Genomic DNA, 57,671 nt, shown 5'->3' with positions numbered 1-57,671 from the left:
ACAATGCCCTGCCAGTGCTTCATCAATTGAATTATCTACTACTTCATACACCAAATGATGTAACCCTCGAGATCCAACATCACCAATATACATCGATGGACGCATACGTACGTGCTCCATACCTTCGAGTGCCTGAATACTATCGGCGGAGTAATTTTTCTTATTAGCTTCTTCGCTCATAAAATCCCTTAATTAATTATTTTATTTTTTTGACAACAAACAAAGATAAAAAAAGAGTAAAAGGATCAAAGAGTTTTCTCAAGAAGGATTTAACGAGTTATCAACAATTAGTTAAGAATAGTACTAGAAAAATAAAAAACGCTCTTAAAAACGATAAAAATGCCCTTAAAATGAATTTAAGATTTATTTATATTATAGAAAGGAAGATTTCAATTTGCAAGATTTTTAGTTTTTAGTATGTACTATTTTAAGGGTAGCATTTAATTTTATCTTTCAAATTCATTTATGAAACCATCTACTTCGACTCCATCATCTATTTTCATACTTTCTCGCAAGGTAGTTATTATTCCTCGTTTAATTCCTTTTACAAACAACACCTTGCTCCCTTCCTCTTCTTTTATTTCATAATTATAAGTACCACTTCTTAAACCACTATGGATATTTTTTGGTCCCTGGGTGATGACATTATTCTCAACAATCAATTTCCCTGTTGTTTCATTAAAAGTCCACAATACCTCTCCTTTATTATAATCAAGATTTATTCCTTGAAGTCCTCCACTTACATTTTTCAAATTCCAAACACCATTAATAGTCTTTTCTTTTTCCACAGGACCATCATCATCACTATGACAACTTGTTGATATCCCAAATGCAACAATAAGTATTAGAGTTAAAGCTTGTAATTTCATAATTATTATCTTTTTTATTTTCTACACTTATAAGATGTTTTGTTTTTCAATAAGTTGCGTATTACAACTACAAAAAAGGTCCTGTGAAAATACTTTCTCAGGACCTTAAATCTCAATTAACTCAACTTTCAGCTAAAATAAACTGTAATTTTTATCATATAGTAACATCATCATAAGCTTCTTCATGTACATTAGCAATAGCTCTACCACTTGGGTCATTCATATTTTTAAAGGCTTCATCCCATTCTAAAGCAATTTTTGTACTGCATGCTACCGATGGTTCTTGAGGAACACTTAACGCAGCTGTATCACTAGGAAAATGTCCTTCGAAAATAGTTCGATAGTAAAATTCTTCTTTGTTTTGAGGTGTTTGTATTGGGAATCTAAAATGCGCATTCGCCATTTGTTCATCTGTAACTTCTACCTCAACAATTTCTTTTAATGTATCAATCCAGCTATACCCTACTCCATCAGAGAATTGTTCTTTTTGTCTCCAGGCTACACTTTCTGGTAAATAGGATTCAAAAGCTTTACGAATAACCCATTTTTCCATTCTCTCTCCATTGATCATTTTATCTTTTGGGTTAATTCGCATTGCAACATCCATAAACTCTTTGTCTAGAAACGGAACTCGCCCTTCAATTCCCCATGCAGCAAGTGATTTATTTGCTCGTAAACAATCATACATATGTAATTTATTGAGTTTACGCACAGTTTCTTCATGAAATTCTTTTGCATTTGGTGCTTTATGAAAATATAAATACCCTCCAAAAATCTCATCGGCTCCTTCTCCCGACAGCACCATCTTTACTCCCATAGATTTAATAACTCTAGCCATCAGGTACATTGGCGTCGAAGCTCTTATAGTAGTAATATCATAAGTCTCTAAATTATAGATCACATCTTTTATCGCATCGAGACCTTCTCGAATGGTAAATTTTATTTCGTGATGTATGGTTCCTATATGATCAGCTACTTTTTGTGCAGCTTTCAAATCTGGTGAACCTTCTAATCCAACAGAAAACGAGTGTAATTTTGGCCACCATGCATCTTTGGTGTCATCAGATTCTATTCGTTTTTCTGAATATTTTTTTGCTATAGCAGAGGTTACCGAAGAATCTAATCCACCAGACAACAGCACCCCATAAGGAACATCGGACATTAATTGTCTATGAACAGCTGCTTCTAGAGCATCTCTTAGTTCATCAATACTGGTTTGATTTTCCTTCACTGCTTCATAATCAGACCAATCTCTAACATACCACTTCTTTGGCTCTTTTTCTTCGCTTGATAAATAATGTCCAGGAGGAAATAATTCTATTTTGGTACAAACTCCTTCCAGAGCTTTTAACTCAGATGCCACATAGAAAGTACCGTTTTGATCCCACCCCATATAAAGAGGAATAATCCCCATATGATCTCTGGCAATGAGATACGTATTTTTTTCTACATCATATAGTGCAAAAGCAAAAATACCGTTAAGATCATCTAAGAAATCTACACCTTTTTGTTCATATAGTGCTAAAATTATTTCACAATCAGATTCTGTTTGAAAATCATAAGTTCCTTCAAACTGTTTACGAAGCTCTCTATGATTATAAATTTCTCCGTTAGCCGCTAATACCAATTTATTATCCGCACTAAACAATGGTTGTTTACCAGAAACCGGATCTACTATAGCCAATCTTTCATGTGCTAATATTGCATTTTTGCTAGAATATATCCCACTCCAATCTGGGCCTCTATGTCTAATTTTTTTTGACATCTCAAGTAATTGAGGTCGTAACATCTCTGAATCTTGCTTTATATCAAAAGCACAAACAATTCCACACATATTCTTCTTTTTCTATTAATTTGAAAGGTCAAAGGTTGCTTTATAGTTACAAAATTAAAACAATAAACACATTATAACTTACACATTAAAATAAAAAACATGTAAAATCATAATAAAAATAAACTTCTAAAGGGATATATTCTTATCTATACTACCAAATTGTTATCTCAAACATTTAACAGAATTTATAGACTCGATTAACATTTCAATTGTAAGTTCAACGATATCTTTACGTCTGTCATAAAAATTAAAATCAAATTATGAAAAAATCACTCGTATTAGTTATTATTATGTTTTTGGGTACATTATCAAGTGTAAACGCTCAAAAATTTGCAGGACTACAGAAAAGTCCAACCGACATTTCTTATGCCAAGAAAGATAGAAATGCCAAACCAGAGATTAAAGTTGTCTATAGCCGTCCGCAAAAGAAAGGGCGTAAAATATTTGGTAGCTTAGCTGCGTATGACAAAGTATGGAGAACTGGCGCTGATGAAGCTACTGAAATTAGATTTTCTCAGGATGTAAAAATGGGAGATAAAGCTATTAAAACAGGAACATATTCATTATTCACTATCCCGGGAGAAAAAGAATGGACTATTATTATAAATTCTGATCTAGATAGTTGGGGAGCTTACTCTTATGATAAAAGTAAAGATGTTGCTAGAATTAAGGTCCCAGTTGCAAGTGGTGATGAATTAGAAGTGTTCTCTATAGCTTTCAAAAAAGTAGATAAAGGATATCACATGGTAATGGGATGGGATACTACTCGTGTAGAAGTGCCTTTTTATCTATAGCAAACAAAGAATTTAGAATTTAATTCATAAAAAAATAGCTTGAAAATAAATTTTCAAGCTATTTTTTTCCTCAACTTTTGTATTTGTTTTTATCTCGAAAAGAGATAATAAGTTCTTATGTTATCTGTGAATAGCATGACCAGATGCCCCAGGTAACTCTTTTAGAAAATCCATTACAATTCTAAAAGTTAATCTAAATTTTGTGTAAAATAGCCCCATATGTTACGTTTAAAATTAATGTAATTGTTATTCAAATATAATACTGATATAACTCGATGTCAATAAATTTATATATATTTTAGATATAAATCAAGATTTTATCGATAATAAGCACTAAAATCTTAGTTCTCATAAATCCACCCCCTAATGCTTTGTTATTTTATACAAGGATAATGGGGTAATTTCCCTCAATTCCTTAACATAAATTTTTCAAAAGCTTATTCTTTTTCGTTTCATTTAGTTTTCAAAATTGCCCCTCAACAATTTTAAAAAATTCTTATCTATGGATTGCATTACTGCAAGCCGATGGTAATTGTCTTAAAAAGGTTTTTAAAGCCTTTATATCAACAAAAAAAATACCGTAAAATAGCTTCATCATCTTTTGATTTAAAATTGTTATACAAAGATAATGTCTATCCCATTTGACCAATAAAAATTAACTTTGATAAAATGAAATTTTAGACGTAAAACCATCAAAAAACGCTATAATATCAAAAATGGATTTTTGAATGTTAATTTTTGGAGTTTTTTCCTACACAATATAACTGTGTTTTAGGGGTTTTCTCCCCCTTTTTTCCTTTATATCTTTTTAATCAAATTTTCTTAAGACGTACAAAACAACCAAAAAGCACAATTATATTTATATATTATTCTGGAAATACTGTTACTCCTTCCTTATTATAAATACAAATAAGGAAATTATGCTAAATACTTTATAACTTTTTTCTATATTTTTTCCTTCAGTATGAATGTTATACTATGAGAAAATAATGAAGTCTATTGATCAAAATAATTGTAGTGTTTATTCTTATAAAAACTTAAAAACAAATTGATCACTAAAAGTGACCTGAAATTCCTAAGAAACTATTAATTATACTGGGAAGATGAAGTATTTTTGGTTAATCAGAATCAAAAAAACAATTTTTTAAAAAGGAACATTTATTATCAAAAAGATATAGTCTTTTTCTTATATACTATATCATATTTTTCTTACTTATAAAAATTAGTAAGAGATTGTTTCTCAAAACAATCTCTTACTAAGGATCTAATAAATAAAATGGTCGAAGATAATAAACTAGTACATTCATCATAATCATTTATTGATTGCATATTGAGATGCTCCTGGAAGATCTTTTAAAAAATTAATTACTACATTAAAACTTAATCCGAAAATAGAGGTAAAATATTTCATAACTGTCTGGTTTTTAATTACAGTTACAAATTTATCTCATATTTACATTGGTAAGTAAAAAAATCGTTAGCTGGTCTAAAAGAATAATTAAAACGACATTTACATTCGACGAAAGGTAAATTCGCGTTCAAAATCAAAAAGTTTATATAATATTTTATACGATAGTTATCTACGCATAGCATATAGAGATGCCCCTGGTAATTCTTTTATAAAACTGATAAAAGCCCTAAAAGTTAACCCAAATGTAGTGTAAAAATTTTTCATAAGAAACTGATTTTAAATTGTTCACATAAATTTAAACACTACCAAAACAAGTAGTAAAACAAAAATGATAATTTCGATATAAATACTTAAAGAGCTGGGTAAAAAGTATATAAAATATTGAAAAACCATAAACAATGTAGTCTTTTTCCTTCAAAATAAAAAATACAATATGGGGAATTATCCCCAACATTATGGAAAAACCATAACCCATTAATCATTAAATACTTGTATTTTTATTTAAAAAGCCTTAAGAATCAAAGTGATAGAATTTTTTAAGGAATATTTAGGTATTTATGAGTTTGAAGAGAAACTTTCCATTTTGGATTTTTCATAACATAATCCACAATCAGAGGAATCACTTTTTCGCGGACACTCCATTCGGGTTGAAGATACAATACACAATGATCAGAAACCTTGTCTGCTTGCCTTTCTGCAAACTCAAAATCACTTTTATTATAAACAATGCATTTTAACTCATCTGCCTTTTTATAAACTTCCTCTTTAGGAAGTTTTACTTTTTTGGGAGAAAGACAAATCCAGTCCCATTCTCCTGTCAGAGGATATGCCCCAGATGTTTCAATATGAGTTTTAGCTCCTTTGCTTTTAAGTCCTTGAGTTAACATAGTCATATCCCAGGTAAGAGGTTCTCCTCCTGTAACCACAATTACATCGCTATATTGTAGTGCATTTTCTACGATAACATTTGTATCTGTAGGAGGATGTAAATCTGCATTCCAACTTTCTTTTACATCACACCAATGGCACCCAACATCACAACCACCTATCCTAACAAAATATGCTGCCGTTCCTTTGTGATAACCTTCTCCCTGGATAGTATAAAACTCTTCCATCAAAGGAAGCATCTTACCATCATTCACCAATTTCTGTATACTCTTTTGCATAAGGTTGCAAATGTAAATAATATTAAATTACGATTTTAGAATAATTACATCTTAAAAACTCTACTAATCAAATTATAAGATACAAACAAAAATGGCTTAATCTGCTATCTATAGCATTGTACACACCTCTTCTTTATTCAGATTTAACCGCGATACATTCTATTTCGATCTTAGCACCAACAGCCAATCCTTTGGCAGCAAAGGTGGTACGTGCTGGTTTTTGTGGGAAGTAGGTTTTATACACTTCATTAAAAGCAGAAAAATCTTCTATATCAGCTAAAATCACAGTACATTTTACGACATCTTCCATATTCATACCATGATGTTGTAAAACTGCTTTAATATTTTCTAAAGTTTGTTTTGTTTCGGGTTGTATTCCTCCTGACACCAATTTTCTCACACTATGATCCATTCCTACCTGGCCAGACAGAAAAAATAGATTTCCTACCTGTACAGCATCAGAAAAAGGAGCAGCTGATTTTTTAGGCTCGTGCGTTTTATGAAAAACTACCGTATCTACAGACTTTATAGTATTTGTATTACAACTCATTAAAAAAGCGAAGAAACAAATTATTAATGTTATTTTTTTCATGGATCCTAAATAATAAAAAATTAGTATTATGATTTACTTTATATTAAAAGTAACTTATAATTTCTATAGAAAAGTTAAGATTCCTATTTTTATGCAAAATTATATTTAATTATGAGTGATAATCAGGCATTTCTTGAACATATTAACGAAGGCTATAAAACCAAAGGTGATTTCCTAACTATGGGAGCCGCTATGTATAATGGTGAAACAGTAACCGATGCTCATGTAAAAATCCCTTTAAAAACATTAAATCGCCACGGATTAATTGCCGGTGCTACAGGTACAGGTAAAACTAAGACTCTACAAGTACTTGCAGAAAATCTAAGTGAACAAGGAATACCTGTACTGTTAATGGATATAAAAGGAGATCTTAGTGGGATTGCAGCTGCCAGTCCTGGTCATCCCAAAATTGATGAACGTCATGAAAAAATAGGCATCCCATTCGAAGCCAAAGATTTTCCTGTAGAGATTTTATCTCTTTCTGATCAGGATGGTGTTCGGCTAAGAGCTACAGTAAGTGAGTTCGGACCAGTTCTACTATCCAGAATTCTTGATGTTACTACAACTCAAGCAGGAATTATTTCTATCATATTTAAATATTGTGATGATAACAAATTACCATTGTTAGATTTAAAAGATCTAAAAAAAGTCTTACAATATGCTACTCAAGAAGGTAAAAAGGAATTAGAAAAGGATTATGGACGTATTTCTACTGCATCAACGGGATCAATTTTACGTAAAATTGTCGAATTAGAACAACAGGGAGCGGATCTCTTTTTTGGTGAAAAATCTTTTGAAGTTCAGGATTTATGTAGAATTGATGAAAACGGTAGAGGTATTATCAATATTATTAGGTTAACAGATATACAGGATAAGCCAAAGTTGTTTTCTACATTTATGCTTAGTCTTCTTGCAGAAATATATGGTACTTTCCCAGAACAAGGGGACAGCGGGAGACCAGAACTAGTGATCTTTCTTGATGAGGCTCATCTCATTTTTAAAGAAGCTTCTAATGCACTTATGGGCCAGATCGAGAGTATCGTAAAATTAATACGATCCAAAGGTGTTGGTCTTTACTTTGTAACTCAAAACCCAACTGATGTTCCTGATGGAGTTTTAAGTCAATTAGGGCTCAAAGTTCAGCATGCACTTAGAGCATTTACAGCCAAGGATAGAAAAGCAATTAAACTCACTGCAGAGAATTATCCCATTTCAGAATATTATGATACCAAAGAAATACTTACTTCTTTGGGAATTGGGGAAGCTTTGGTATCTGCTCTTGATGAAAAAGGACGTCCTACCCCATTGGCAGCAACTATGCTAAGAGCTCCTATGAGTCGAATGGACATCCTAAGCGATAATGAATTAAAAGCCTTACTTAAAAAATCAAAGCTCATCCCTAAGTATAATGAAGAGATAGATAGGGAAAGTGCTTATGAGCTTTTAAACGAAAAAATTGAGAAAGCAGAAGCAGAAGAAGCTAAAGCAGCCGCCAAAAAGGAAAGAGAAAAACTAAATAGGGGCTCATCTAGTTCTCGATCTAAAAGTAGAAGAGCTAGTGCTACAGAAAAAGCAGTGATAAAAGTACTTACCAGTGCCACTTTTATTCGAGGAGCTTTAGGAGTACTTAATAAGTTATTGAAATAATTTACGTTTATAATTTAACAAATCACTAAATCATCTAGTTATGGCAAAGAGAATGTTAAAAATTCTTCTTATTTCACTATTACTATATAGCTGTCAAAAAGAACAAAAACAAGATCCGTTTGAGATTACCAATAATAGAATAGGGCTATTAACCAACGAAATACAAATCAAAGAATTAGATTCTATCTACGCCAATGATTCTATTGCAAAAAGAACTGCTGGAGATCAATTTCTTAATAATGTAAATGAAATAGAAATTTATGAAAAAGGAGGAACAAAGCTATTAGTTTTAGAAGCTCATAAAGAATCAGATCCGTTGTCTACTATAGAAAATATTCAAATTGTAGATCCAAGATATAAAACTGCTTCGGGCTTATCTTCTGATGGAGTTTTTAAAGATATCAAAGACCATTACAATATCTCAAAAATTAATAACACACTAAGTACAGCAGTAATATTTGTAGATAGTATTCAGGCATATTTTACCATCGATAAAAAAGAATTATCTAAAAAGTTTCAATCTACTACAGATATAGAAATAACAGCTACAGATATACCTGATTCTGCAAAAATTAAACATTTCTGGATAAGCTGGGATACGGCGAATTAAAAAACAAAAAAATGAGTAAAAAATATCAGATCCAAAAATCCCCTTTTATTGTTCCGACTACCGATGGAAAATTAATAGAAGAGCATTTTGGTATGGCAACTGATCAAAATTCTCAAATTAGTATCGCACATATGATTGCGCCACCTTATTGGAGCGAACCTTTTCAAACTCCAGAGTTTGATGAATACACCTATATTATTAGGGGCAAAAAACAGTTTATCATTGATGGAGAAAAAATAATATTAGAATCAGGGCAATCTATTAAAATTGAAAAAAACACAAGAATTCAATATGCTAACCCTTTTGATTCAGCATGTGAGTATCTTTCCATTTGCCTCCCTGCGTTTACTATGGAAGCAGTACATCGTGAAGGTGAATGAAAGAAAAATATAAAAAATACTTGCCTCTTATTATTGGAAAATACATCCAATTTCTTTTCTTTTTTAATTCAAAAAAGGCAATTAACAAAGCCTACACTTTATTCTGCACCCCAAGAAAAGGTAAAATATTACCCGAACAAGAAGGTTTTCTCGAAGAAGCAGAAGATGAAATAATTCTTATTGATACTGTCTATATCCAAACCTATAGATGGTCTAGTATGGGAGAAACTATTTTATTAATTCATGGATGGGAAAGTAATACACATCGATGGAAAGTACTCATACAAAAATTACATAAAAAAGGATTCAATATAATTGCTTTTGATGCACCCGCACATGGTAATTCTACAGGAAAAATATTAAACGTCCCTTTATACACCAAGTGTCTTCAGAAAATCGTTGAGCTCTATCGACCTAATCATATGATTGGGCATTCTGTTGGGGGTATGGCAACAATATTTCATCAATATACCTATCAAAATGAAGAAATAGAAAAACTAATTGTATTAGCTCCTCCTTCAGAGCTTTCCAGGATCATGAAAGGGTATCAGGAGATATTAAAACTATCTCCTAAATTTATGAAGGCATTGAATCATTATTTTAAAGAAAAACATGGTTACTACTTTGATGAATTTTCTATGGCTAATTTCGCTAAAAATTTAGTAGTTAAAGGGCTTTTAATTCATGATAAAAATGATGATATCGCCCCATATAGTGAAGCCGAAGGTATTAGCAAAAATTGGAACAATGCCCAATTTATAACTACAGAAAATTATGGTCACTCTCTATTTTTTGATGAAGTTGACAATATAATTATTGATTTTTTAAAAGCATAAGCCATAAACAAATCCTAATAGAGCTTTTCTTTGAAAAAAAAGCAATTCCCTCATTTAAAAGGGCCATTTACTCATTATTGTTTTCCTAAAACCGGCTTTCAACATAGATTTACGACAAATCTATATCATGAAAAATTTAATTTATATCTTCTTAGTATTCTCTAGTTTATCCGCTTTTGCTCAAATTAAAGGAAACGCAACAATTATTTCTAGGCAAAATATAATAGTTCCCACAGAATTAGCAAATGCTGATATTTATGGAAATCAAATACAACAATTTAGGCAAAAGGATTTAACGCCTAATCCCGTGATAACAATTGATGCTAAAGTATTAAACAATATTGTTGCCGATTCGTATACAGCAATTTTTAATATCGTACAAATTGGAAAAACATCCCAAGAAACTAATACGATAATGAACGAGAGAGTAGAAAAAGTAAAAGACGAATTGCGAACCAAAGGTATTTTAGAGGGAGATCTTATTATAGATGTCATTTCATTTGTTCCTGTATATGAAACTGTAGTAGAAAAAAAATTATTCAGCAAAAAATACAATGAAGTTCCTAAAGGTTTTGAATTACAACAAAACATCCATATAAAATTCACTAATGTAAATCAATTTGAGAAAATACTTTCTACCTGTGCAAATAACGAAATTTATAATCTTGTAAAAGTAGACTATTTTATAAACGATATACAAACTGTATACAAACAACTACGTACAGAGATACTGAAAACTCTTAAAGAAAAACAACAATTCTATACCGATTTGGGTTTTGATTTAACGTCATATCACCCAACAATAGCAGATACTAAATATTGTCATTTTCCAAAAGAATTTTATAAAAGCTACCAAGCTTTTCATAGCACTTCTTTGGACACATTTAATAAGAAGCAAGGGATTGTAGCTGCAAAAAAACAAACCACATATTATTATGATCCTATCTCTTATAAAGGTTATGATATGGTCATAAATAGCTCAATAGTTGAACCTGTTGTGCAAATAGGTATGGAAATAAAACTACAGTATACACCTAAACCAAAGGAGCAAAAACCAATTGAAAAAGAAGTTACAAACCCAAAATATTTCTTAATCTCACCAGATGGGAAGGTTGATATTAAAGAATTAAAATTAAATTAATACCATTTATCATTTTGTTATAACCATTATCTTTGCATACTATTTTTATTGTATGCTTGAAAAAAATTTCACCAGACTTAATAAATATCTAAGCGAAGTGGGCTATTGCTCACGTCGTGAGGCAGATAAATTAATCGACCAGGGTCGTGTAACTATTAATGGTAAAGTCCCAGAAATGGGAACCAAAGTTACTCCCGATGATATTGTTCGGGTAGATGGTGATTTAGTAAATCAAACGAAAGAAAAACACGTCTACCTTGCTTTTAATAAACCTGTTGGTATAGTTTGTACAACAGCAAAAAATGAAAAGGATAATATCATTGACTATATCAATTATCCTAAACGTATTTTTCCTATCGGTCGATTAGATAAACCTAGTGAAGGGCTTATTTTTTTAACTAGTGATGGAGATATCGTCAATAAAATTCTTAGAGCGAGAAATAATCATGAAAAAGAATATGTAGTAACGGTAAATAAATTAATCAATCCATTATTTATAAAACGAATGAGTAATGGAGTTCCGATTCTCGATACTATAACCCGTAAATGTGAAGTAGAACAAATTAGTAAATATGATTTTAGAATCGTGTTGACTCAAGGCCTTAATCGTCAAATTCGAAGAATGTGCGAATACCTGGGATACGAAGTGATGAAGCTTAAACGAATTAGAATCATGAATGTTCCTCTTGATGTTCCTTTAGGAGAATGGAGGTATTTAACAGAAAAAGAATTAGAGATTCTTAATACCGATGTTGGAGATTCGAGTAAAACAGAAGAAGCTTCTGTATTAGAAGATACTCAACCAAAGAAAAGAACTAATAACTCAAGACGGTTTACTTCTAAAAACCACAAAAAAGGAAATTCTAATAAAAGAAGCGCTCAAAGATCTAGAGACAAAAAGAGAAAAGATCGAAGAAACTAGCTTTTTTTCGTTGTTAATTATATCTTAATTTCCTTATTCGCAAGTTTTTTCCTTTTCTAAAATACCTAAATTGTCTTACTAATCAATTCTCGATCCCATGACGCGTATACTGTTTTCTTTATTTTTTTTGGTAAGTATTACAACTTGGAGCCAGTCAGAATATGAGCCTTCAGAAGCACATCCTTTTGGGCAGCCGAATCCTGAAGCACCAAAAGAAATTTTGGATTTTGCACCTCTTATAGGAAAATGTAATTGCATTTCCCAAACCAGAAATCAAGATCGAACCTGGGGAGAGCCAAATAAAATGACCTGGGAATTTAAGTATATTATGAACGGGATGGCTGTTCAGGATCAAACCTTAAAAGCAGATGGTCGACATTCTGGTAGCATAAGACAATTTAATGCCGATAGTAGTCAATGGTATGTGCATTATTATTCATCGGTAAGAGCCACCCCTGTACTGTCTTCCTGGAAAGGAAATAAGAAAGACGGAAAGATCATTTTATATCGTAAACAAAAAGCTCCTAATGGTATGGAAGGTTTTTCTAAGCTTAGTTTTTATGATATTAATGACAAAGGATTTAAATGGCTTGGTGAATGGGTAGATACAAATGAGTCTATTGCTTTTCCGACCTGGAAAATTGAATGTACCAGACAAGAAAACACAGAACAACTCTTTGATGAAGAACTAATAAGAGCCGAGGCAAAAGCATTTTCTGATGCTTATCTAAGACAAGATTATGAAGCTATCGCAAAAATTTACACCGATAATGCAAAAATATTTCCAACCGATGCACCTATCATTAAAGGATATGAAGCTATTAAAAAAAGATGGGAGGGGTCAAATGGTTACACACCTATCGAACATGAAATAACTCCCGAAGAAATTATAATTCTCGGAAATACTGCTCATGATTATGGAACCTATAAAGGAAAAAATAAAAATGATGACGGAACCGAAGTAACCTATCAAGGAAAATATGTCGTTATCTGGAAAAAAGTTAACGATCAATGGAAAATGTATTTGGACATTTGGAATAGAATAAAAAAATAACCCTAATAATTTCATTAGAAAATGAATACCTTATCCCCTTTTCATCTGGCAATTCCTGTCCATGATTTAGCAAATGCCAGAAATTTTTATAAGAATATCCTGGAACTTGAAGAAGGTCGAAGTAGTGATCACTGGGTAGATTTTAATTTTTTTGGTCATCAATTGGTAATTCATTATAAGTCAAAAACAAACATAGAAGACAATCATAATAATTTGGTAGATGGTAAGGATGTTCCTGTTCCTCATTTCGGGATCATTCTAGAATGGAATATATGGCAAGATCTTGCAAAAAAACTATCAGATAAAAATATACAATTTGTTATAGCGCCTTATATCAGGTTTAAGGGAGAAGTTGGAGAACAAGCTACTATGTTCTTTTATGATCCTTGTGGTAATGCATTAGAGTTTAAATCATTTAAAGACACCTCCCAAATTTTTGCAAAATAGGCAACTCTTATCTCTCTATAGTAAGCAGAAAAAGAGCATTTCACAAATAAAATGTAAGTATAATCCTACCTTTCTATTAAGATCAAGGCTTAAATTACGTATTTTAAAGGATTTTTATTATATTAGGGCTATAAGCAAATTTTTTGCTGTTTTTTAACATATTTAACCTAATTATAATTTTGTTTTAAACAATTAATAACCATAATCTCAAAAAGTTTAGTAATGAGAAGAATTATACTTTTTAATATTTTAATGACTTTGATTCTAGTTAGCTGTGGTGTTCCTCAGGCTGATCTTGATAAATTAAAGGAAGAAAATGATAAATTAAAAAAAGAAATCGCAGAATGCCAGTTAACTCCTAGTCAAATACTTGAGCAAGCGCAGGAGTATCATGATGCCTTAGATTATATCAGAAGTAAAGAACGTCTTGAAGTTCTGTTAGATAAATACCCTAACTCTAGCGAAACCAAGAAAGGAAAAAGCTTATTAAAAAAGGTTAAGAAAGAGATTCTTCAAGCTGAAAAAGCACTAAATAAAGATGAGTTAACAGAAAAAAATAACTCTAAAGAGTATCAAAAAGCGATTGCTAAAATGCGGAAGAAGTATGATGCTGTGAATGAGGTGACCTGGTACTCAGATAAATCTTCTATCCAGGTAAATACTAAAAGTTATTTTCAGATTTATATTGGTAAAAAAGATAATCGCAAACCTTGGTTAGGATTTTCTATAAACTATTTTACCAAAAAAGATTGGTTATTTGTTCAAAGAATCGAAATAGATGTAGATGGTAAAATTTATGATGTAGAAGAAGATACACCAGGAGAATTTAATTCGAAAGAAGAATCCGGAGGAAAAAGAGAATGGATTGATCGTGTTGTAAAACAGCTTGAGATGCCTATGATAAAAGCAATTGCTTCAGGAAAAAAAGTTAAAATAACATATTTCGGAAAAGAAGATGTTGACTCAAGGATTGTAAGTAAAGCAGAGAAGAAATCTATGAAAAATGTTTTGGCAGCCTTTGATCTGCTTAGAGAGCTTCATTAAATTATAAAAAAACCTAAAATAAGCGGTTTAAAAAAATAGATTAACAATATGTTCGTTTATTTTTTAAACCGTTTCTTTTATACAAATTAATACTAAAATAGGGTTCGTAATCGAATACTTTGATTTTGTAGATGATATCCTAAAAATTCTCCCTATATTCCGCCACTATGGAATAAAACAGAAAAAGAAGAATGGAATTTATTAAACCCTTGACCTATGGAGTGCCTCTTTTTTTGGTACTAATTTTATTAGAACTCACCTACAGTAAAACCCACAATAACAAAGACTTATACAACTGGAAAGATTTAACTGCCAGCTTAACTATGGGTGTGGGATCTGCAATCATAGGGCCATTGATCAAAACTATTTTTTCTATTGTACTTTTTCATTTTGTATATGAACTTTTTAACCCAGAAATCGATGGGGTGCGAACTAATATTATGGGTTGGAAATCCTTTGGATTTGCATGGTATGTTTGGCTTTTATGTCAGCTTGCAGATGACTATACTTATTATTGGTTTCATAGACAAAATCATATGGTAAGAGTTTTGTGGGCTGCCCACATTGTACACCATTCTTCGGATAATTTTAACCTGGGTACTGCTGTAAGAAATGGGTGGTTTACTCTTCTTTACAAACCATTATTTTATATGTGGTTACCGGCAATAGGTTTCCCCCCCGAGATGGTAATAGTTTGCCTGGGTATTGAAGCTTTATGGCAATTTCAACTTCATTCGGTGTATGTTCCTAAAATGGGATTTGTGGAAAAAATATTCAATACACACACTATGCATCAGGTACATCATGCCAAAAATGTAGAATACATGGATAAAAACCATGGTGGATTTCTCAATATTTTTGATAAGATATTTGGTACCTGGAAAGAACTAGACGAAGACATAGAAATACAATATGGTGTTACACATGCACCAAATTCATATAATCCCTGGGTGATTCTTACTCATGAATATAAGGATATATGGAATGACACCAAAAAATCAAAAAACTGGTATCATAAATTCATGTATATTTTTGGCCCTCCCGGTTGGAGTCATGACGGTAGTACTTTGACCGTAAAACAAATGCAACGAGAACTTAAGCTTAAAAAACAAAAAGCTTAATAAAAATCCTTATTTTTAAGATTCTCAAGAATATTTATCATTATGGACTACCAAGATGTCATAGATCAACAACGTTTGTTTTTTAATACGAATGCGACAAAAGACATCTCTTTTAGAAGTAGAGAACTAAAGAAGCTAAAAAATGTTTTACAAAAAAATGAGAAGCTACTTTATGCGTCTATTTATACAGATTTTAAAAAATCTGAATTTGAAACTTATGTTACCGAGTTATCCATAATCTATCACGAAATTGATCTTGCTTTAGTAAAAATTAAAAAATGGGCCCGAAAAAGAAAAGCTTCTACAGGTTTGGCAAATCTTCCTGGGAGAAGTTACATTATCCCAGAACCTTACGGAAGTATTCTTGTAATTGGAGCATGGAATTATCCCTACCAGTTATCACTTTGTCCTGCGATAGCAGCAATTGCTGCTGGATGTACTGTTATTCTTAAACCAAGTGAGGTACCATCTCATACCTCTAAGGCGATGGCTTCGCTTATCAATCAAAATTTTGATCCTGCTTTTTTTAAAGTTATCGAAGGCGGAGTACAAGAAACATCTGATCTTTTAAAAGTTAAATTCGATAAAATATTTTTTACAGGTAGTGTATCAGTAGGAAAAATAATCTATCAGGCAGCCGCAAAACATCTTACTCCGGTTACCCTGGAATTAGGAGGAAAAAGCCCTGCAATTGTAACTAAAGGTATACATATTAATATGGCAGCCAAAAGATTGGTTTGGGCCAAATTTCTTAATGCCGGGCAAACTTGTATTGCCCCCGATTATGTCTTGGTAGAATCCTCTATATATGATCAATTCTTAGCAGCGATGAAAAATCACATTAATAAAGCTGATTATAAAGTAACTCATCATAATTATACACAGATCATTAATGATAAGAATTTTGATCGACTTAATAGCTTAATAGATCCCGATAAAATATATGTAGGTGGCTTGGGTGATCCAGAAGAGCGAGTAATACCTCCAACAATTCTTAAAGATATTTCTTTTTCTGATAAAGTAATGCAAGAAGAAATCTTTGGTCCTATTTTACCAGTGCTTTCATTTGACTCTATCGATGAGGCTATCACAAAAGTTAAAACACTATCCAAACCTCTTTCTTGCTATGTTTTTACTAAAAACAAAGCTGTAAAAAACAAAATTCTAAACGAAATATCCTTTGGAGGTGGTGCTGTAAATGATGCTGTAATGCATTTTGCAGAACAATCTCTTCCTTTTGGAGGTGTTGGTGACAGTGGTATCGGAAATTATCATGGAAAATATGGATTTGATACCTTTTCTCACTTCAAAGGTATTCTTCAAAAACCATTTTGGATAGAACTTAATTTAAAGTATGCTCCATATAGTACAAAAAAGTTGAAATGGTTAAAAAGAATTATCGGGTAAGTACATCGTAACTAGTTAAAGTTGTTTTCAATAATTTGATAAAAAAGCATTAACATCTATCGTCGGGCTTTGATCGCAAAGACTAGTGGATACAACTTCTCTTTTGTAACAAACATCTTATTTTCATCCTTAATCAAACTGGGAAAAACCTCATAAGGTGATCCATCATATTCATTTAAATATTCTATAGTTAATCCAGCCTCTGTAAGAGATGATACTACTTCTCCTAATCCATGATTCCATCCATACTCCTTACTAATCATATTAGATTCTGGATTAGCATAGGTTCCTTGATATTCTTCATAGATCACATCTTTTTGATGATATCCATATTTCAGTATAGGCTTCTCTTTTAAATAATCAAACATCCATACTATAGGATGAAACTCAACTATATAAAAAACACCACCAGGTTTTAGTCGTTCAGCAATCATCTTGCCCCAGGGTTTTAGATCTGGTAACCATCCGATGACCCCATAACTAGTAAAAACAATATCAAACTTGTCTTTAACATATTCTGAAGTATCTAACACATTACAACATACAAATTTTGCATCCAGATCCAACTCTGCATTTAAACTTTTGGCCAATTCGATTCCTTTTTCGGATAGATCAACACCTGTACATTTTGCTCCTAACCTACTCCAACTTAATGTATCCTGCCCAAAGTGACATTGAAGATGTAATAATGATTTACCAGACACATCTCCAAGCGCTTCTAATTCATATTGTTTCAATGAGGTTTTTCCTTTTTTAAAAGCCTCCATATCATAAAAATCACTTCTGGCATGAATATCAACTTTTTTATTCCAGGTCTGTTTATTGGTTTCAAAATAATCGTGTAGTTCTTTAGGCATTGTAGTAATTAATTTAATCAGGTATTTTTTTTATAAAAATAATAAAGTCAATGCTATTAAAGCACATAATAAAAAACAATAAGGTGTACAAAACAAATACAAAACTGTAACTTTGAAAATCAGTTTTCAATCATATAATTATGAATAATTTCTCTATTACATTTTTTGTTTTTGTTATGTGTATTTCATTTTCAGGAAAATCACAATCTTTCAATACCCCAGAAAGTATAACATTTGATGAAGCTACGGACTCTTATTATGTTTCAAATATTGGTAATGGAGAAATCCTTAAAATAGATAAAACAGGTATAAAAACATCTTTTGTCTCGGGATATACTTCATTTCTTGGTGTAAAACTACATAATGGAGTTATTTATAGTGCAGAAGATAATAAATCTGGAGATGATTTTGTTAGAGGGTTTGACGTATCCACAGGGAAGTTAGTATTTTCATTACGTATTCCAAACACTAAACAACTTAATGATATCGAGTTTGATAATGCCGGAGATTTATACATTTCGGATCGCGAAGGACATACAATTTTCAAAGTATCTATTGACCATAAATCTTATGAAATTCTGAACAATACTATTAATACTCCAAACGGACTTTATTTTGATGCTCAAAAAAATAGATTATTAGTTTGTAATACGATAGATAAAAGTGAAGTGTACGAAATAGATTTAGAAAGCAAAAAGACCACATTAATTGTCAAGACCAATTATCCGCATTTAGATGGAATTACAATGGACAAAAGTGGATTAATTTATCTTACTAGCTGGTCAATTGATTGGAAAAACAGTATCCTTTTAAAATATGACAGTAAAGAATTTACCGAAATTGCAACAAATAGCAATGGGATGGCCGACATAGAATATAATCAAAAAACAAATTCGATAGATGTTGTGCAGTTATATGACAACTCGGTATTACACTTTAATCTTTCGAATAAAAAATAGTATCGTTTATATATAAAATTCTAACTCGATTTTTTATATATAGAATCAGCACACCTTTTATAAATAAGAGGTTTCACACAACTCAAAAGTTGTTTATACTTATAATTTGATTCAAAAAACCTTATTTTTTTCTACTTTTTTTTCTTAGTTGAGGTTTCCCGTAAGAATTCTAAAAAAATCTGTATTAAATTAGTAATAGAGAAAGAAATAGCAAAAAATATACTTCTCATTATACGTCAGTTTACAGATCAATAATTACTTATACTTACTATAACTAACTATGAATGACTTAATTTTAAAAGATATAAATATGAGTTTAAATAGAATAGCTAGAAAAAGTGGTGTAACATTAAACTCACTTAGAGATCTTACCGAAGGAAATGTAAGATCTGGCATAGCAAATAAGCTTGGGGTTACAACTTCTTCATTACAAACATTTGTAGATGGAGGTACAAGTAATGGACTTGCTTCTAAAATAGAAATAACCTCATCGAGCTTACAAGAGCTTAGAAATATGATTGGACAACGAGGTGCAATTGGATTAATCGTTAGATTATTATTAGTTTGAACCTCCTAGCTACCATAATTTATTATAATCGATATTCTTGATAAGAATATCGACAACTCCTATATTGTTTCTCTGTTTCGAGAAAAACACATTCTACAGATACTTAATACTCAAAAGAGCACCAATAAGATCAAAATCACAGACTCAAATCTTTTATATTAATTTGTAATAAAGTCACATAAAAAACGACCTACACTATATGATAAAAGAATTTAAAGAATTTTCGACCGGTGCTGTATTAAAAATTGCCAACGAAGAACTATTACAAACTTATAAGACATCAAAACTTGTAGAATTATATACTTTTATCTGGGTAAGAGATACTGATATTAGTATGGAGATTGATGGAATTTCTACAACAGTCAAAAAAAATAAAATTGTAGTGTTAACTCCAAATCAATATTTTAAGTTTATTGATGGATCAAATGCCTTAGTATATCAGTTTAACAGAGAGTTTTATTGTATCAAAGATCACGATAAAGAAGTAAGCTGTGTGGGAATACTTTTTCATGGCAATACCACCATCTCTATTGTAGAATTAAATACAAAAGAACAAAGTAAATTAGACCAATTGCACAAGGTTTTTTTGGATGAATTAGATACAGTAGATACCATACAAGCAGAAATGTTGCGCATGCTAATGGCCAGATTTATAATAACAACCACTCGCCTTATTAAACAACAAAGCAATTATAACAATCTTGGAGATCAGGTAGATTTGATCAGAAATTTTAATATCCTGGTAGATACTCATTTTAGAAAAGAACATACTGTAGGTTTTTATGCTCAAAAACTATTTAAATCTCCCAAAACCTTGTCAAATAATTTTGCTAAATTTGAAAAAAGTCCGTTACAAATTATTCATGATCGAATAATTTTAGAAGCCAAACGCCTACTTATCTATACAGATAAATCTGCTAAAGAGATTGCATATGAAATTGGTTTTGAAGACGCATCTCATCTTAGCAGAATGTTTAAAAGACATACATCTCTTTCTCCTTCAGAGTTTAAAAAACAATTGAAACCAGAACTCGAAAGGAAATATTGACAAGAATACGGGAAAAAGATATATGTTATATTATTCATATTTGCCCCAACTTTACATTATAAAAAGTAAAATCAATTACCGAGGTATTTTCGGGTAAAGTATATTAGATATGAAAACTTCAATTCGCACCGCTAAAACAGCAATATTTAGCATCTTATTCCTCTCTCTTTCGATAAGTAATGCTCAAATAATTTATGAAGATCAATTAGAGACTGTATACCTAAATAAAAATGCAGAAGAAGTTGTGTATACAAATAGTTTTAGCAGTTTTAATAGTAACCTTATTGCTAAAAATGAAATCAGTTTCAAGAATCAAATTCGAAAAGCTAACCAAAACAATGATCATTTATTGTTTCTTTCAGAGAGAAGCAACCTGCAAATTTTAACAGCAACTTATTTAAAAACCATACGTAGAGGTGCTAACCAAAGTAATGATTCTAAGTCATTTAAAGTCTTTCTTAATAAGAAATTACCAGAGTTAATTCATCAATTCAAAAAAGATAATAATCTAGAAGAATTGTATATTATCTCAAGAAAGAATACTTTTAATGGGAAAATCGACGCTTTACCCGGTGTTTTGTAACGTGTTTACCACACTTGAAAGCTAACAAACAACAACCTAACATGAAAAAGATTCTACCCCTCTTGTTACGAATCATCGTAGCATTGATCTTAATTCAAACACTAAGATTTAAATTTACTGCTCATCCAGACAGTGTGTATATTTTCACAAAAGTTGGATTAGAACCCTATGGGCGAATAGGAACAGGAATAACCGAACTAATTGCCGGGGTCTTATTATTAATACCCAAAACAGCGTGGATTGGCGCAATGTTAACCCTTGGTATTATAGGAGGAGCTATCATGATGCATTTAACCAAGCTAGGCATTGAAATTAACAATGATGGCGGAATTCTCTTCATTACAGCTGTAGTAACTTTTCTATTAAGTGCTGTTATCCTTTGGATGAGAAGAAAAGAAGTCAAGTTTTTTTAACTCTAATATGATTAGATACTAAGTTATAGTATTCAAAAAAAAGTAATCAACACCTCTTTTTAATAGAGGTGTTTTTTTATGCTCGGGAAAAATCGACAAGCCTCAGGGAAAAACTACCATTTCTTTCCCTTCTTCTATGACGCATCTTTGCATTGTTAATTTAAAACAATACAAAAATGACAGTACAACATAAATCAATTTTCAATTTAATTGAAATTTTTAGCCAAGGAAGAAAAAAAATAGCTGCTGCTATTCATCCAAAAACACATTGTGAGCAAAAAGCTATTCATGATTTTTATTGTGATACCAAAAAATCTTTTGCACAAAGATAAGTATCAAAATAGATCGGGAAAATTTGACAAGTAATCGGGAAAAACAACTATTCTATCCCGCCTATTTCAACACGATCTTTGCCTCAATAATTTAAAACAACAGAAACTCAAAAAGGTTTCAATTTTAATAAAATAACTTAAAACAATTATATTATGAGCACATTTAATGTACCAACAAGAGAAGAAGTAAACGCTGGTAATCAAGCAATATTTGACAATCTAAACAAAGCATTAGGATTCGTACCAAATCTATATGCCACCTACGCCCACAGTGATACTGCACTAGAAAATTATTTAAACTTTTCAAATGCAAAAACATCACTCTCTGCCAAAGAAAAAGAAGTAGTGAATTTAGCCGTAAGCCAGGTAAATGACTGTATTTATTGTTTATCTGCCCATACAGCTATAGGAAAAATGAATGGATTTACCGATGAGCAAATTTTAGAGCTTAGAGCTGGCCGTGCTTCTTTCGACACTAAACTAAATGCATTAGCCGGATTAGCCAAAAATATTACAGAAAATAGAGGTAAAGCTAATCAGGATGTTGTAGACAATTTTTTTAATGCTGGATATTCTAAAGGAAACTTAATAGATACTATCGTATTAGTAGGAGATAAAACAATTTCTAATTATATACATAGTACAACCCAGGTTCCTGTAGATTTTCCAGTTGCACAACCACTAGAAACTACCGAAGTCTAATTACCCCCGATTGAACCTCACAGATTGATATCAAACTCGATCGGTATCTTCTCTGTGGGGTTTAAAAAAATAATTTCAAAAACAATTTAAATACAAGTATCAAAATCATGAAAAAGTTAATTACAGTATTCTCATTTATTTTAGCAATCACATTTAGCGCACAAGCACAAAAAGTAAAAAATGTTTCTTTAGAGCAGACTAAAGGAGAATTCACTCAAAAAGAAATAAAACTATCAGAAGGAAGTTATGTATTCAATATTACCAATAACAATGCAGGAACAGATGTTGGTTTTGTACTAGTTCCAGAAGGAAAGGATGCTTCTAATGCCGAAAATCATATCAAAACAGCATATGTAACCAAAGTCGTAGCCGAAGGAAAAACCGAAAGTTCGCAAACAGTTAAATTACAAAGAGGAACTTACAAATATTTTTGCCCTTTAAACAAAACCCCTCAATATACTTTGGTTGTAGAGTAATTCTCTATATCTTTTTAAAACCTAAAACCTTGTTAATCTCGATTAGCAAGGTTTTTCTTTTTATATTTTAGCCAAAAATAACCCACAATGAAAAAAGTCTTAGTAGCATTATCATCTATTTTATTATGTGTCGCATGTAACAACAACACTAAAAAAGAGAATACATACGAAGAGGAAATAGAAATTAGAGACCCAAAACCTGTGGTAGATAAAAAGAAAATACCTACAACAGCAGAAGCAATTGCTAATGCTAACGGATTACAGCATTGGGACAAGGTAAAAGAAATTAAATTCACCTTTAATGTTGATCGAGACAGTATTCATTATCATAGATCCTGGAGTTGGAAACCCAAAAATGACATAGTAACCTTAACCTCTGAGCAGGATACCATAACCTATAACAGAACTCAATTAGATAGCACTTCTACCAAAGCAGATCAAAGATTTATTAATGACAAATATTGGCTGTTAGCTCCTTTCAATCTTGTGTGGGATGCAGCAAGTTTTACTTCAAAACATGAAGTAAAAGCTATTGCTCCTATAAGTAATGTAGAAATGCAAAAATTAACCATAGTGTACAACAAAGGAGGATATACTCCCGGGGATGCTTATGATTTTTATTTTGAAGGAGATTTTAGCATCAAAGAGTGGGTGTTTCGAAAAAATAATCAACCAGAACCTTCTATGATTACTACCTGGGAGAATTATCAGAATTTTAATGGTATTAAAATTGCTAAAACACATAAGCTGCATGAAGGGAATAGAAAACTTTATTTCACAGAAATTGAAGTAATTACTGATTAAAAACTATAACAATCTTCATACTTCTTCGAAGTCATTTATATTATGTAACATATCTCATTTCAAGATTCGTTTTACTGAGTTACTTCTAATTGGATAGCACATAGTATTGTTTCTAATTTAATCTTACACATATCAAAATTCAATTTATTGCTTTTAGTATCATTTTATTTTTGTAAATTAGTGAAACACTGTTTCAATTATTAAAACACTTAAAATGACCATAGCATCAAAAGCTAGTTTAGAATACGCAAAAGAGCTTGATCAAAAAGATAGTATAGCACAATACAGAGATCAGTTTCATATTCCAAAAGACGATAACGGAAACGATTGGATATATATGTGCGGTAACTCTTTGGGGTTACAACCAAAAACTACAAAAAAGTATATTCAGCAAGAACTTGACGATTGGGCCAATTATGGTGTAGAAGGTCATTTTGAAGCCAAAAATCCCTGGATGCCATATCATGAGTTTTTAACAGATACTATGGCAAAAGTGGTCGGTGCAAAACCTATAGAAGTAGTTATCATGAATACGTTAACTACCAATTTACATTTGTTAATGGTATCTTTTTACCAACCCAATAAAACTAAATATAAAATTGTAATAGAGAGTGATGCATTTCCTTCTGATCGATACGCAGTAGAATCTCAATTGCGATTTCATGGTTTTGATCCTAAAGAAGGGTTAATAGAATGGAAACCACGTTCTGGTGAAGAATTATTGCGATTAGAGGATTTAGAAACTATTCTTGATCAACAAGGCGACGAAATTGCTTTATTATTAATTGGAGGTGTAAATTATTACACAGGTCAATATTTAGATCTTAAGAAAATTGCAGATCTGGGACATGCCAAAAATTGTATGGTTGGTATTGATCTGGCACACGGTGTTGGCAATATTCAACCAGAACTACATGACTCTGGTGTTGATTTTGCTGCTTGGTGTACCTATAAATATTTAAACTCAGGTCCGGGAAGCCTCGGAGGTCTATTTGTTCATGAAAAACATGCATATAACAAAGATCTAAAACGTTTTGCCGGTTGGTGGAGTCACAATAAAAATACTCGTTTTAACATGCGTCAGGAATTTGATGTCATGCCTGGTGCAGAAGGATATCAATTAAGCAACCCTCCTATTCTATCTATGGCAGCGATTAAAGCCTCTCTAGATATTTTTAATGAAGTAGGAATGGATGCCTTGAGAAAGAAATCTAAAGCACTAACGGCGTATTTCGAATTTTTAATTAACGAGATAGATACCGACAGAATCAGAATTATTACTCCCACTAATCCAGAGGAAAGAGGATGCCAATTATCTGTTCAGGTTAAGAATGCAGATAAAAGTTTACATCAACAACTCACAGACCATCATGTTATTACAGATTGGCGAGAACCCGATGTTATTCGTTGCGCTCCAACGCCACTATACAATAGCTTTGAAGATGTATATCGAATGACCGAAATATTAAAAACACTGGTATGACGCAAAAAGAAGAAAACATACTGATCATTGGTGCTGGTCTATGTGGCTCTCTATTGGCACTAAGAATGGCACAAAGAGGATACCAGGTAACCGTATATGAAAGTAGGCCTGATTTAAGAACTACCGATATTTCTGCAGGACGTTCTATTAATCTTGCGCTGTCTGATCGTGGTCTAAAAGCCATGAAAATGGTTGGTATTGCAGATAAAGTAACTCCATTTTGTATCCCCATGTATGGTAGAATGATTCATGATATCGAAGGAAATACATTTGCTTCTAACTATTCTGGAAGAACAGGAAAATACATCAATTCTATTTCTAGAGGAGGTTTAAATGGATTATTACTAACCGAAGCAGAAAAATACGAGAATGTAACCATTCATTTTAACAAAAAATGCACTGGTGTTGATATCGAAAATACAATTGCAAAATTTAAATGCTATGCAACCAAAGAAAAGTTTGAAGTACATGCAGATATCATCTTTGGTGCAGATGGTGCAGGTTCTGCTCTTAGAAAGAGTTATTATCTCGAAAAAAAGTTCCTGTTCAGTTACTCTCAGAATTACCTGACACATGGATATAAAGAATTAGAAATTCCTGCAGGCAAGATAGGAAACCATCAAATAAGTAAAGATCATTTACACATCTGGCCCCGTGGCGAGTATATGCTTATTGCTTTACCAAACTTAGATGGTAGTTTTACAGTGACCTTATTTTTATCTTATGATGAAGGTGAATACAATTTTAATAACCTAACCAATATTGAAAAAGTCACTGAATTCTTTAAAACACAATTCCCCGATGCTCTTGACTTAATCCCAGATATTGACCATGAGTTCTTTAACAACCCAACAGGCGCATTAGGTACTGTAAAATGCTCACCGTGGTGCTACAAAGGGAAAACATTATTAATTGGAGATGCTGCCCATGCAATTGTACCATTTTATGGTCAGGGAATGAACGCTTCTTTTGAAGATGTTGTGGTTTTTGATGAAATTTTAGAACAACATCAGGGAGACTGGAGTGCTACTTTTAAGGCATACCAAAAAGCGCGAAAAGAAGATACAGACGCCATTGCAGATTTAGCAATCGATAATTACTTCGAGATGCGCGATCATGTAGCTAATCCTTTGTTTAAAGAAAAAAGAAAACTAGAAATGGATTTAGAAAAAACATTTCCCGACAACTATTTTTCAAAATATTCTATGGTGACTTTTGATGAAAATATTGGGTATGCCAAAGCCATGAAGATTGGAAGAGCTCAAGACAAGGCATTATTAAATCTAATAGCAGATCATGAAATTGACACCTCAAAAGATTTAAAAAGCATATTTGATCAAGTACAACAAGAAACCAGTGAAATCCTTGAAGAGGACAAAATTGCAGGATTAAAATAAGTATAACACTTAAAAACAAGGACAGGAAAACTTAAGTTTTCTTAAATAAAGAATGAAAATTGTAGATTCTCTATACGCAACATTAATATTTCAATACTATTAGCCATGAACAAAGGAAAACTAATACAAGGCAAAGCCACTCCAAGAGGTAAGTTTCCGCATGTAAAACGTGTCGGAGATTTTATATTTGTTTCTGGCACAAGTTCCAGAAGACCAGACAATTCATTCGAAGGAGTAGAAGTAGATGAATTTGGTACGACAAATTTAGATATCAAAGCACAAACAAAAGCTGTTTTAGAAAACATTAATGATATTTTAAAAGAAGAAGGTGCGACCCTAAGAGACATTGTTGATGTTACTTCTTTTTTAGTCAACATGAACGATTTTGGAGGCTATAATGAGGTTTATGCTCAATATTTTGATTATGATGGCCCCACAAGGACCACTGTAGCTGTGCATCAATTACCTCATCCTCATTTATTGATAGAAATAAAGGTAGTTGCCTATAAAAAACAAAACTAAACAGTTTGTACTCTTTAAAAAATCAAGGTAATCATGAGTAATACCATAGACAAAAAAATTCTAAACACTTCAGTTGAAAAAGCATTCAATATTCTAGACTGCTTTTCAACAGATACAATAGAATTAGGTGTTACCGAAATTGCAAAACTAATGCGCACCAATAAAAGTGCAGTATACAGGATGTTAGCAACTATGGAAGCTCTTAATGTTATTCAACAAAATACAGAAAACGGCAAATATAGATTGGGGCTTAAATTATTCGAATTGGGGCAAAAAGTAAGTATTAATCAAAATTTTATATCCAAGGCAAGGCCCTATATGGAAGAATTGGTAAAACGTGCTGGCGAAACTGCTCATTTAGCTATTTACAAAAATCAAAAAGTATATTTCTTAGACAAAGTTGTAGGACGACATGATTTACAGATCAACTCACAAATTGGTACAGAAAAACCTTTGCATTGCACTGGTTTAGGAAAGGTTATGCTTGCATTTGTAGAGCATGACTACAAAAAAACCATTAAAAATCTTGATTTAGAATCAGTTACTAAAAACACCATAACCGATAAACAAAAACTAATCACAGAAGTTGAGAATATTAAAAACAATGGTTTTGCTTTGGACCTGGAAGAAAATGAAATAGGATTGGTATGTGTAGCTGTTCCTGTTTTTAGTACTAAAGGAAAGTTTATTGCTGCAATAAGTACTTCTGGTCCCTCGGCTAGATTTAATGAAAATGAAATTCAAACCTATACAGGAGATTTAAAACAAACGGCCGAGCAACTAAAATACATTTTCAGTTAATTAAAAAAATTGAGAACGCATGAAAAAAATCAAAAACTATATTAATGGGGAGTTCAAAGCTCCTGTACAAGATCAGTGGATTGATAATTACAACCCATCTACTGGTGCTATATATAGTTTAATTCCTAATTCTTCGGCAGCAGATGTACAGATCGCTTATGAAGCTGCAGCTCAAGCATTTCCTACCTGGTCAGAAACTTCATTACAACAACGTAGCGAAATCTTAGCTAAGATAGCATCATTGATAATAGAAAACCTTGATCAACTTGCCCAAGCAGAAGCTATAGATAATGGTAAACCTTTAAGTTTATCTACCAGTGTAGATATCCCAAGAGCATCTTCTAACTTTCAATTTTTTGCTAATGCAATTACGCAGTTTGCAAGCGAGGCGCATGAAAGCACAGGCCTAAATGCTATTAACTTTACTCTAAGACAATCTATCGGTGTAGTGGGTTGTATTTCTCCGTGGAATCTACCACTGTATTTATTTACATGGAAAATTGCTCCGGCACTAGCTGCTGGTAATACTGTAGTAGCCAAACCTAGTGAAATTACACCAATGACAGCTTATTTATTAGGTGATATCTGCACTAAAGCAGGTTTGCCGAAAGGCGTTTTAAACATTGTTCATGGGTTAGGAAATACTACTGGACAAGCCATCATAGAGCATCCAAACATTAAAGCCATTTCTTTTACAGGAGGAACCGCAACAGGAGCACATATTGCCAAAACTGCTGCTCCTATGTTTAAAAAATTATCTCTCGAATTAGGAGGTAAAAACCCTAATCTCATTTTTGCAGACTGCGACTATGACAACATGCTTAATACAACACTAAGGTCATCATTTGCAAATCAAGGGCAAATTTGCCTTTGTGGCTCTCGAATATTTATAGAAAGAACGATTTATGATAAATTCAAAACCGATTTTATTGCAAAAACCAAAGCATTAAAAGTTGGTGCTCCTCTTGATCCCGAAACCAACTTAGGCGCGTTAGTTTCAAAATCACATTTAGAAAAAGTGAAATCATATATCGATATAGCAGAAGAAGAAGGAGGTACTATTCTCTGTGGTGGTAATTATGTAACGGTAAATGGATATGAAAAAGGGTATTACTTACAACCAACCATTATCGAAATTAATACTACAGATTGCAGATTAGCCCAAGAAGAAATTTTTGGACCAGTTGTTACGATTATGCCATTTGATACTGATGATGAAGCTCTAACTATGGCAAATAATGTACGCTACGGATTATCATGTACAATTTGGACAAATAATTTAAACAGAAGTATGCATTTAGCAAAACACATACAAGCTGGTATTGTTTGGGTAAATACCTGGATGATGCGTGATTTACGCACCCCATTTGGAGGCACAAAAGATTCTGGTGTGGGTAGAGAAGGTGGATTTGAAGCCCTAAGATTTTTTACCGAACCTAAAAACGTTTGTATACAATATTAAAGAATAATATAAATTTTAAAAATATTCATCATGAATCTAGGTCTAACTCATAAAAATGCATTAGTTTGTGGGAGTACTCAGGGTATAGGAAAGGCGTCTGCCATACAATTAGCCGAATTAGGAGCTAATGTTACCTTAGTTGCAAGGAATGAAGAAAAACTTCAACACGTTTTAACAGAATTAGCAACAGATCAGGGGCAATCACATACGTATATCGTAGCAGATTTTCAGAATCCGGAAAACCTGCAACAAAAAATTTCTGCTACAGGGCAAGCTTTTCATATTTTAGTAAATAATACAGGAGGACCTGCTGGAGGACCAGTATTTAATGCCTCTCTAGAGGAATTCGACCGCGCTTTTACACAACACCTGAAATGCAATCATATCTTAGCACAAACTGTAGTACCTGGAATGAAGAAAGAAGGGTATGGAAGAATAATCAACATTATTTCGACCTCTGTAAAACAACCCTTAAATGGTTTAGGGGTTTCTAATACCATTCGCGGTGCAGTAGCCAACTGGTCAAAAACATTAGCTAATGAACTTGGAGTATTTGGAATCACCGTAAACAACGTATTACCTGGTGCCACAGCGACAGAACGATTAAATGAAATCATTAATAACAAAGCAACAAAATTAGGAAAATCAATAGAAGAAGCTTCTGATGCCATGAAAAACGAGGTGCCGGCAAAACGATTTGCCAAACCACAGGAAATAGCTTATGCCATAGCATTTTTGGCATCTGAAGCTGCATCTTATATCAACGGAATCAACCTTCCTGTTGATGGAGGAAGGACAAAGTCCTTATAGTTAACTATTTGTTATTACAAAATAACAATCAAAATAATTAAATTTAATACAAAATACGAATCAATAGTGTAGATTATAATGATAGTATTTATACTATAGAATAAACAACACATATAAATTAAAACAAGCATATGAGCAATCTAGTTTCACCATTAAATTTTAAAGCCTGGATAGACGAACATCGCCATTTACTAAAACCTCCTGTTGGCAATAAATGTGTATGGAAAGACGGAGATTTTATTGTTATGGTTGTTGGGGGGCCTAATAACAGAAAAGACTATCATTATAATGAGACCCCAGAGTTTTTCTATCAGGTAGAAGGAGATATGGTACTAAAAATAATAGATAATGGCGAACCCAAAGACGTTCATATCAAAGAAGGTGATATTTATCTATTACCACCAAAAGTGCCACATTCTCCACAACGAGGAGCAAATACAGTAGGTTTGGTGATTGAATACCCAAGAGAAGAAAAAATGCTGGATGCTCTTGAGTGGTATTGTGAAAACTGCAATACTCAACTATACAGAGAAAAATTTGCATTAGACAATATAGAAACCGATATGCCTATAATTTTTGATAAATATTATAGTGACAAAACAAAATGCACTTGTCCTAATTGCGGAAGTGTAATGGAGGCTCCACAAAAGAATAAAGAATAAATAATAATCTAATTAAAAAGATTCCTGTATAAACGACAGGGATAACATCTATAATGAAAAGAAAACTTCGCATAAACGGTCATTCACATTTACTGCCATACCCAGAAGAGATTCCTCAGTTTATGAAAGACAAAGAGATTTTTTGGGTAGATGATGAGCGTAAGTACATGTTACAAAAAGGGTGGAAACGCCCGGTTACTCATTCTAGTTTTTTCTTAGATGAAAAATTAGAGTGGATGGAGCGTAACAAAATTGATCACGCAGTAGTATTAAACCTTTCTCAATTATATGGTAATGGTTTACGTCTAGAAGAAATGAAACATGCATTACGGTTTCAAAATGATTTTAATGCTCACGTACAACAAGATCATCCAGATAAGTTCTCTTGCGGCTTTGTAATACACCCCGGATTTATTAACGGAGCACTATGGGAAATGGAACGTTGTGTAGAAGAATTAGGAATGCATGTACTATGCTTACCTACACATTTTATGGATTCTATTGGACAGTGGCGATGTATTTTTGATGAAGAAAATGATCCGATTTTTGAACTAGCAGACAAATATAAACTAGCCATAGAAGTTCACCCTTATGATGGTGATAAAATGATCAAATTAGAAAATGTTTCCTGGCGTTTTCACTTGGTATGGATGCTTGCCCAATGTGGCGATGCTTATCATTTTTATACGCTTAACGGAATGCAAACTCGCTATCCAAACATTAGAACTTGCTTTGCTCATGGAGGACAATTAGCACAAATGAATTTAGGAAGACGCATCCAGGGATTTGATGGAAGACCAGACCTCTTTAAAGGAAAACAACATCCTCGAAAAGCTGTAGGACATCCTAATATATATTTTGATACCCTGGTACACGACACCGATTCTTTAAAACTAACTGTAGAACGACAAGGCAGTAATCAGGTAATTATGGGACTAGACGATCCTTATCCATTAGGTGAAATGGAAAGTGAACCACAGTCTTCTTATCCAGGAAAAATACTGGATTTAGCATTAGATCGTAATATTATAACTACAGAAGAATATGATGATATCTGGGAAGATAATGTTTTACGTTGGTTATTTGGAGATAATGAAAAAGCAAAACAAGATTTAATAGATAAGATTTTAGGTAAAGAAAAAGTTCATTAGGAACATTAAAAATCGTTATAAAACATTCTAATTTTGTATCTAAAAAATAATAATCATGCATTTTATCCCTGAAGAACTGGATACGTATGTAGTAAACCACACCCAAAAAGAGCCCGAATTACTACAACAATTAAATCGTGAAACATATCAGAAAATATTACAACCCAGAATGCTTAGTGGTGCGTATCAAGGGCGCGTTTTAAGCATGTTGTCTAAGCTTATTCACCCAAAAAATATACTGGAAATAGGAACCTACACAGGGTATTCTGCCATATGCCTGGCAGAAGGGATTCGAAAAGATGGAGAATTACATACCATTGATATTAATGAGGAGTTAGAAGATTTTCAGAGAAAATATTTTGACCTTTCTGATTATGGAAAACAAATTCATCAACATATTGGTGATGCTACCAAAATCATCCCCAATCTGGACATGAAATTTGACCTGGTGTTTATAGATGCCGACAAGCCAAATTACCCTACTTATTTCGAATTAGTTGTTCCTAAAATGAACTCTGGAGGTGTAATTTTATCGGATAATGTATTGTGGAATGGTAAAGTAATCGAAAAAGTTGAAGAAGAGGATATTTCTACCAAAGCTCTTTTGAAATACAATACGCTTTTGATCGAAGATAAACGCATAGAAACTGTTTTATTACCTATTAGAGACGGGTTAACGATTAGTAGAGTATTATAACCTATATACAAAAAACAAGGCTGTAGTATTTAAATACCACAGCCTTTATTTTATATTTTTATGTGATTTTATTGAACCGCTTTTAATGCATCAATATTACCATAACCAAATTTACTATTACGATTAGGGTAAAACTCTCCTGCTTTCTTTAGTTTATCAAGCACTTGAGCTCTGGTCATATTAGGATTACGTGCCCATACCAAAGCAGCAATTCCTGCTGTGGTAGCCGTTGCTACAGAAGATCCTCCTACATAAGTTTGTGTTCCTGTATTAAATCCTATAACAGGTACATTTCTACTAGAGTTTCCTGCTCTCTCCATTACAATGGTAAAATCGATTTTACTACCATCATGACAGATATTACAACGATTATATCCATTATCTTTTATACCTGTAACTGCAACTGTTTCTGACATACTTGCCGGAAAAATAACACCATACCAATTTGTAAACGAAGTCGATGTTCCTCCAGCTGCGATTATCATTTTTCCTTTTCCGTAGGCATATTTTACAGCATCTTTTACATTACCAATGGACCAGGGATACCCAATAGACATCGAAATAATCTTAACATCCCCTCTATTTCCTAATGCTTTTAAAGCATTACTTACTCCTTTACGCTCATGATAATCATTTAACACAACATCCTCAGTTCCCCTATAGGCGACCAAATTACAATTATATGCCACTCCTACTGGCATAAAATCATCATTACGTGGTGATGCAATCGCTGATGCCATAGAAGTACCATGCCCACACTTATCATTAGGGCCATCTATGTTATTAGACCACCACCACGGAGAATCGATAAAAGTACCAAATCGTTGCACAAACCTTCCATTAGACACCCCATCATTAAATCCACTACCCAGTAAATTCTGACTTGCAGAAATTCCGGTATCAATCAAACCAACAGTTATACCTGCCCCAGTACTATAATTCCAAGCCTGTGGTACTTTATGAATGTCAAAATTCCAAGGTAATCGTGCATTAGGTGAAATTACTCTATAATCCCCGCTATTTATAGATTGTCCACTTTTACTACATCCCGCAGATTTCTGTTGGTTTGAATTATCTTCTTGTAGGTAAAAACCATACCCAATTGGATCTAAGTAACGAATTTGATCTGCTTCTTGTAAAGCTTTTATGGTTTCTAAACTAGTAACCTTCACATCGGTTACATTAAGTATTTCATCTGCAGATATTACAGAATTAGACTTATTTGCACCTTCTTTAGACTGTATAATATTATATATATTTTCTCTAGCGTCATTTAGTCTTGATGATCTTTGGGTAGAGAAACTTTCTCCTTTTTCTCCAAAACCAACACTTAACACTTCTCCACCGTGTACCACGGCACTCCATAATACAGTCGAGGGTGCTTTTATCCAGTTTACATCACCATTTTGTTTTAATTCACCTTCGATATACGCATTAACTTCTGGTACAGAAAGTAATTTTTGAGATTCAGAAATTTCTGAATTTGGTTCTACAATTTCGTTAGGGTTTTCTTTAGAACAAGAAAACGCAAGAATTAGTCCTAAGGTTAGAAGAGTAATCTTTTTCATTTTTAGAATAAGTTTTTAAGAGGTTTGTGTGTAAAAGCCCATAAATGACAATTTCGCAAAAATTGCAAATAATTATCATTTTAATAATTTCACAGCTAATGTATTAAATTATATTCAAATATTTTACAATTATATTATCATATAATCATAAAAAATCTCAATATTATGCTTGCATAGGACCAAAAAAAGCTATTAAAGCGCTGTTACAAGTCAGTGTTTACGGGGTATTTAATCGTTTGGCATTAAAAGCGAAAAAATTTCAAAAAAATATTGGTTTTTTTTGAATATTAATCAGAATTTACAAGGAAAAACAAACAAAAATAAGTTTAAGAAAGGCTATTGCAATTTAGAATTTGCGTTTTATTGGACCAGTAACTTTATCAATATCATCTTTGACCTGGTCGATCTCCTTTTTTATATCTGATGTGATAGAGGTAGGAATATCGGTATCAATACCGTGTTTTTCTGCACTTTTGGTAATTTCGGTTTTGATATCATTGGTCGCATCTTTGACGATACGCATTCCTTTACCCAATCCACGTGCAATTTCAGGAATCTTATCTGCTCCAAAAACCATAACCAATATAAAAACAATAAAGGCAATTTCGGTTCCGCTAATAAATAAAGGTAAAGTTGTCATAATTCTACAAATATAATCAATATTGTGTAAAAAAGCCATCCTGAAAAGACTTCGGGATGGCTTTTATTTATCTTTAGAAAAAGAACAGGTTACTGTCCCTTTACCTTATTTTTAAATTGCTCAAATTTTCCTAATTTCTTTCTTTTAGGCCAGCTATTATTAGAGGTATCAATATCTGCTGTCTCTTGTTTAGGATCAACGACAACTTTAGAAATTTCTTTCTCAGAAGCTACAGCTCTTTTTACCTCAGCATCATTTTTTCTCCAGATTTCTGCAGGATATGTTATTGTCTCTGTTGTTCCATCTTCATAAGTGTATTCTACGATCAATGGCATTACGAGTCCACCTGGTTTTTCAAAGGTAATCTCATAGAAAAACTTAGGTTGTTTAAGTTTTTCGCGCTCTTTAACAGAAAAATTATCCATTAGGTATGCTTTTAAGGTTTTGGCATCACTAATAATATTTCCATTCTTTTTAATCGTTTCATATTCTTCGCTTCCTTCTTTAACCATGTATACAAGTGGTCCTAGGTCTTCAACTTTAGCACCTACAGATGCAGCATATTCTTTTACTCTTTTATTTGGCTCTTTAGAAACTACAAATTTCTTTACTTCTTTCACTCCAATATCGGTATAATCTGTGGTATAGAACCATCCTCTCCAAAACCAATCTAAATCAACGGCAGAAGCATCTTCCATAGTTCTAAAAAAGTCTTCTGGTGTTGGATGTTTAAACATCCATCGCTGAGCATATGTTCTAAATGAATAATCAAAAAGATCTCTTCCCATTACAGTCTCTCTTAGGATATTTAAGCCTGTTGCTGGTTTTGAGTATGCATTAGGTCCGAATTGATGAATATTATTAGATTGAGACATAATTGGAGACAAGAAATTTTGATTTCCGCTCATATAGGGTATAATCTTTTTTGCTGGTCCACGACGAGATGGATATTTTTTATCCTTCCCTAATGCTTTTGGATACCATTCTCCAAAATCTTGTTCTGCTACATATTGCACAAAAGTATTAAGGCCTTCATCCATCCAGGTCCATTGGCGTTCATCACTATTCACGATCATCGGGAAAAAGTTATGACCTACTTCGTGGATAATTACACTCATCATTCCATATTTTACACGATCACTATAGCTACCATCAGGTTTTGGTCTTCCGTAATTCCAGCAAATCATAGGGTATTCCATACCTTGATTTTTTGCATGTACAGAAATAGCTTTGTGATATGGATAATCGAAGGTCATTCGGCTATACGATTTTAATGTACTGGCTACTACTTTTGTAGACCAGTCTTCCCAAAGAGGGTTTCCTTCTTTTGGATACATTGATACTGCCATGATATCTTTTCCTCCTATTTTAACAGCCATCATGTCCCAAATAAACCTTCTAGAAGTAGCAAAACCAAAGTCACGTACATTTTCGGCTTTTAGCTTCCATGTTTTCTTTTTTTCTGAAAATGTTTTTTCTTTTGCTATAGCTTCTTTTTGGGATACAATAACAACTGGCTTATCATATGATTTCTTTGCTGCTTCATAGCGGTTCATCATGTCTTTTGTAAATACTTCTTTTCTATTTACTAATACTCCGGTTCCATCTAAAATATGATCTGCAGGAACAGTAATATTTACTTCGAAGTTACCAAATGGTAATGCAAACTCTCCTCTACCCCAAAACTGATGATTTTGCCATCCTTCAACATCATTATACACTGCCATACGAGGATAAAACTGAGCGATCACATATGCTCTATTTCCATCCTCAAACTCTTCATATCCAGATCTACCTCTACCATTTACATGATCATTAATATTGTACCACCAATCAATTGAGAATACAAATTTCTCGCCAGATACCAAATCTTTGGGCATTTCTACACGCATCATTGTTCTATTAATTGTATATTTAAGTGGATTTCCATTACTATCTTTTACTGCAGTAATATTAAACCCGCCATCAAAAGGTTCTGCAAGATATTTATTTAAAAAACCTCCTGGTGTGGTTGCCGGATCAACTCCATTTGATTGAATTAATGGGGTTTTAGAATCCTTAGCTCGCATATTCTGATCCAGTTGTACCCAAAGGAACTCTAAATCATCAGGTGAATTATTAGTATACGTAATAGTTTCTTTTCCAGATAGCTTTTTGTTTTTATCATCAAGTTCAATATCCATTTTATAATCAGCTTGTTGCTGATAATAAGCCGGCCCCGGGGCTCCAGAACCTGTTCTGTACATGTTGGGAGTTGCAAACTCATCGTACATTTGTTTGAATTTGTTCTGATTAGTGTGTCCTAATTCGCGAACATTTTTAGCCTCTTCTTGATTTTGAGCATATGAAATACCTGATATCAAAAAAGCCACCGAAAGGACTAAAAGTATCTTTTTCATTGTAATGGTTTTGAATTTAATGTTATGATTTCGCAAAGTAATTGTTTTTTAAAAGTTTACTGATTTATTCACTAAACTTTAACATCCCTTCACCTTTTTCTTTTTCAAGTATAAGACTTTTACGTTGATTTCCTTTTTTAACATGAACAATATTCTGTTGTTCTTCAAAAAGATCCATCAAAACTTGATTTGTGATTTCTATAGTATTTAAAGAAGTAATATTTTCTATTTCTAAATAACAAATGATAAGATCATCTTCATATTCTTTCCCTAAAAATTTGAAAGAAACTTCTTCTCCATTCACTACAAATTGTAGTTTTTGATTAAGGTATATCGCTAAATTTTTATCTACTCCCAGGCTTTCTTCATCTTTATCTAAATTAGTAGACTTATCATATCGTTCTTTTAGTAGTTCTTCTATATCATCAACAAAAACTCTAGACACAATCTGTAACGACTGTTGTTTTGCATTATAATCTACCTGTGTTACACTTACATAAAACTTATGCGCCGTTGTAAAAGAACTTAGCGGAACAGACACTACAAAAAGAAAGAGCAGTAAGATTTTATTCATCATCTAAAATTTGTAAAGCGTTAAATGTAATTAATTTTAATGGTATGCATTAAAAAATTATGCCAAACTTAGTATCATTAAAAAACAAAGAGTTAAAATCTATTCTCTCACTATTAAATTTTAATTATCTCCAGAAATATATTTATTGTTTGTTTACCACAAACTCTTTTCGTTTATCTGAAAATATCTTTAATACAACATTATGGTTTTCTTTATCAAATTCATACTGAATAGCACTGGTTTGGATACATAACAATAAAAAATCATATATTTTTTCTTCGGGGATGTTGTATACTGAAGACAAAAATTGTTTACCATAGAAATCTTGAATAGCCTCTAAACTATTATTTTCTTTATCTAATTTTCTTGTTGTTTTTAAGGTTTTATAATATCCCGATAAATTTTTATAAGTTGCTTCGATATCTAGCCGAAATCCCATACCGTAAAACGAGATAGCCTCATGCATTGGTATAATTTTTTCCATCTGCACTCCATCATAAACAGGTATTCCCACATCTTCGGGGCTAAACAATTCTTCTGTCTTTATATCCCTAACATCGGTATTTAAATTACCCGATAATTGCACCCCTACCATTACTTCATCTAATTCATTAAGATTTTCTTTTAGTGTAATATAAAACTCTCTATTGTCATACATGTTTTTATCTACCACAATAATCTTTAGATCATATTGAACAGATGAAATAACAACTACATCCCCAATAGTTGTTTCTATGAAGAAAACTCCTTCTTTGTTTGTAATAGTAAATAGATTAGCTGTTTTATTAATTACATGAATTCCTTCTGAACTATCATTTTCTATTACTCCTTTTATCATTTTTCTTTGACAGAAAACCGAAAGAAAGAAAAAATGAAATAAAATTATAGTTACATATTTTTTCTGCACTTATGCTCGTTAAAATTCATTATTAAAGACAAATCATATCCAATCATGTTGCATTCATATGATTTTTGCAGCTTTGAGAAATCAAACTTCAGTTCACAATAAAAAACAACTAATCCTAATCCAGCTCTTTGTGTTCTTTATATGATTTTACCGTTTTCTGAAAAAACTCTACCAATGTTAATCTCTTAGAGTTTTCCAAAAGGTCCGCAAAATATTCGTCTTCGGCGCAGTAGTACATAAAATCAGTGATTAAATCTTCCGGTAGTTTTAGTTCTTCTACAAAAAAAGAAGTATTAAAAGTAGTTTCTCCTCTTTGTACTATTGCATCAAGATCTTCTAATGCTTTAATTCTCTTTAATTTTTTTAATTTCCCACTCAGATAATTAATAGGTCTATCAATTATTCCGCTTCTTGCAGTATAGATTCTTCTTTCGGCCTTTGTTGGTTGTGGTTTATCGCTAAAAGGGAGACCTAATGTCTTGTTATCTACAAAAGGTTGTAGTTCTACAATACCTACATCTTTATCGAGGTTACCCGAAAGCTCTGTTGTACTTACTTTAACTTGTTCTAATTGTTGCACTACGGGATGCAATACAATTGTAATCTTATTATTCTCAAGTTGATCTTGCTTAACTATAATTGATCGTATTTGATATTGAACAGAAGAAAAAACAATGGAGTCTCCTGGACTTGCAGGTATTTCAAAAAAACCCTGCCCATCATTTGTTGTACCAATTTCTTTAGTAAAATTTACAATACTAATGGCGTATCCTTGTAAAGAATCAGCTGTAATTTTTCCTTGAAGTGTTTCAGATTGACCAAAAGTTTGCAATGAAATAAGTAGAGGTAGAAATAGTAATAATCTTGTCATATAAATATCATCAGAAATGATCTTTATATAATACCACTACATAAAGATCTTCTCTACCAAAGACGATATAACTAAGATAGAATTACAAAAGCCTCTTTTTAGCCTGCCTTATTTCTTATGATAAAGCTTACTTTGATATGCTAAAAACTGTAAAAGATCAAGTTCTTTTCCTGATTCAAAATACTTTTCATTTAAGCCATTTTCTTCAGCAAAAAAGATGAAATCATTAATTTGATCTATTTCTAATGCCAGGTAATCTTTAAAAAACTCATCATTATATAAATCTCTAACCCTAACATCAATAGCAGAAGAATCCTTTTTCTTTTTAGAGGTCTTCTTAGTATTATAAAACAACTTAAAGAGGTTAACAAAATTAAGCCCATTAATCATTCTATCTTCTAAGAACACCTTATTTTCTAATGGAGATAACTCATCAGGTGTAAAATCATAATCGGTATCATTTATTCTCGAAGACGTTTCTTCTGCTACATCTCCTATCCCACTTTGACTAAATCCTATTTTTTTTACATCTACAGATACATTACCTGCTAAATCATATGGAGTTACTACGACTTCTTCTAGCTGGTTTACAGACTCGTTAAGAAAAATACTTAATCTCTTAGTATCTACTATTCCTTTATCGACAAGTATTACAAAATTCTGATATTGCATCGCCACAACTTCAATCCTATCATTAATACCGGCTCCTATTTTAAACTTTCCTTCCTTGTTGGTAATTGTACCTTTATTAGTACTTCGGTTATAAACCACTACACCTTCTACATCATCTCCAATAGGTGCACTAATTTTTCCATGAATCATAACTCTTGAGGTAATTTGGGCTATAGATGTACTAACTATAAAGCAAACAAAAAGAACAGATAATTTTATCTTCATAATAAACGAGGTTAATTTTATTTTTTAAGATACTACATTTTTTTATTTTCACAGAAGATTTCGGGATAAGAAAACGTTAAACTACTTTTATAAAAAAAATCTAATGGCAAACTGTATTATTGCAAGTACATCTACACTTCACGGAAGTGAACCTTTGGCATATTTACAAGACACTTTAATCAACTTATACTCAGGTATTGAGGAAATTCTTTTTATACCTTATGCGCGTCCGGGTGGAATTTCTCATGACGAATACACCATAGGGGTCAATAATATTTTTAAAAAAATAAATAAAAGAATAGTTAGCGTACATATGTTTTCAGATCCTATTGAAGCTATTAAAAACGCTAAAGGTATTTATACTGGTGGTGGAAATACTTTTCTTTTGGTAAATCAATTATATCGAAATGAAATCATTGAACCCTTAAAAAAAGCTATCCATTCGGGAGTACCTTACCTGGGAACAAGTGCAGGAAGTAATATTTGTGGCCTTACTATGAAAACTACAAATGATATGCCTATTGTATACCCTCCAAACTTTGCAACATTGGGTATCGTACCATTTAATATTAACCCACATTATCTTGATCCTGATCCTAATTCGACACATAAAGGGGAAACCAGAGAAACTCGAATCAAAGAGTTTCATAATCTAAATCCACAGCCTGTAGTAGGTTTACGAGAAGGAAGTTGGTTAAAAGTTTATGACAATAAAATAACTCTGGAAGGAAATTTAAACGCTAGAATTTTTGAGAAAGACAAAGAACCCTACGAAATAGAAACGGGTAGCTCATTATCTGGATTAAATTAAAAATCGTACTGTGAATTATCAACAAATACTTAACGAGATAAAATCAGAACTCTCGTCGATACACTATACCGGAAAAGTAGCCTCATATATTCCCGAATTAGCAAAAATTAAACCTGATAAATTTGGGATGCATCTGCATTGTATTAATTCTGGTCATTACAATTTTGGAGATCATATAGAACGGTTTTCTATTCAAAGTATCTCGAAAGTATTTGCGTTAACCATGGCAATGTCATTATTAGATGATGAACTATTTAAACGTGTAGATGTAGAACCCTCTGGAGATCCTTTTAATTCTTTGGTGCAATTAGAATATGAGAATGGAATCCCCAGAAATCCATTCATTAATGCAGGTGCCCTTGTAATATCTGATATTTTAATCTCTTTACTAAAAGAACCAAAGAAAGATTTTCTCAATTTCATACATGAAATTACGGGCAATACTGATATTGATATCAACCCAAAAGTTTTTCTATCCGAAAAATCGTATAGCTATCGTAATGCTGCCTTATTAAATCTAATGAAATCTTTTGGCAATATTAAAAATGATATTGAAACCGTACTTGATTTTTATATCTATCAATGTTCTATAGCGATGTCTTGCAAGGAGTTATCTACTGCATTTATGATATACGCCAACGGCGGAAAACGATTATTCGATAATGAACAAATATTATCATCCAGAAAGGTGAAACGTATTAATGCAATAATGCAAACCTGTGGTTTTTATGATGAAGCCGGTGAGTTTAGCTATAGAGTAGGTTTACCCGGAAAAAGTGGTGTAGGCGGAGGAATTGTAGCTGTACACCCTGGGCAATATGCTGTTGCAGTATGGAGCCCCCCTTTGAACCCTAAAGGAAACTCAGAACTTGGGATGCATGCTCTAGAACGACTAACTACCTTAACAGGATTATCTATTTTTTAAGATTCAAAATTGGTAGTATTTAATAAAACAAGTAATTTTATGAACAACTAATTACTAAAATTTATTTTTTTGAATATATCCCAAAAAAAGAAAACATTATATTTTGTTATTGTTATGATCATAATCACTACAATAACCTATCTTAATCATTTTGATAACTCTTTTCATTTTGATGATATTCACACCATTGTTGAAAACCCTAATATAAGAAGCTTAAAAAATATCCCTACTTTTTTTACCGACGGAACCACAATAAGCTCTTTACCTCAGAATCAAACATACAGACCTGTAGTAACAACATCCTTAGCCTTTGATTATTGGCTTGGTGGTGGGTATGACTTACTCTATTTTCATCTTACTTCGTTTATATTGTTTCTAATACAAGGAATTCTTATTTTTTTATTCGTTAAAAAAATAATAGACATATCTTTTGAAAATAAATACAATTTCTACGTAGCAGCAGGAATTACGTTATGGTATATGGTACATCCAGTAATGGCCGAAACAGTAAATTATATTATTGCACGATCAGATTTACAGTCTACTTTTTTTGTACTACTGGCTTTTGTATTATATCAATATTCTGCCTTTTCGAAAAAATATTACTTGTATTTAATCCCTATTCTGATTGGCACTTTAGCAAAACCTACCGCTATTATGTTTGCCCCATTGTTCTTTTGCTATGTATTACTTTTTGAAGAAAACATAAGTTTTTTAAGTCTTTTTTCAAAAAAGTTAACACCTTCTATTTTACGAGTTATAAAAGTTGTTTTACCAGTTATTATTTTTTGTTTAGTTCTGTACATTTTTCATAACTCGATGACTCCGGATTCTTTTAAAACAGGTTCTTCAGACATATATAATTATCTAATTACTCAACCCTATGTAATTCTATATTATTTTGGCAGCATGATTCTTCCAATTCATCTTAGTGCTGATACAGATTGGGTAGCACTAGAAACCATATGGTCCTTTAAATTTATTATTGGGGCTTTATTTGTTATCATACTAATTATAATCGCTTTTTACACCTCTAAAACTAAAAAATATATCCCTATTAGTTTTGGTATTGCCTGGTTTTTTATTGCTCTTGCTCCAACATCTAGCATTATCCCATTAGCAGAAGTTATGAACGATCATCGTATGTTTTTCCCTTATGTTGGTTTAATTATTAGCCTAGGTTGGTCTATAAAACTCTTGATCGATTTTATACAAAGAAAGTATCCATTCAATACATCCTACATTCCTATTATTATTTCTTCTTTTCTGGTAATATATGCTTTTGGAACTTATCAAAGAAATAAAGTATGGCATGATGACGAAAGCTTATGGAAAGATGTCACTATTAAAAGTCCAAAAAATGCCAGAGGACTAATGAATTATGGGATTACAAAAATGGAAAAAGGAGAATATGATAGTGCCGAAACTCATTTTAAAAAAGCTCTTGTAATAAAACCATATTATCCTTTTCTACACATAAACCTAGGTATATTGTTCAATTTAAAAGGAAACAAAACGATTGCCGAAGAGCATTTCAAAAAAGCTATTCAATATGGAGGAAATTACTTTAATTCCTGGTTTTATTATGGTAGATTTTTATGGGGTGAAGCTAGAAATCAAGAATCTATTGAAAAACTTTCTAAGTCATTAGAGCTATCACCATATCACATAGAAACGAGAAGATTACTTATGGAGAATTATCTTGAACTTGAAGAATGGGACGCTCTAAACAGATTAGCTCATGGCACACTTCAAATAGAAAAAGATAATAAAGAAGCTCAAGTATTTCTTCGTGCAAGTATTCAAAAAATTAGCAAATTAGATATAGAAGAAAGAGAAATCGCTAATGCCCCTTCTCTTGAGAAATACCTTAATCTAAGCTTTAAATATTATCAAAACAAACAATACCAAAAATGCATTGAAACCGCTGAGAAAGCTCTCGAATTAAAACCAACATCTTTTGAAGCCTACAACAACATATGTATAGCTAATAATCTATTGGGCAAATATGATTTAGCGATTGATGCTTGTAGTAAAGCGCTGGATATAAAACCAGATTTTGATTTGGCAAAAAATAACTTAAATGATATTTTTAAAAGAAAGAATCTAATTAATGAATTAAAAGTTTTAATCTCAGAAGAACCTAATGAAACAAATTATCTTAATTTGAGTCTTCAATATTTTAATTATGGGCTTTTTGAAAATTGCATAAAAACATCTAAAGAAGGAATTATCAAGCATCCAACATCCGACAAATTATATAATAATCTTTGTGCTGCATATAATTCATTAAAAAAATGGAGTAAAGCTGTAGAAGTGGGAAAAAAAGGGTTAGAAATTAACCCAAATAATCAATTACTTAGAAACAATTATAATTGGGCGGTAAAAAATGGAAAATAAAAGTAATAGAAAAACATTCTCAAAAAAGATCTTAGTCATTCTTGAATATGTTATCTTTCTTATTATTCCAATGACTATATTTTTTTATATCACTATCCAAAATAAAAATAGTTTAGAACTAATTTCAAAACAAAAAAAAGAACAGCATAAAAATGAGCAATTGGAAAATTCTCTAATTAATAAAGGGTTACATTTTATCAATCAGAAAAAATATAAAGAAAGTATTGAGGTTAACTTAGAGGTATTAACCATAAACAGTAATAACAAGTTTGCATATAATAATATAGGCATCGCCTATGCCAATATGCAGCTATGGGATAAAGGAATTGAGTATTGTTCAAAGGCTTTATCTATTGACCCAAATTTTCAGTTAGCTAAAAATAACATTAACTGGATGAAATCAGAAAAAGAAAAACAAACCCCTTAATATATTAATTGCTTAAGTTGCTTTCTGCAAATTTTAAATTATTCTCGGCCAACTTAAATTCAGGAGATAATTCTAATGCTTTTTTACAAGCATCAACAGCATTAATGTACTGACCTAACTCATTAAAAGAAGAACAAATATTATTATAAGCAACACTATTACCTGGAAACATCATTAATAGTTCATTACTTATAACTATACACTTTTTATATTTCCTTAACTTATAATAGTTAAAACTAAGGCTTAAATATTCTTCTTCTAAAAATTCATTGTTTTTCCTTCTTTCAATTCCTTCTCTGGAAACTTTTAAGTTATTAATTGCTATGGCCATATTAGGAGATAATTCAACTGCTCTTTTACCAGCTTTTTCAGCTTCATCATACATCAAAAGCATATTATATGCCGAACATAGATTATTATAGGCAAGACTATTTTTAGAATCCAAAGAAATTGCTCGTCTTGAAGCTTTTATGCTATTAAAATAATCTGATTGATTATAGTATAACAAACTCAATTGAACGTATCCCTGAGAATTAGGATTTTTATTCAATTTTGCTTCCAAGGCAGCTACATCATCCATTTTATAATCATTTTTAACAACAAAACAAATAGGAACATTATCTACTTCAACCTGATATACGGTATTTTTTGGAGGCCAGTTTCCTTCCAAATTTTGATCAAATTTAGCCTCTGTTAACATTACGATACCATAATCCCAATCAGGTGAGTCCTTCCTAGCAAGCACGTATGATAAATGGGGTATTTTATCCAAATAATAACGTGCTTTTAATTGTTCTCCATAATACATTCTAATTCTTGCTGGTTGATCAGAAGAGCTATCAATATTTTTTTCTAACCATTCTATTGCAGGTTTTATCCCAATACCCAGATAATCTATTTCATACATCCCGTAAGCTCCTTCAACACCTCCCACAACTGGACTAAAATAAGCGGCTTGAAAAGGGTGATTTCTGATCATAAATAATAAAGGTTGAAACAACAATACTGTTAATCCGGCAAAAACAATATTTTTTGTTCGATTATTGGGAATAAAATCTAACATTTTGCCCCAGGCAAAAGCCCCAACAATAATCATGGGCGCAACTGTAAACAAAAATTGTCTTGAATGATCATAACTGTTTGCCTTACCCAAAATCATCAAAACAAGTGGAAAAAGAGAGGTAAACAAAACTAAAGAAGGTAATAGCAATTTTCTTTTGTCTGTTTTAAAATACACTATAGGAATTAAAACCATTCCTATAAGCACATGTAATGGTATTGCTATATAGAGTAAACTTTTAAATGCATAATACCAGGGCATATCATAGCTATTACGCCAAACTCCTTCGAATACTTGAGTACTAATAAATCCTTTATACTCTTTAACTTTAAAAAACAATTCAATAGGCGCTGACAAAGGATTAGTTTGTACATAAGGCCAAAAGGCGCTTATGGCAAAATATGATAACACAGCAACTATAAGAATTTTACTAACTATTAATAAAGTTTCTTTAATCCTAATTTTTTTAAACCCTTCATTATAGTTTTCCAAAACCCACCATAAAAAGACAAACAACAAAAGATACCCGAAGAACACCAAGCCAACCAACCTTATATTCACCAGAATAGAAATATTGAATATGAGAAAAAAGCCTCTTTTAAAAGATACTATTGGCAATTCCTTTATTAACTTGACTAAATGAAAAATACAGAACACATAAAATGCAGCAAAAGGCACATCCTTTGGACTATTCATTGCCTGCCCAAACAAAACCGGGGTTAACAAAACAAACACGAGTGCAAAAAAACCTATTCTCCACCCACCTATCTCCTTACCTATCAATCCGCAAAACAGAAATAAAAGAAATCCCAAAATAGCGCTTATAATATTTCTAAACTCGTATTCTCCAACAAAATCAACATACTGATATAAAAAATTACATAAGAAATCGAAAGAACCCCCAAAGCCGTTCATTCCTTTAAACAAATATTGATCACTAAGAGATATATTTACCAGGTTTCCTTTTTCATCCAGCGGACTTAGAGATGCTTTATCATCCAACCCTTTAAAATAATCCAGAATTCGTTTTCCATGCTCATGATGAACTCTTGCATCTTCGGTCATTCCATAATCAAGACTCAGAACAGGCATCAACATCCCTGTAATAACAGCAAGAATTACAAATCCATTTTTAAAATTTAAGTTAGGGCGAAACTTAGAAATCATGTAATTATTTTTTATAAAAACGTCCAATTAAATCGATAATCCTAGTTTGATCTGTCATATCCAGTTCATAGAATAATGGCAAGCGTAGTAATCGATCTGCAAAACTATCACAATTTTCAAGTATAGCAGGCTCAGTTTTTGCACTATAAAACGGGCTCTTGTGAAGTGACAAATAATGAAAAACTGAATGTACACTATATGACTTTAAAAATGATATAAGATCTGTCCGTTCTTTTATATTATTGCAGACTAAATAAAATAAATGCCCGTTCACTGTTGCATAGTCCGGAATCTTGGGAAGCATAATCTTTCCCAACACCTCAAGATCAATCAACCCATTGTAATAGTTTTGCCAAAGGTTTTTCCGTCGAGATTGAATTTTTTCCAGGTTTTCTAATTGCGCATATAAAAACGCAGCAGTTACATCGGATGGTAAAAAAGATGAACCAATATCCACCCATGAATATTTATCAACTTCTCCCCGAAAAAAAGCTGAACGATTCGTTCCTTTTTCCCATATGACCTCTGCTCGCTTATCAAAACTTTTGTCATTAATAACAAGCATCCCTCCTTCTCCTGAGATAATATTTTTTGTTTCGTGAAACGAAAAAGCCGCTAAATGTCCTATACTTCCAAGAGGTTTCCCTTTATAATAAGAATCAATAGCCTGTGCTGCATCTTCAATTACAAATAAACCATGTTCTTGAGCAATATTCATAATAATATCCATATCGCAAGCGACTCCCGCATAATGAACAACAACAATAGCTTTTGTTTTTGGAGTAATTAGCTGTTCAAGAATATCCGCATTTATATTAGGGTTATCAGGGTAGCTATCGGCAAAAACAATATTTGCCCCTCTTAACGCAAAAGCATTTGCTGTAGACACAAATGTATATGATGGCATAATAACTTCATCTCCTGGCTGGATATCAACTAATATGGCAGCCATTTCTAAAGCATCTGTGCAGGACGAAGTTAACAAACAATTACGAAATCCCATCTGATCTCTAAAATAATTATGGCACTTTTGAGTATAATACCCATTACCAGATATTTTTCCACGAGCTACAGCATCTTTAATATAATATAGCTCGTCACCAGTCATATACGGTTTATTAAATGGAATCATAATTGGCCAAGTTTACTTTTTAACATTTTTACTCCAATCAAAATGAGGAATTTTATTCTTCCAGGATAACACCCCTGCTTTTTCCCAGGAAGATTCAAGATTCTTTTTAAACAAATCTTTTTCCCATTCGAAAGACACCAATATTTTTTTTCTCACAATTTCAAACTCTTGAATTGCTCTTAAATCAATACCATTACGATGAGCCCAAAAGGATGAATAATTTATTAACCCTTTCCTTAACGAATCGGAATTTTCTTTTACATAAGGTCTATTAACTCTCCACAACCAATTTACGTATGTCCCTCCAGACAAATAAGTATCTGGCATACCTTCTTTATTCAAAATCGGTAAGAATTCATCATCATATTTCAATCCATATACATAATCGTATCCTTTAAAATGATCATCCATAAATACAGGATGTTCACAAATACCTAAATATTTCACCAAGAACCGTTTTGAAGCATAATTCTTTTCTTCATCTCCAAAAAAACCATAATGCACTTGAGCTTGAAGAACCAGAGCTAAGAAAAAAAACAATATTAAAGCCCGGTTTCTGAATTTATTCAATTTTAGATTCAACCCTAGGTTGCCATCAAAAATTTGAATTGATTTTATTCTTATTAATAAATTCCCAGGGTTTTTCAGGTAATTATTTTCAAAAAAAACATTAGAAAAGAGTAGTATTGGATAACACAATGGAGAGGTTTTAACTATTTCTTTACAAAGGTCTCTACCATAGTAATTTATATCTTTCAAATCAGTTCCATAAATTTCTAAATCTTTTATTTGTTGGGAAAGTATATTCTTTTTCTCACCATCGATTTTAGAAAAACCTACAAATCTTATTGCTTTAAAAAAATCTAGCCCCCCAACAATCAATCGAAATCTATTAGCCAATATATTAGCTTCATCATAAAACACTGTAAACTTTGGTTCTTTAATTTTTATTTTGTCCCAAATTTTATCCCATAAAGAAATTGGAACCATTAATAAATAAATAGCTACACAACCTAATCCAAAATAAGGAATTGGATATTCAATAAATATTCCCAAGTGTAAACCAACACCTATAACCAAAAGAGGGATTCTAAACTTTTTATTCCAGAACAAGAAAACGAACATAAATTCGAATGTCATTGTTAAGTATGACATAGATTTAACTAATAATTCCTGATTCAACACCCACTGGATTTTTGTAATTGTAATATGAGTTAATGATGAAGGCAACCAAAGGCCAAGACCTCTAAGCCACATTGGAGATTGAATTTTATAAAAAACAACAGAATCGAGATACACTAATCCAAGTCCTAAAAAGACCGGTAATAAATAATTTATTCTTGATACTTTTGAAGGAATATACTCTATTCCTTGTTGTATATATCTAATCTTCTTTAGCCATAAATCTACCGACAAAGATTTGTGTATCGGCAGAAACATAATCATGAAGTTAATACCAATATATACATAAAACATATGATACGCGTAGTATTCAATATTTGAAATAAAAACTAAAGTAAAAAGATAGTTAACTAGTGTCGAAACTCTTGTAAACAAACCAATTGTAATAAAAAACAAAATGACCATCCAAAACAGTAACAGCAATGTCGTATCCGGAAATTGTGATTCAAGATATGGTACTTTATCAAAATAAAGTTTTCGGTAATTAAAGATTTCTATAATTTCAAACAGGAAATTAAGAGTATATCCAATTCTAAAAATAGCTAAACCTTTTGCTGAAATTTTTTTGGTAAAAATGCTAATTATACGATTCAACATCAATTTATTTTTATTTTTAAAATATTCATACTCTATACCCTGGTATTCATACTATCAGAACGCAATAATTCCGTCCCTTTTGCAGAGTAAACTCCATTTTTTACGGTATCTTTTTTAATCACGGCCCCGCAACCAATAATACAATTCTCCGCAACTGTTACATGATCTCTTATTGTAGCATTGATCCCGATAAAACAATTATTTTTAATTACAATTTTCCCGGAAACCGCAACAGATGGAGCCAAAAAGCAATGATCTCCAATCACTGAATGATGAGCTACCACAGCACCAGACCATAGAACAGTATTGATTCCTATTTTAGCGTGGGGTTCCACTACGCATCCATCAAAAATGAAACTGTTTTCTCCAATAGCTTCTGAATCCCAAACATATGCTTTTGAGCTAATATAGGTTACAAAATTATATCCCATACTTTTTGCTTCCTTATATAACCGTTCTCTTACAGTGTTTGCTTTATTGGGGCCTATAGCAATTAATAGTTTATATTCGTTTTTAGGAAAATCAACTGCAATATCTTCAAAATCCACTACAGGTAAGCCACAAAATTCATCGGATGTATTAAATTCCTTCTCTACCGAAAAAGCCACAATTTTGTAATCTGTATCTCTTTTCAAATACATATAAGCCATTTCAGCATAATCACCTGTACCAACAATAACTATAGATTTCATAATGGGCTATTTATAAATAACAAGAGTAAATTCATAAAGTTCATAGGAATGATCGATACTAAAGTTTCTTGTAATGTTTTTTACTATATAAGATGTTAATCTATTCAAATCAGGGTAGTATAACCTATCATATTCATAGTCTACATAAGGAGTCATAAGATTTAAAATAACTTTATGATTTGATACTCTAAACATGTGTTTTATTGAATCGAAAACATACTCTTCCCAGTCTTTTGAATCTACATCTAATTTTGCATTATAAGTTCCAGAAGCAATAACATAATCGAAATTCTCAGAAACATCTTTAATCTCTTTAATCAGAGCTTTATCAGTACCATAAACTTTTTTAACCCTTTCAACCATTTCAGGAACGATATCAATTCCTTTATACTTCAAATCAAGATCATGATCAATGCAATATTTCAAATATCCTCCTCCTCCACAACCTACATCTAAAATTGAAGGCATATTGGAGAAATCAATAAACTTATTGATTGTTTTAAACCTCAAAAATTGAGTTTCTTCATTTTTCCAATCCATTCCTTTTGCTCCGAAACCATGTTTTTTAATTTGTTTCTGATAATAATCAACTATATTGGTTTCATTTGGCACCGTTTTCATCATATATTTTTTTGATAATTGTTAAAGGTCGTTGTTTTACCTCCTCAAACACTTTGGATAAGTAAATTCCTAATATCCCTACACTTAAAATAATTAAACCACTTAAAAACCATATAGATAAAATAAGTGAAGGCCAACCGCTTAAATAATCCTTGTAAAACAAACTCGATATCAAGTAATACATTATAAATAGAAAAGACAAAAAACTTATTATCAAACCTAAATAAAATACATAAATCAATAAATTTTTAGTTGAAGAAGTAATTGCATTCACCAACAAAGCCAACTTTCTTCTGGTACTATACGTTGTAGTTCCCTTCCCTAACTTCGTAACTTCAATAGCCACTTGTTTAAATCCAACCAAAGCAAAAACACCTCCTAGAAATAGTTCTCTTTCAGAAAAACCCTTTAGCGCCTCAATGTATTTCCTAGTCATAAGTCTGGCCATCAAAATATTTTCTTCAATTGGCACATCTGCAAGGTTATTAAATATCTTATAAAAGATTTTTCCTGTAATTCTTTCAAAAAACTTTCCTTTTCTAGCCTTTTGGATACCAAATATTACATCTGCCTTATGTTTTTGGATTTCATTAATAAAGATCCTTAATAACTCAGGTTCTTCTTCCAAATCCGAATCTAGTAAAAAAACCAGATCTCCCTTTGCATATTTTAAACCAGTCATTACTGCTTTATGATGACCAAAATTTCTTGATAAATCGATCAACTTTACTTTTGAATCTTTTTGTCTAATCGAAAGAACTTTTTCACAAGATCTGTCTGGAGAGCCATCATTTACAAAAACAATTTCATAATCATTTGTGAATTCCAAAACAACCTTAATAACCCGGTTATAAAATTCTTCCACAAAACGTTCTGACTTATAAAGAGTAGTTACAACCGACAGTTTCATCATTTAAAACTTTTTAAAAATGTATTCGCCAAATCTCCTTCATTAAAGATCAAATCTAATATACTAACACCATGCTCAAAAGGTTTTGACATCTGATAATATTCTGGATACCCAGAATAATCCATCCATTCTATCTCAATATTATTGTTGCAAAACAATTCATTTCTAATATACGCTTTTGCTGCTGGGCCTGAAACATAAACAGCGGCTTCTAATTTTTTACACGCTTCAATAAGTCTCTCTGTTGCATCTCCTTTTAGATTTAGTTCCCTACTATCGATGATTGAAGTTTCAATATTTAAAATCTTATTAATTGCCAAAATAAACCTTTTGTTTATCGCGCTTAAAAAAACATCATCGCAAGTCAAATAAAGCTCTTCAAATTTGTCTTTATACATTTTAAAAAACGGTGCCTTTCCATATACTGCTTGAATGGTCTTCCAGTGTTTTATATTCCAATTAGATTTAGATACTTTAGTTTGATCTATTGTTTGTCCTAATTTTTCTTGCCTAACAGGAATTGTTATCCACTCTATTCCTTGTTTAGTTTTTAAAAGATTCCTGTTTCTCCAATCGTTTTTGGTATACTGGACTTCATCATATATAACAAATACATCTACTGAATTTATCATATCAAAATATCCTTTCCAAGGAATATAATTTGATTGAGATATCGCTATTTTTTTTTTCAATAGATGTTTCTTTTAAGAAAAGATGTATTGCAATTTATAAATAATTTTGAAATCAATACGCATCAAAATCGAGAGCGCTAAATGTAACACCAGAAAACTCAAATTTCCGATCTTTATCTGTCAGATCTTTAAATATTAAATTCAACGGTGAAGGTCTAATTTTCATGGGAATATTAAAATAAAAAGATCGTTTCCAATCAACAGTATGGTCAATTCCTATCCAAACTTTAAGAGGTGTAAATCCCAAAGAAAATTGATTATCATCCAATGAATGTTCAGAATCAAAATCTTTAAGAACAGCTTGGATCGCAAAATTATCTGTTGATGAAGAAACTCTATTATTTTTAACCTTATAGCGTAATTCAGGATTAGACAATCTCCATTGTATGGATGTTTCATCCCAAACTCTGTAATAATCTATTTTGGCATCAGTTACTTTTCTTGCGAATTTTCCCCATCCAAGTTTGGCATCCAATCTTCCGACAAACTGAAAATTCAACTTTTTTAAAAACCCTGGGGTACTTTGTGCATTGGCAACTCCAATTACAAAACCGAACCCCAAATCTGAAGCCAATGCATAACTCCTATCCGCAAGAGTCGTAAACAACCTTTTCCCCCGATGATTAGGATGAGTGGCTGTATTAAGTGAGAGCAGCCCATTTTCTTCCTTCCCAAATACTTTAGCCCGGATTGGCATTAACGCATAATGAGCCGCTAACTCTCCATTCAAAAAAGCATTATAGCCAATCATATTTCCTAAAGGGTTATTCACATACTGCCAAACAACAAATTCTTTGGTATACTTTTTAGCATGAGGAAAAGTCACCCTCAAAAGATTTGTCACCTCTTCTATAGATTTGTCATCTGTTTTTATTGGTACAAATTCATAACTCATTATTACTCTATATTTTGTTTTGATCAGAAAACCTATAAACCAATCATTAATAAATTAACCTACTAACTAGCTATATTACTATTGTTTTCTAATTCCAGAGATGAAACATAACTTTTATAGGTTATTATTTTTGGTTTAAAAGTTGTCATTATTTTATGTAATCTGGAAAACACCTTTTTTCGATTATAATACATCAGGTAATTATAAATTGGACTATCATTTATCTCTGGGTGCATAAATCGTTCCTGATCCAAGTCTATATCATATGGATGAAAATAGCTAGTTACTGCGCTACCATTACTGAAACGAAACGCAAAACTTTTTTTAACAAAATAAAAAGGTAAGAACCTAAAGTAAACTCCTCCGGAAAAAGGAACTTTAAACAAAGAACTTTTCCTTAGAGTAATTGGTATTTCCCAAATATCAGAATTCATTTTTTTCGGGTGCTCTCCAAAACTTTCCCAACCATAAAGAGGATTCTTAGCAGGAAGAACAGAACTGGAATAAGTAATTCCTAATTCAGATAAAACCTCATAAACCCATAGAGTTTTAGGAGTAACCGAAAAAGTTGGTGCTCTATAACCTTTTATTTCTTTGGCTCCTGCATTATACAAACTCTCCATGTTACGAGAAACATCGTCTTTAAACTCTTCTTTAGTTTGATTTACCACCGCTTTATGTTCACTAGAATGGCAAGCTATTTCATGACCTTGACTAACAATCTTTTCAATTAAACTAGGATAATATTTAGGAATACCTCCAACTGTAAAAAATGTAGCCGTAGAATCATAACTATCTAAAAACTCCAAGTACCTATCCACTAGAGCTTCAACTCTTGCCTTATATGACAATCCATTTTCTACTCTTAACCTTACATCTTCTAGGTCAACACTAAACAAAAAAAGGTGATTATTAGTTTCCTGCATAAATCACATATAAAAACTTTAATTACTTTATATAGATAATAACACTTTTGCTATACAATTTTAGATATCTTAAGAATCTGTTTTTTTATAAAAGGCTTTTATAAATTTTTTCTAACCGCTGATAACTGTTCTGCAATTAGGCCTAATAAAAAAATAATCAAACCTGTTAGTATTAAGGTACTCGCACCTATACTAATTCCTTTACCTTGGAAGAAAAAATTAGCTCCCCACACAACACCAAACACAAAGAAAAAAGCAGAAATTGGAAGAAAAATTCTGGCAGGATTAAACAATATAATTATATTAATAATCTCCATAACCGTTTCAAAAGCAGTTCGTACACCAATAGTACTAGCGCCTTTAACCCTATCTTTTATTCGAATAGGTTCTTCAATAACCAAGTGTCTATTATTTACAAAAGTAAGAGTGATAACATCACTAAAAGACATTGTATCCGGAGTAAGTTTAAGGTATTGTTTAACCAGATCAGTATTATATATTTTCATTCCAGAATTAATATCATATATATGTAGTTTCATCAGCATTTTAGCAACCATACGAATAATTCTCTTACCAATACCTCTAAAAAGAGATGCTGAAGATTGACCTTTTCTACTTCCTACAATCAAATCTGCTTCAGTGTCTTTAATTTTCTTAAATAATTTATCAACATCTTCGAGGTAATGTTGGCCATCAGCATCTATTGTGATAACAAATTCAGTAACACTAGCTTCAATACCGCTTTTCAAAGCTCCACCATACCCTCTATTTACCTTATGATTAACAATCTCAAAATCCAAAGAAGATTTTTCCTGAAAATCTTTTAGTAAATCTAAAGTCCCATCAGAAGAACCATCGTTAACAACAATCAATTTATAGGTCTTTCTTTCACAATGCTTCATCACTTCAGGAAAAAATTCTTTCAGACATTCTTCTTCATTATAAGCAGGAATAACAATGGTTAGATTATTTGGCATTTAAATTAATTTTTAGTTAAATCTAAGTTTTTAAATCCAAAAATTAAAAAGATATTTAACAAATGATTACAACTAAACATAATAAACATTATAAAGATATGATATAAGTCACGACAAACTTAAACTAACTTATTGAGCAGAAACCATTTTACTTCGCCTTCAAAAATAGCAGCACAATATAAGGTAATGTCTGAGTCAAATTTCAGATTTAAACATTGTAAAACTTCCCAACAAACGTATAAACGCTCTCTAAATAGCGCTAAAAGATTTAAATCAAAAGCTATTTTTTTTCATTGAACTACAACAGAAGAAACATAATTGCTGCAAAAAAAAAGCTTTATCAAGATATTGATAAAGCTTTTGAGCGGGAGACCAGGTTCGAACTGGCGACATTCAGCTTGGAAGGCTGACGCTCTACCAACTGAGCTACTCCCGCCTTGTGCGGCGACAAATGTATTAGATTTCTTCTAAACTAAAAAACAAATAAATATTTTTTTTATGATAATTTCACGTTAAATTTTAACAAAAGCTAGTTACAAATATTTTTTTATGTGTATTTTGACGATAAAAATTGTTTTTTATCGAAAAAATCATATATTTGCCTAATTGATATCCTTTTAAGGAATTATCAATTTATATTTATGCAAAAAAAGAATAATTACTGTTTTAACCATATTATAATTACGGTTAAAACGTAATTTATTTGAGTTTTAATTATAAATAAAACGTAAAATATGAAGATAAAATTACCCCTCATAATCTTATTTTTATCTTTAGCAACCACTCAGGCCCAGGTCAAAGTTGGTGATAACCCCAATCAAATAGATTCTTCTTCTATTTTAGAATTGGAAAGTACTAATAGGACATTCGTTCTCTCTAGAGTTACGACAACTCAAATGAATGCAATAACTCCATTAAATGGAGCACTAGTTTATAATACAACTGTCAATTGCGTCTTTCAATATAACAATAATAGCTGGTCAAGTCTATGTACTGGCAATGATGATCAACAATTATCTTTTAATCCTACAACAAACATTTTAAGTTTGGAAGATGGAGGAACTGTTGATTTATCTTCTCTAATATCTGCAGGCCCTATAGGCCCAACCGGAGCACAAGGACCTACTGGAAACACAGGTGCCACTGGAGCAACCGGTGCACAAGGACCAACAGGAAATACAGGTGCTACTGGAGCAACCGGTGCAACTGGTGCGCAAGGACCTACTGGAAACACAGGTGCCACTGGAGCAACTGGAGCACAAGGACCAACAGGTAATACAGGTGCTACTGGAGCAACCGGAGCACAAGGACCTACTGGAAACACAGGTGCAACTGGAGCAACCGGTGCGCAAGGACCTACAGGAAATACAGGTGCCACTGGAGCAACCGGAGCACAAGG

Annotated in this window: 57 protein-coding genes, 1 tRNA gene and 1 pseudogene (1 of these 59 running past the window's edge); 35 read left to right on the top strand and 24 right to left on the bottom strand. The window is 32.0% G+C overall.

The features are described from left to right. The 3 genes from gyrB to asnB all read right to left on the bottom strand — a co-directional run. Positions 1-180: the beginning of a DNA topoisomerase (ATP-hydrolyzing) subunit B gene (gyrB, locus tag ATO12_RS13860; protein ID WP_034242768.1), read on the bottom strand. It extends 1,761 nt beyond the left edge of the window; only the first 180 of its 1,941 coding nucleotides appear in the window; it begins with the start codon at positions 178-180; its stop codon lies off the left edge, out of view. Between the two features lie 266 nt (positions 181-446). Then, the gene (locus tag ATO12_RS13850) at positions 447-869 is read right to left on the bottom strand and encodes a hypothetical protein (RefSeq protein WP_034242766.1); all 423 of its coding nucleotides are present in this window, start codon (positions 867-869) and stop codon (positions 447-449) included. A gap of 154 nt (positions 870-1,023) precedes the next feature. After that, complete coding sequence (gene asnB, locus ATO12_RS13845; RefSeq protein ID WP_034242765.1) at positions 1,024-2,703, bottom strand: asparagine synthase B; 1,680 nt, start codon at positions 2,701-2,703, stop codon at positions 1,024-1,026. Between the two features lie 260 nt (positions 2,704-2,963). Here asnB and ATO12_RS13840 point away from each other — a divergent pair, with 260 nt between their 5' ends. After that, entirely contained in the window at positions 2,964-3,497 is a 534-nt protein-coding gene (locus ATO12_RS13840; RefSeq protein WP_034242764.1) for a DUF2911 domain-containing protein, read from the top strand. A gap of 1,947 nt (positions 3,498-5,444) precedes the next feature. Here ATO12_RS13840 and ATO12_RS13835 read toward each other — a convergent pair. Together ATO12_RS13835 and ATO12_RS13830 are read right to left on the bottom strand one after the other, a co-directional pair. After that, positions 5,445-6,074 carry a 7-carboxy-7-deazaguanine synthase QueE gene (locus tag ATO12_RS13835; RefSeq protein ID WP_034242763.1) on the bottom strand — a complete coding sequence of 210 codons (630 nt, stop codon included), beginning with the start codon at positions 6,072-6,074 and terminating at the stop codon, positions 5,445-5,447. 133 nt (positions 6,075-6,207) lie between these two features. Beyond that, positions 6,208-6,624: a RidA family protein gene (locus tag ATO12_RS13830; protein ID WP_240486136.1), complete on the bottom strand. Its 417-nt coding sequence runs from the start codon at positions 6,622-6,624 to the stop codon at positions 6,208-6,210. A 153-nt stretch (positions 6,625-6,777) separates the two neighbouring features. On the opposite strand from ATO12_RS13830, the gene ATO12_RS13825 reads away from it, so the two are divergent. The 11 genes from ATO12_RS13825 to ATO12_RS13770 all read left to right on the top strand — a co-directional run bounded on the left by ATO12_RS13825 (position 6,778) and on the right by ATO12_RS13770 (position 17,275). Then, positions 6,778-8,313 carry a helicase HerA-like domain-containing protein gene (locus ATO12_RS13825; protein ID WP_034242761.1) on the top strand — a complete coding sequence of 512 codons (1,536 nt, stop codon included), beginning with the start codon at positions 6,778-6,780 and terminating at the stop codon, positions 8,311-8,313. Between the two features lie 40 nt (positions 8,314-8,353). Then, a complete protein-coding gene (locus ATO12_RS13820; RefSeq protein ID WP_034242760.1) occupies positions 8,354-8,923 on the top strand; it encodes a hypothetical protein in 570 nt (189 codons plus the stop codon). Between the two features lie 11 nt (positions 8,924-8,934). Next, entirely contained in the window at positions 8,935-9,303 is a 369-nt protein-coding gene (locus tag ATO12_RS13815; RefSeq protein WP_034242759.1) for a cupin domain-containing protein, read from the top strand. After that, positions 9,300-10,139, top strand: a complete 840-nt coding sequence (locus ATO12_RS13810; RefSeq protein ID WP_034242758.1) for an alpha/beta hydrolase — start codon at positions 9,300-9,302, stop codon at positions 10,137-10,139. The genes ATO12_RS13815 and ATO12_RS13810 overlap by 4 nt, the downstream gene beginning before the upstream one ends. Positions 10,140-10,266: 127 nt before the next feature. Continuing rightward, positions 10,267-11,280 (top strand): SIMPL domain-containing protein, encoded by a 1,014-nt coding sequence (locus ATO12_RS13805; RefSeq protein ID WP_034242757.1) that lies wholly within the window; start codon positions 10,267-10,269, stop codon positions 11,278-11,280. 52 nt (positions 11,281-11,332) lie between these two features. Next, positions 11,333-12,202 (top strand): 23S rRNA pseudouridine(2604) synthase RluF, encoded by an 870-nt coding sequence (rluF, locus tag ATO12_RS13800; RefSeq protein WP_034242756.1) that lies wholly within the window; start codon positions 11,333-11,335, stop codon positions 12,200-12,202. A gap of 97 nt (positions 12,203-12,299) precedes the next feature. Further along, positions 12,300-13,256 (top strand): YybH family protein, encoded by a 957-nt coding sequence (locus tag ATO12_RS25355; RefSeq protein WP_081802073.1) that lies wholly within the window; start codon positions 12,300-12,302, stop codon positions 13,254-13,256. 21 nt (positions 13,257-13,277) lie between these two features. Further along, positions 13,278-13,703: a VOC family protein gene (locus ATO12_RS13785; RefSeq protein WP_034242755.1), complete on the top strand. Its 426-nt coding sequence runs from the start codon at positions 13,278-13,280 to the stop codon at positions 13,701-13,703. A 222-nt stretch (positions 13,704-13,925) separates the two neighbouring features. Continuing rightward, positions 13,926-14,747, top strand: coding sequence for a hypothetical protein (locus ATO12_RS13780; RefSeq protein WP_131248837.1), 822 nt, complete (start codon positions 13,926-13,928; stop codon positions 14,745-14,747). 191 nt (positions 14,748-14,938) lie between these two features. Continuing rightward, positions 14,939-15,868 (top strand): sterol desaturase family protein, encoded by a 930-nt coding sequence (locus ATO12_RS13775; RefSeq protein WP_034242753.1) that lies wholly within the window; start codon positions 14,939-14,941, stop codon positions 15,866-15,868. 42 nt (positions 15,869-15,910) lie between these two features. Next, entirely contained in the window at positions 15,911-17,275 is a 1,365-nt protein-coding gene (locus tag ATO12_RS13770; RefSeq protein ID WP_034242752.1) for an aldehyde dehydrogenase, read from the top strand. 56 nt (positions 17,276-17,331) lie between these two features. Here the strand turns inward: ATO12_RS13770 and ATO12_RS13765 are convergent, their stop codons facing one another. After that, positions 17,332-18,132: a class I SAM-dependent methyltransferase gene (locus ATO12_RS13765; RefSeq protein WP_034242751.1), complete on the bottom strand. Its 801-nt coding sequence runs from the start codon at positions 18,130-18,132 to the stop codon at positions 17,332-17,334. Between the two features lie 140 nt (positions 18,133-18,272). Between ATO12_RS13765 and ATO12_RS13760 the strand changes: the two genes are divergently transcribed. The 18 genes from ATO12_RS13760 (at position 18,273) to ATO12_RS13680 (ending at position 33,002) form a co-directional block, all read left to right on the top strand. Then, complete coding sequence (locus tag ATO12_RS13760) at positions 18,273-19,091, top strand: SMP-30/gluconolactonase/LRE family protein (protein WP_034242750.1); 819 nt, start codon at positions 18,273-18,275, stop codon at positions 19,089-19,091. A 310-nt stretch (positions 19,092-19,401) separates the two neighbouring features. Further along, positions 19,402-19,659 (top strand): hypothetical protein, encoded by a 258-nt coding sequence (locus ATO12_RS13755; protein ID WP_165583381.1) that lies wholly within the window; start codon positions 19,402-19,404, stop codon positions 19,657-19,659. Between the two features lie 199 nt (positions 19,660-19,858). Then, positions 19,859-20,707: a helix-turn-helix domain-containing protein gene (locus ATO12_RS13750; protein WP_034242747.1), complete on the top strand. Its 849-nt coding sequence runs from the start codon at positions 19,859-19,861 to the stop codon at positions 20,705-20,707. A 109-nt stretch (positions 20,708-20,816) separates the two neighbouring features. Continuing rightward, positions 20,817-21,290, top strand: a complete 474-nt coding sequence (locus ATO12_RS13745; protein WP_034242746.1) for a hypothetical protein — start codon at positions 20,817-20,819, stop codon at positions 21,288-21,290. A 41-nt stretch (positions 21,291-21,331) separates the two neighbouring features. Further along, entirely contained in the window at positions 21,332-21,703 is a 372-nt protein-coding gene (locus ATO12_RS13740; protein ID WP_034243483.1) for a DoxX family membrane protein, read from the top strand. Between the two features lie 176 nt (positions 21,704-21,879). Next, positions 21,880-22,035 (top strand): hypothetical protein, encoded by a 156-nt coding sequence (locus tag ATO12_RS26105; protein WP_160112139.1) that lies wholly within the window; start codon positions 21,880-21,882, stop codon positions 22,033-22,035. 153 nt (positions 22,036-22,188) lie between these two features. Beyond that, complete coding sequence (locus ATO12_RS13735) at positions 22,189-22,737, top strand: carboxymuconolactone decarboxylase family protein (RefSeq protein WP_034242745.1); 549 nt, start codon at positions 22,189-22,191, stop codon at positions 22,735-22,737. Positions 22,738-22,844: 107 nt separating this feature from the next. Further along, positions 22,845-23,213: a cupredoxin domain-containing protein gene (locus ATO12_RS13730; RefSeq protein WP_034242744.1), complete on the top strand. Its 369-nt coding sequence runs from the start codon at positions 22,845-22,847 to the stop codon at positions 23,211-23,213. 87 nt (positions 23,214-23,300) lie between these two features. Further along, on the top strand, positions 23,301-24,017 hold the full coding sequence (locus tag ATO12_RS13725; protein WP_034242743.1) for a hypothetical protein: 717 nt from the start codon (positions 23,301-23,303) through the stop codon (positions 24,015-24,017). A 214-nt stretch (positions 24,018-24,231) separates the two neighbouring features. After that, positions 24,232-25,500: a kynureninase gene (gene kynU / locus ATO12_RS13720; protein ID WP_034242742.1), complete on the top strand. Its 1,269-nt coding sequence runs from the start codon at positions 24,232-24,234 to the stop codon at positions 25,498-25,500. Continuing rightward, on the top strand, positions 25,497-26,897 hold the full coding sequence (locus ATO12_RS13715; protein WP_034242741.1) for an FAD-dependent oxidoreductase: 1,401 nt from the start codon (positions 25,497-25,499) through the stop codon (positions 26,895-26,897). Before kynU ends, ATO12_RS13715 begins: the two co-directional genes overlap by 4 nt. A gap of 105 nt (positions 26,898-27,002) precedes the next feature. Further along, the gene (locus ATO12_RS13710) at positions 27,003-27,419 is read left to right on the top strand and encodes a RidA family protein (protein ID WP_034242740.1); all 417 of its coding nucleotides are present in this window, start codon (positions 27,003-27,005) and stop codon (positions 27,417-27,419) included. 33 nt (positions 27,420-27,452) lie between these two features. Continuing rightward, positions 27,453-28,220, top strand: a complete 768-nt coding sequence (locus ATO12_RS13705) for an IclR family transcriptional regulator (protein ID WP_034242739.1) — start codon at positions 27,453-27,455, stop codon at positions 28,218-28,220. A 19-nt stretch (positions 28,221-28,239) separates the two neighbouring features. Next, a complete protein-coding gene (locus ATO12_RS13700) occupies positions 28,240-29,682 on the top strand; it encodes an aldehyde dehydrogenase (RefSeq protein ID WP_034242738.1) in 1,443 nt (480 codons plus the stop codon). A gap of 30 nt (positions 29,683-29,712) precedes the next feature. Further along, the gene (locus ATO12_RS13695; protein WP_034242737.1) at positions 29,713-30,492 is read left to right on the top strand and encodes an SDR family oxidoreductase; all 780 of its coding nucleotides are present in this window, start codon (positions 29,713-29,715) and stop codon (positions 30,490-30,492) included. 131 nt (positions 30,493-30,623) lie between these two features. After that, positions 30,624-31,154, top strand: a complete 531-nt coding sequence (locus ATO12_RS13690) for a 3-hydroxyanthranilate 3,4-dioxygenase (RefSeq protein WP_034242736.1) — start codon at positions 30,624-30,626, stop codon at positions 31,152-31,154. Between the two features lie 53 nt (positions 31,155-31,207). Then, positions 31,208-32,305 (top strand): amidohydrolase family protein, encoded by a 1,098-nt coding sequence (locus tag ATO12_RS13685; protein ID WP_081802072.1) that lies wholly within the window; start codon positions 31,208-31,210, stop codon positions 32,303-32,305. Between the two features lie 55 nt (positions 32,306-32,360). Continuing rightward, complete coding sequence (locus tag ATO12_RS13680) at positions 32,361-33,002, top strand: O-methyltransferase (RefSeq protein WP_034242734.1); 642 nt, start codon at positions 32,361-32,363, stop codon at positions 33,000-33,002. Positions 33,003-33,070: 68 nt separating this feature from the next. On the opposite strand, the gene ATO12_RS13675 is transcribed toward ATO12_RS13680, so the two are convergent. From ATO12_RS13675 to ATO12_RS24960, 7 genes are all read right to left on the bottom strand, one after another. Then, positions 33,071-34,570: a S8 family peptidase gene (locus tag ATO12_RS13675; RefSeq protein WP_034242733.1), complete on the bottom strand. Its 1,500-nt coding sequence runs from the start codon at positions 34,568-34,570 to the stop codon at positions 33,071-33,073. A 346-nt stretch (positions 34,571-34,916) separates the two neighbouring features. Beyond that, entirely contained in the window at positions 34,917-35,210 is a 294-nt protein-coding gene (locus ATO12_RS13670; RefSeq protein ID WP_024768994.1) for a Sec-independent protein translocase subunit TatA/TatB, read from the bottom strand. A gap of 89 nt (positions 35,211-35,299) precedes the next feature. Then, positions 35,300-37,609 carry a M1 family metallopeptidase gene (locus ATO12_RS13665; RefSeq protein WP_034242732.1) on the bottom strand — a complete coding sequence of 770 codons (2,310 nt, stop codon included), beginning with the start codon at positions 37,607-37,609 and terminating at the stop codon, positions 35,300-35,302. Positions 37,610-37,673: 64 nt separating this feature from the next. Beyond that, on the bottom strand, positions 37,674-38,183 hold the full coding sequence (locus ATO12_RS13660; RefSeq protein ID WP_034242731.1) for a DUF6702 family protein: 510 nt from the start codon (positions 38,181-38,183) through the stop codon (positions 37,674-37,676). A 142-nt stretch (positions 38,184-38,325) separates the two neighbouring features. Further along, positions 38,326-39,021, bottom strand: coding sequence for a hypothetical protein (locus ATO12_RS13655; protein ID WP_034242730.1), 696 nt, complete (start codon positions 39,019-39,021; stop codon positions 38,326-38,328). Positions 39,022-39,205: 184 nt separating this feature from the next. Next, on the bottom strand, positions 39,206-39,961 hold the full coding sequence (locus ATO12_RS13650; RefSeq protein ID WP_034242729.1) for a peptidase associated/transthyretin-like domain-containing protein: 756 nt from the start codon (positions 39,959-39,961) through the stop codon (positions 39,206-39,208). Between the two features lie 108 nt (positions 39,962-40,069). Continuing rightward, complete coding sequence (locus tag ATO12_RS24960; RefSeq protein ID WP_051575839.1) at positions 40,070-40,858, bottom strand: carboxypeptidase-like regulatory domain-containing protein; 789 nt, start codon at positions 40,856-40,858, stop codon at positions 40,070-40,072. A 103-nt stretch (positions 40,859-40,961) separates the two neighbouring features. Between ATO12_RS24960 and pepE the strand changes: the two genes are divergently transcribed. The 4 genes from pepE to ATO12_RS13625 all read left to right on the top strand — a co-directional run bounded on the left by pepE (position 40,962) and on the right by ATO12_RS13625 (position 45,421). Next, positions 40,962-41,669, top strand: coding sequence for a dipeptidase PepE (gene pepE / locus ATO12_RS13640; protein WP_034242728.1), 708 nt, complete (start codon positions 40,962-40,964; stop codon positions 41,667-41,669). A gap of 10 nt (positions 41,670-41,679) precedes the next feature. Beyond that, on the top strand, positions 41,680-42,594 hold the full coding sequence (locus ATO12_RS13635) for a glutaminase (protein WP_034242727.1): 915 nt from the start codon (positions 41,680-41,682) through the stop codon (positions 42,592-42,594). A gap of 69 nt (positions 42,595-42,663) precedes the next feature. Continuing rightward, positions 42,664-44,994, top strand: coding sequence for a tetratricopeptide repeat protein (locus ATO12_RS13630; protein ID WP_131248836.1), 2,331 nt, complete (start codon positions 42,664-42,666; stop codon positions 44,992-44,994). Next, a complete protein-coding gene (locus tag ATO12_RS13625; RefSeq protein ID WP_034242725.1) occupies positions 44,984-45,421 on the top strand; it encodes a tetratricopeptide repeat protein in 438 nt (145 codons plus the stop codon). Before ATO12_RS13630 ends, ATO12_RS13625 begins: the two co-directional genes overlap by 11 nt. 4 nt (positions 45,422-45,425) lie before the next feature. Here ATO12_RS13625 and ATO12_RS13620 read toward each other — a convergent pair whose 3' ends face one another. The 11 genes from ATO12_RS13620 to ATO12_RS13570 form a co-directional block, all read right to left on the bottom strand. Then, complete coding sequence (locus ATO12_RS13620) at positions 45,426-47,648, bottom strand: hypothetical protein (protein ID WP_034242724.1); 2,223 nt, start codon at positions 47,646-47,648, stop codon at positions 45,426-45,428. Between the two features lie 4 nt (positions 47,649-47,652). Further along, complete coding sequence (gene rffA, locus ATO12_RS13615) at positions 47,653-48,780, bottom strand: dTDP-4-amino-4,6-dideoxygalactose transaminase (protein ID WP_034242723.1); 1,128 nt, start codon at positions 48,778-48,780, stop codon at positions 47,653-47,655. A gap of 12 nt (positions 48,781-48,792) precedes the next feature. Then, positions 48,793-50,559 carry an HTTM domain-containing protein gene (locus tag ATO12_RS13610; RefSeq protein ID WP_034242722.1) on the bottom strand — a complete coding sequence of 589 codons (1,767 nt, stop codon included), beginning with the start codon at positions 50,557-50,559 and terminating at the stop codon, positions 48,793-48,795. Positions 50,560-50,591: 32 nt separating this feature from the next. Further along, on the bottom strand, positions 50,592-51,251 hold the full coding sequence (locus ATO12_RS13605) for an acetyltransferase (RefSeq protein WP_051575838.1): 660 nt from the start codon (positions 51,249-51,251) through the stop codon (positions 50,592-50,594). A gap of 6 nt (positions 51,252-51,257) precedes the next feature. Then, positions 51,258-51,872, bottom strand: coding sequence for a class I SAM-dependent methyltransferase (locus ATO12_RS13600; protein ID WP_034242720.1), 615 nt, complete (start codon positions 51,870-51,872; stop codon positions 51,258-51,260). Further along, entirely contained in the window at positions 51,853-52,782 is a 930-nt protein-coding gene (locus ATO12_RS13595) for a glycosyltransferase family 2 protein (RefSeq protein ID WP_034242719.1), read from the bottom strand. The genes ATO12_RS13600 and ATO12_RS13595 overlap by 20 nt, the downstream gene beginning before the upstream one ends. Beyond that, positions 52,782-53,474, bottom strand: a complete 693-nt coding sequence (locus ATO12_RS13590) for a WbqC family protein (RefSeq protein ID WP_034242718.1) — start codon at positions 53,472-53,474, stop codon at positions 52,782-52,784. The genes ATO12_RS13595 and ATO12_RS13590 overlap by 1 nt, the downstream gene beginning before the upstream one ends. A 52-nt stretch (positions 53,475-53,526) precedes the next feature. After that, positions 53,527-54,369: a GNAT family N-acetyltransferase gene (locus tag ATO12_RS13585; protein WP_034242717.1), complete on the bottom strand. Its 843-nt coding sequence runs from the start codon at positions 54,367-54,369 to the stop codon at positions 53,527-53,529. 62 nt (positions 54,370-54,431) lie between these two features. Next, a complete protein-coding gene (locus ATO12_RS24955; RefSeq protein WP_051575837.1) occupies positions 54,432-55,295 on the bottom strand; it encodes a polysaccharide deacetylase family protein in 864 nt (287 codons plus the stop codon). 98 nt (positions 55,296-55,393) lie between these two features. Beyond that, positions 55,394-56,272, bottom strand: coding sequence for a glycosyltransferase family 2 protein (locus ATO12_RS13575; RefSeq protein WP_034242716.1), 879 nt, complete (start codon positions 56,270-56,272; stop codon positions 55,394-55,396). Positions 56,273-56,635: 363 nt separating this feature from the next. After that, a tRNA-Gly gene (locus ATO12_RS13570) sits at positions 56,636-56,708 on the bottom strand. 298 nt (positions 56,709-57,006) lie between these two features. Between ATO12_RS13570 and ATO12_RS26385 the strand changes: the two are divergent. Then, positions 57,007-57,671, top strand: a pseudogene (locus ATO12_RS26385) (collagen-like protein); the annotation flags it as partial.

This window comes from Aquimarina atlantica, assembly GCF_000626715.1.
Taxonomy (GTDB): domain Bacteria; phylum Bacteroidota; class Bacteroidia; order Flavobacteriales; family Flavobacteriaceae; genus Aquimarina; species Aquimarina atlantica.
Note: the sequence above shows the minus strand (reverse complement) of the source record. Positions and strands in the feature narration are given on the sequence as shown.

Coding starts and splice junctions, on each gene's coding strand:
- ATO12_RS13850 (WP_034242766.1), bottom strand. CDS start 869: ATGAAATTACAAGCTTTAACTCTAATACTTATTGTTGCATTTGGGATA.
- asnB (WP_034242765.1), bottom strand. CDS start 2,703: ATGTGTGGAATTGTTTGTGCTTTTGATATAAAGCAAGATTCAGAGATG.
- ATO12_RS13840 (WP_034242764.1), top strand. CDS start 2,964: ATGAAAAAATCACTCGTATTAGTTATTATTATGTTTTTGGGTACATTA.
- ATO12_RS13835 (WP_034242763.1), bottom strand. CDS start 6,074: ATGCAAAAGAGTATACAGAAATTGGTGAATGATGGTAAGATGCTTCCT.
- ATO12_RS13830 (WP_240486136.1), bottom strand. CDS start 6,624: ATGAGTTGTAATACAAATACTATAAAGTCTGTAGATACGGTAGTTTTT.
- ATO12_RS13825 (WP_034242761.1), top strand. CDS start 6,778: ATGAGTGATAATCAGGCATTTCTTGAACATATTAACGAAGGCTATAAA.
- ATO12_RS13820 (WP_034242760.1), top strand. CDS start 8,354: ATGGCAAAGAGAATGTTAAAAATTCTTCTTATTTCACTATTACTATAT.
- ATO12_RS13815 (WP_034242759.1), top strand. CDS start 8,935: ATGAGTAAAAAATATCAGATCCAAAAATCCCCTTTTATTGTTCCGACT.
- ATO12_RS13810 (WP_034242758.1), top strand. CDS start 9,300: ATGAAAGAAAAATATAAAAAATACTTGCCTCTTATTATTGGAAAATAC.
- ATO12_RS13805 (WP_034242757.1), top strand. CDS start 10,267: ATGAAAAATTTAATTTATATCTTCTTAGTATTCTCTAGTTTATCCGCT.
- rluF (WP_034242756.1), top strand. CDS start 11,333: ATGCTTGAAAAAAATTTCACCAGACTTAATAAATATCTAAGCGAAGTG.
- ATO12_RS25355 (WP_081802073.1), top strand. CDS start 12,300: ATGACGCGTATACTGTTTTCTTTATTTTTTTTGGTAAGTATTACAACT.
- ATO12_RS13785 (WP_034242755.1), top strand. CDS start 13,278: ATGAATACCTTATCCCCTTTTCATCTGGCAATTCCTGTCCATGATTTA.
- ATO12_RS13780 (WP_131248837.1), top strand. CDS start 13,926: ATGAGAAGAATTATACTTTTTAATATTTTAATGACTTTGATTCTAGTT.
- ATO12_RS13775 (WP_034242753.1), top strand. CDS start 14,939: ATGGAATTTATTAAACCCTTGACCTATGGAGTGCCTCTTTTTTTGGTA.
- ATO12_RS13770 (WP_034242752.1), top strand. CDS start 15,911: ATGGACTACCAAGATGTCATAGATCAACAACGTTTGTTTTTTAATACG.
- ATO12_RS13765 (WP_034242751.1), bottom strand. CDS start 18,132: ATGCCTAAAGAACTACACGATTATTTTGAAACCAATAAACAGACCTGG.
- ATO12_RS13760 (WP_034242750.1), top strand. CDS start 18,273: ATGAATAATTTCTCTATTACATTTTTTGTTTTTGTTATGTGTATTTCA.
- ATO12_RS13755 (WP_165583381.1), top strand. CDS start 19,402: ATGAGTTTAAATAGAATAGCTAGAAAAAGTGGTGTAACATTAAACTCA.
- ATO12_RS13750 (WP_034242747.1), top strand. CDS start 19,859: ATGATAAAAGAATTTAAAGAATTTTCGACCGGTGCTGTATTAAAAATT.
- ATO12_RS13745 (WP_034242746.1), top strand. CDS start 20,817: ATGAAAACTTCAATTCGCACCGCTAAAACAGCAATATTTAGCATCTTA.
- ATO12_RS13740 (WP_034243483.1), top strand. CDS start 21,332: ATGAAAAAGATTCTACCCCTCTTGTTACGAATCATCGTAGCATTGATC.
- ATO12_RS26105 (WP_160112139.1), top strand. CDS start 21,880: ATGACAGTACAACATAAATCAATTTTCAATTTAATTGAAATTTTTAGC.
- ATO12_RS13735 (WP_034242745.1), top strand. CDS start 22,189: ATGAGCACATTTAATGTACCAACAAGAGAAGAAGTAAACGCTGGTAAT.
- ATO12_RS13730 (WP_034242744.1), top strand. CDS start 22,845: ATGAAAAAGTTAATTACAGTATTCTCATTTATTTTAGCAATCACATTT.
- ATO12_RS13725 (WP_034242743.1), top strand. CDS start 23,301: ATGAAAAAAGTCTTAGTAGCATTATCATCTATTTTATTATGTGTCGCA.
- kynU (WP_034242742.1), top strand. CDS start 24,232: ATGACCATAGCATCAAAAGCTAGTTTAGAATACGCAAAAGAGCTTGAT.
- ATO12_RS13715 (WP_034242741.1), top strand. CDS start 25,497: ATGACGCAAAAAGAAGAAAACATACTGATCATTGGTGCTGGTCTATGT.
- ATO12_RS13710 (WP_034242740.1), top strand. CDS start 27,003: ATGAACAAAGGAAAACTAATACAAGGCAAAGCCACTCCAAGAGGTAAG.
- ATO12_RS13705 (WP_034242739.1), top strand. CDS start 27,453: ATGAGTAATACCATAGACAAAAAAATTCTAAACACTTCAGTTGAAAAA.
- ATO12_RS13700 (WP_034242738.1), top strand. CDS start 28,240: ATGAAAAAAATCAAAAACTATATTAATGGGGAGTTCAAAGCTCCTGTA.
- ATO12_RS13695 (WP_034242737.1), top strand. CDS start 29,713: ATGAATCTAGGTCTAACTCATAAAAATGCATTAGTTTGTGGGAGTACT.
- ATO12_RS13690 (WP_034242736.1), top strand. CDS start 30,624: ATGAGCAATCTAGTTTCACCATTAAATTTTAAAGCCTGGATAGACGAA.
- ATO12_RS13685 (WP_081802072.1), top strand. CDS start 31,208: ATGAAAAGAAAACTTCGCATAAACGGTCATTCACATTTACTGCCATAC.
- ATO12_RS13680 (WP_034242734.1), top strand. CDS start 32,361: ATGCATTTTATCCCTGAAGAACTGGATACGTATGTAGTAAACCACACC.
- ATO12_RS13675 (WP_034242733.1), bottom strand. CDS start 34,570: ATGAAAAAGATTACTCTTCTAACCTTAGGACTAATTCTTGCGTTTTCT.
- ATO12_RS13670 (WP_024768994.1), bottom strand. CDS start 35,210: ATGACAACTTTACCTTTATTTATTAGCGGAACCGAAATTGCCTTTATT.
- ATO12_RS13665 (WP_034242732.1), bottom strand. CDS start 37,609: ATGAAAAAGATACTTTTAGTCCTTTCGGTGGCTTTTTTGATATCAGGT.
- ATO12_RS13660 (WP_034242731.1), bottom strand. CDS start 38,183: ATGAATAAAATCTTACTGCTCTTTCTTTTTGTAGTGTCTGTTCCGCTA.
- ATO12_RS13655 (WP_034242730.1), bottom strand. CDS start 39,021: ATGATAAAAGGAGTAATAGAAAATGATAGTTCAGAAGGAATTCATGTA.
- ATO12_RS13650 (WP_034242729.1), bottom strand. CDS start 39,961: ATGACAAGATTATTACTATTTCTACCTCTACTTATTTCATTGCAAACT.
- ATO12_RS24960 (WP_051575839.1), bottom strand. CDS start 40,858: ATGAAGATAAAATTATCTGTTCTTTTTGTTTGCTTTATAGTTAGTACA.
- pepE (WP_034242728.1), top strand. CDS start 40,962: ATGGCAAACTGTATTATTGCAAGTACATCTACACTTCACGGAAGTGAA.
- ATO12_RS13625 (WP_034242725.1), top strand. CDS start 44,984: ATGGAAAATAAAAGTAATAGAAAAACATTCTCAAAAAAGATCTTAGTC.
- ATO12_RS13620 (WP_034242724.1), bottom strand. CDS start 47,648: ATGATTTCTAAGTTTCGCCCTAACTTAAATTTTAAAAATGGATTTGTA.
- rffA (WP_034242723.1), bottom strand. CDS start 48,780: ATGATTCCATTTAATAAACCGTATATGACTGGTGACGAGCTATATTAT.
- ATO12_RS13610 (WP_034242722.1), bottom strand. CDS start 50,559: ATGTTGAATCGTATAATTAGCATTTTTACCAAAAAAATTTCAGCAAAA.
- ATO12_RS13605 (WP_051575838.1), bottom strand. CDS start 51,251: ATGAAATCTATAGTTATTGTTGGTACAGGTGATTATGCTGAAATGGCT.
- ATO12_RS13600 (WP_034242720.1), bottom strand. CDS start 51,872: ATGAAAACGGTGCCAAATGAAACCAATATAGTTGATTATTATCAGAAA.
- ATO12_RS13595 (WP_034242719.1), bottom strand. CDS start 52,782: ATGAAACTGTCGGTTGTAACTACTCTTTATAAGTCAGAACGTTTTGTG.
- ATO12_RS13585 (WP_034242717.1), bottom strand. CDS start 54,369: ATGAGTTATGAATTTGTACCAATAAAAACAGATGACAAATCTATAGAA.
- ATO12_RS24955 (WP_051575837.1), bottom strand. CDS start 55,295: ATGCAGGAAACTAATAATCACCTTTTTTTGTTTAGTGTTGACCTAGAA.
- ATO12_RS13575 (WP_034242716.1), bottom strand. CDS start 56,272: ATGCCAAATAATCTAACCATTGTTATTCCTGCTTATAATGAAGAAGAA.